The 57,671-nt window shown below is 72.0% G+C and carries 48 protein-coding genes (2 of these 48 cut by a window edge); 25 read left to right on the forward strand and 23 right to left on the reverse strand.

What is annotated here, in order from left to right:
- The 5 genes from valS to AB0I71_RS10305 form a co-directional block, all read right to left on the reverse strand.
- Nucleotides 1–179, reverse strand: the beginning of a protein-coding gene (gene valS, locus AB0I71_RS10285; RefSeq protein WP_357583010.1) for a valine--tRNA ligase. The gene continues 2,386 nt to the left of window position 1, outside the view; 179 of the gene's 2,565 nt are visible here — the first part of the coding sequence; its start codon is at nucleotides 177–179; its stop codon lies off the left edge, out of view.
- A 59-nt stretch (nucleotides 180–238) separates the two neighbouring features.
- Nucleotides 239–2,116 carry an ABC transporter ATP-binding protein gene (locus AB0I71_RS10290; protein WP_357583012.1) on the reverse strand — a complete coding sequence of 626 codons (1,878 nt, stop codon included), beginning with the start codon at nucleotides 2,114–2,116 and terminating at the stop codon, nucleotides 239–241.
- Nucleotides 2,113–3,843: an ABC transporter ATP-binding protein gene (locus AB0I71_RS10295; RefSeq protein WP_357583357.1), complete on the reverse strand. Its 1,731-nt coding sequence runs from the start codon at nucleotides 3,841–3,843 to the stop codon at nucleotides 2,113–2,115. The genes AB0I71_RS10290 and AB0I71_RS10295 overlap by 4 nt, the downstream gene beginning before the upstream one ends.
- A gap of 614 nt (nucleotides 3,844–4,457) precedes the next feature.
- Complete coding sequence (locus tag AB0I71_RS10300; protein WP_357583359.1) at nucleotides 4,458–4,997, reverse strand: methylated-DNA--[protein]-cysteine S-methyltransferase; 540 nt, start codon at nucleotides 4,995–4,997, stop codon at nucleotides 4,458–4,460.
- A 96-nt stretch (nucleotides 4,998–5,093) separates the two neighbouring features.
- On the reverse strand, nucleotides 5,094–6,530 hold the full coding sequence (locus AB0I71_RS10305) for an AlkA N-terminal domain-containing protein (RefSeq protein WP_357583014.1): 1,437 nt from the start codon (nucleotides 6,528–6,530) through the stop codon (nucleotides 5,094–5,096).
- A 132-nt stretch (nucleotides 6,531–6,662) separates the two neighbouring features.
- On the opposite strand from AB0I71_RS10305, the gene AB0I71_RS10310 reads away from it, so the two are divergent.
- From AB0I71_RS10310 to AB0I71_RS10320, 3 genes are all read left to right on the forward strand, one after another.
- Nucleotides 6,663–7,145, forward strand: coding sequence for a hypothetical protein (locus AB0I71_RS10310; protein WP_357583016.1), 483 nt, complete (start codon nucleotides 6,663–6,665; stop codon nucleotides 7,143–7,145).
- Between the two features lie 128 nt (nucleotides 7,146–7,273).
- On the forward strand, nucleotides 7,274–8,359 hold the full coding sequence (gene ychF / locus AB0I71_RS10315) for a redox-regulated ATPase YchF (protein ID WP_204009297.1): 1,086 nt from the start codon (nucleotides 7,274–7,276) through the stop codon (nucleotides 8,357–8,359).
- 122 nt (nucleotides 8,360–8,481) lie between these two features.
- Nucleotides 8,482–9,366, forward strand: coding sequence for an LPXTG cell wall anchor domain-containing protein (locus tag AB0I71_RS10320; protein WP_357583019.1), 885 nt, complete (start codon nucleotides 8,482–8,484; stop codon nucleotides 9,364–9,366).
- 97 nt (nucleotides 9,367–9,463) lie between these two features.
- Here AB0I71_RS10320 and AB0I71_RS10325 read toward each other — a convergent pair whose 3' ends face one another.
- From AB0I71_RS10325 to AB0I71_RS10340, 4 genes are all read right to left on the reverse strand, one after another.
- Nucleotides 9,464–10,186 (reverse strand): ElyC/SanA/YdcF family protein, encoded by a 723-nt coding sequence (locus AB0I71_RS10325; RefSeq protein ID WP_357583021.1) that lies wholly within the window; start codon nucleotides 10,184–10,186, stop codon nucleotides 9,464–9,466.
- Nucleotides 10,187–10,329: 143 nt separating this feature from the next.
- Nucleotides 10,330–11,064, reverse strand: coding sequence for a class I SAM-dependent methyltransferase (locus AB0I71_RS10330; protein WP_357583023.1), 735 nt, complete (start codon nucleotides 11,062–11,064; stop codon nucleotides 10,330–10,332).
- Nucleotides 11,065–11,276: 212 nt separating this feature from the next.
- Nucleotides 11,277–11,639 carry a PH domain-containing protein gene (locus tag AB0I71_RS10335; RefSeq protein WP_093405480.1) on the reverse strand — a complete coding sequence of 121 codons (363 nt, stop codon included), beginning with the start codon at nucleotides 11,637–11,639 and terminating at the stop codon, nucleotides 11,277–11,279.
- Nucleotides 11,640–11,678: 39 nt separating this feature from the next.
- Nucleotides 11,679–11,984 (reverse strand): 4a-hydroxytetrahydrobiopterin dehydratase, encoded by a 306-nt coding sequence (locus tag AB0I71_RS10340; protein WP_357583025.1) that lies wholly within the window; start codon nucleotides 11,982–11,984, stop codon nucleotides 11,679–11,681.
- A gap of 183 nt (nucleotides 11,985–12,167) precedes the next feature.
- Between AB0I71_RS10340 and AB0I71_RS10345 the strand changes: the two genes are divergently transcribed.
- Nucleotides 12,168–12,608: a (deoxy)nucleoside triphosphate pyrophosphohydrolase gene (locus AB0I71_RS10345; RefSeq protein ID WP_357583027.1), complete on the forward strand. Its 441-nt coding sequence runs from the start codon at nucleotides 12,168–12,170 to the stop codon at nucleotides 12,606–12,608.
- 79 nt (nucleotides 12,609–12,687) lie between these two features.
- On the opposite strand, the gene AB0I71_RS10350 is transcribed toward AB0I71_RS10345, so the two are convergent.
- From AB0I71_RS10350 to AB0I71_RS10380, 7 genes are all read right to left on the reverse strand, one after another.
- The gene (locus tag AB0I71_RS10350; RefSeq protein WP_357583029.1) at nucleotides 12,688–13,566 is read right to left on the reverse strand and encodes a hypothetical protein; all 879 of its coding nucleotides are present in this window, start codon (nucleotides 13,564–13,566) and stop codon (nucleotides 12,688–12,690) included.
- A 188-nt stretch (nucleotides 13,567–13,754) separates the two neighbouring features.
- Nucleotides 13,755–14,825 (reverse strand): succinate dehydrogenase/fumarate reductase iron-sulfur subunit, encoded by a 1,071-nt coding sequence (locus AB0I71_RS10355; protein WP_357583031.1) that lies wholly within the window; start codon nucleotides 14,823–14,825, stop codon nucleotides 13,755–13,757.
- Entirely contained in the window at nucleotides 14,825–16,789 is a 1,965-nt protein-coding gene (locus AB0I71_RS10360; RefSeq protein ID WP_357583033.1) for a fumarate reductase/succinate dehydrogenase flavoprotein subunit, read from the reverse strand. The genes AB0I71_RS10355 and AB0I71_RS10360 overlap by 1 nt, the downstream gene beginning before the upstream one ends.
- Nucleotides 16,790–16,800: 11 nt before the next feature.
- Nucleotides 16,801–17,607, reverse strand: a complete 807-nt coding sequence (locus AB0I71_RS10365) for a hypothetical protein (protein ID WP_357583035.1) — start codon at nucleotides 17,605–17,607, stop codon at nucleotides 16,801–16,803.
- 270 nt (nucleotides 17,608–17,877) lie between these two features.
- Nucleotides 17,878–19,374 (reverse strand): metallopeptidase TldD-related protein, encoded by a 1,497-nt coding sequence (locus AB0I71_RS10370; RefSeq protein WP_357583037.1) that lies wholly within the window; start codon nucleotides 19,372–19,374, stop codon nucleotides 17,878–17,880.
- A 79-nt stretch (nucleotides 19,375–19,453) separates the two neighbouring features.
- Complete coding sequence (locus AB0I71_RS10375) at nucleotides 19,454–20,890, reverse strand: TldD/PmbA family protein (protein WP_357583039.1); 1,437 nt, start codon at nucleotides 20,888–20,890, stop codon at nucleotides 19,454–19,456.
- 97 nt (nucleotides 20,891–20,987) lie between these two features.
- Nucleotides 20,988–21,536 (reverse strand): Uma2 family endonuclease, encoded by a 549-nt coding sequence (locus AB0I71_RS10380; RefSeq protein ID WP_357583041.1) that lies wholly within the window; start codon nucleotides 21,534–21,536, stop codon nucleotides 20,988–20,990.
- Nucleotides 21,537–21,694: 158 nt separating this feature from the next.
- On the opposite strand from AB0I71_RS10380, the gene AB0I71_RS10385 reads away from it, so the two are divergent.
- The 5 genes from AB0I71_RS10385 to AB0I71_RS10405 are packed head-to-tail and all read left to right on the forward strand — an operon-like array spanning nucleotide 21,695 to nucleotide 27,538.
- Nucleotides 21,695–22,729 (forward strand): ABC transporter ATP-binding protein, encoded by a 1,035-nt coding sequence (locus AB0I71_RS10385; protein ID WP_357583043.1) that lies wholly within the window; start codon nucleotides 21,695–21,697, stop codon nucleotides 22,727–22,729.
- Nucleotides 22,726–23,748: an ABC transporter ATP-binding protein gene (locus AB0I71_RS10390; protein ID WP_357583045.1), complete on the forward strand. Its 1,023-nt coding sequence runs from the start codon at nucleotides 22,726–22,728 to the stop codon at nucleotides 23,746–23,748. The genes AB0I71_RS10385 and AB0I71_RS10390 overlap by 4 nt, the downstream gene beginning before the upstream one ends.
- Nucleotides 23,745–24,752 (forward strand): ABC transporter permease, encoded by a 1,008-nt coding sequence (locus tag AB0I71_RS10395; RefSeq protein ID WP_357583047.1) that lies wholly within the window; start codon nucleotides 23,745–23,747, stop codon nucleotides 24,750–24,752. Before AB0I71_RS10390 ends, AB0I71_RS10395 begins: the two co-directional genes overlap by 4 nt.
- 10 nt (nucleotides 24,753–24,762) lie before the next feature.
- Nucleotides 24,763–25,749 (forward strand): ABC transporter permease, encoded by a 987-nt coding sequence (locus AB0I71_RS10400; protein ID WP_357583049.1) that lies wholly within the window; start codon nucleotides 24,763–24,765, stop codon nucleotides 25,747–25,749.
- A gap of 46 nt (nucleotides 25,750–25,795) precedes the next feature.
- On the forward strand, nucleotides 25,796–27,538 hold the full coding sequence (locus AB0I71_RS10405) for an ABC transporter substrate-binding protein (protein WP_357583051.1): 1,743 nt from the start codon (nucleotides 25,796–25,798) through the stop codon (nucleotides 27,536–27,538).
- 7 nt (nucleotides 27,539–27,545) lie between these two features.
- On the opposite strand, the gene AB0I71_RS10410 is transcribed toward AB0I71_RS10405, so the two are convergent.
- Nucleotides 27,546–29,693 (reverse strand): prolyl oligopeptidase family serine peptidase, encoded by a 2,148-nt coding sequence (locus AB0I71_RS10410; RefSeq protein WP_357583053.1) that lies wholly within the window; start codon nucleotides 29,691–29,693, stop codon nucleotides 27,546–27,548.
- A gap of 86 nt (nucleotides 29,694–29,779) precedes the next feature.
- Between AB0I71_RS10410 and mshB the strand changes: the two genes are divergently transcribed.
- From mshB to AB0I71_RS10425, 3 genes are all read left to right on the forward strand, one after another.
- Nucleotides 29,780–30,739: an N-acetyl-1-D-myo-inositol-2-amino-2-deoxy-alpha-D-glucopyranoside deacetylase gene (mshB, locus tag AB0I71_RS10415; protein WP_357583055.1), complete on the forward strand. Its 960-nt coding sequence runs from the start codon at nucleotides 29,780–29,782 to the stop codon at nucleotides 30,737–30,739.
- Nucleotides 30,740–30,753: 14 nt separating this feature from the next.
- Nucleotides 30,754–31,191, forward strand: coding sequence for a hypothetical protein (locus AB0I71_RS10420; RefSeq protein WP_357583361.1), 438 nt, complete (start codon nucleotides 30,754–30,756; stop codon nucleotides 31,189–31,191).
- Between the two features lie 78 nt (nucleotides 31,192–31,269).
- On the forward strand, nucleotides 31,270–31,734 hold the full coding sequence (locus AB0I71_RS10425) for a hypothetical protein (RefSeq protein ID WP_357583057.1): 465 nt from the start codon (nucleotides 31,270–31,272) through the stop codon (nucleotides 31,732–31,734).
- Between the two features lie 9 nt (nucleotides 31,735–31,743).
- Here AB0I71_RS10425 and AB0I71_RS10430 read toward each other — a convergent pair whose 3' ends face one another.
- Nucleotides 31,744–32,721, reverse strand: a complete 978-nt coding sequence (locus AB0I71_RS10430) for a GNAT family N-acetyltransferase (RefSeq protein ID WP_357583059.1) — start codon at nucleotides 32,719–32,721, stop codon at nucleotides 31,744–31,746.
- Between the two features lie 79 nt (nucleotides 32,722–32,800).
- On the opposite strand from AB0I71_RS10430, the gene fdxA reads away from it, so the two are divergent.
- Together fdxA and dapC are read left to right on the forward strand one after the other, a co-directional pair.
- The gene (gene fdxA, locus AB0I71_RS10435) at nucleotides 32,801–33,127 is read left to right on the forward strand and encodes a ferredoxin (protein ID WP_007464872.1); all 327 of its coding nucleotides are present in this window, start codon (nucleotides 32,801–32,803) and stop codon (nucleotides 33,125–33,127) included.
- Nucleotides 33,124–34,227: a succinyldiaminopimelate transaminase gene (dapC, locus tag AB0I71_RS10440; RefSeq protein WP_357583364.1), complete on the forward strand. Its 1,104-nt coding sequence runs from the start codon at nucleotides 33,124–33,126 to the stop codon at nucleotides 34,225–34,227. Before fdxA ends, dapC begins: the two co-directional genes overlap by 4 nt.
- Before the next feature lie 54 nt (nucleotides 34,228–34,281).
- On the opposite strand, the gene AB0I71_RS10445 is transcribed toward dapC, so the two are convergent.
- Nucleotides 34,282–36,126, reverse strand: coding sequence for a M48 family metallopeptidase (locus tag AB0I71_RS10445; protein WP_357583061.1), 1,845 nt, complete (start codon nucleotides 36,124–36,126; stop codon nucleotides 34,282–34,284).
- Nucleotides 36,127–36,502: 376 nt separating this feature from the next.
- Between AB0I71_RS10445 and AB0I71_RS10450 the strand changes: the two genes are divergently transcribed.
- From AB0I71_RS10450 to AB0I71_RS10460, 3 genes are read left to right on the forward strand one after another with little or no spacing between them, the layout of a single operon-like run.
- The gene (locus AB0I71_RS10450) at nucleotides 36,503–37,513 is read left to right on the forward strand and encodes a prephenate dehydrogenase/arogenate dehydrogenase family protein (RefSeq protein ID WP_357583063.1); all 1,011 of its coding nucleotides are present in this window, start codon (nucleotides 36,503–36,505) and stop codon (nucleotides 37,511–37,513) included.
- Between the two features lie 60 nt (nucleotides 37,514–37,573).
- Nucleotides 37,574–38,221: an SIMPL domain-containing protein gene (locus AB0I71_RS10455; RefSeq protein ID WP_357583065.1), complete on the forward strand. Its 648-nt coding sequence runs from the start codon at nucleotides 37,574–37,576 to the stop codon at nucleotides 38,219–38,221.
- Nucleotides 38,221–38,868 carry a nucleoside/nucleotide kinase family protein gene (locus AB0I71_RS10460; protein WP_357583067.1) on the forward strand — a complete coding sequence of 216 codons (648 nt, stop codon included), beginning with the start codon at nucleotides 38,221–38,223 and terminating at the stop codon, nucleotides 38,866–38,868. Before AB0I71_RS10455 ends, AB0I71_RS10460 begins: the two co-directional genes overlap by 1 nt.
- Here AB0I71_RS10460 and AB0I71_RS10465 read toward each other — a convergent pair.
- A complete protein-coding gene (locus AB0I71_RS10465) occupies nucleotides 38,845–41,472 on the reverse strand; it encodes a hypothetical protein (protein ID WP_357583069.1) in 2,628 nt (875 codons plus the stop codon). The genes AB0I71_RS10460 and AB0I71_RS10465 overlap by 24 nt on opposite strands.
- A 103-nt stretch (nucleotides 41,473–41,575) precedes the next feature.
- Nucleotides 41,576–42,133, reverse strand: a complete 558-nt coding sequence (locus tag AB0I71_RS10470) for a sugar O-acetyltransferase (protein WP_357583071.1) — start codon at nucleotides 42,131–42,133, stop codon at nucleotides 41,576–41,578.
- Nucleotides 42,134–42,273: 140 nt separating this feature from the next.
- On the opposite strand from AB0I71_RS10470, the gene AB0I71_RS10475 reads away from it, so the two are divergent.
- Nucleotides 42,274–45,603 carry a S8 family serine peptidase gene (locus AB0I71_RS10475; protein WP_357583073.1) on the forward strand — a complete coding sequence of 1,110 codons (3,330 nt, stop codon included), beginning with the start codon at nucleotides 42,274–42,276 and terminating at the stop codon, nucleotides 45,601–45,603.
- Between the two features lie 48 nt (nucleotides 45,604–45,651).
- Here the strand turns inward: AB0I71_RS10475 and dapD are convergent, their stop codons facing one another.
- Entirely contained in the window at nucleotides 45,652–46,611 is a 960-nt protein-coding gene (dapD, locus tag AB0I71_RS10480; protein ID WP_357583075.1) for a 2,3,4,5-tetrahydropyridine-2,6-dicarboxylate N-succinyltransferase, read from the reverse strand.
- Between the two features lie 128 nt (nucleotides 46,612–46,739).
- Here dapD and dapE point away from each other — a divergent pair, with 128 nt between their 5' ends.
- On the forward strand, nucleotides 46,740–47,813 hold the full coding sequence (gene dapE / locus AB0I71_RS10485) for a succinyl-diaminopimelate desuccinylase (RefSeq protein ID WP_357583077.1): 1,074 nt from the start codon (nucleotides 46,740–46,742) through the stop codon (nucleotides 47,811–47,813).
- Nucleotides 47,814–47,858: 45 nt separating this feature from the next.
- Here dapE and AB0I71_RS10490 read toward each other — a convergent pair whose 3' ends face one another.
- Nucleotides 47,859–48,011 carry a hypothetical protein gene (locus AB0I71_RS10490; RefSeq protein ID WP_357583079.1) on the reverse strand — a complete coding sequence of 51 codons (153 nt, stop codon included), beginning with the start codon at nucleotides 48,009–48,011 and terminating at the stop codon, nucleotides 47,859–47,861.
- Nucleotides 48,012–48,150: 139 nt separating this feature from the next.
- Here AB0I71_RS10490 and AB0I71_RS10495 point away from each other — a divergent pair, with 139 nt between their 5' ends.
- From AB0I71_RS10495 to AB0I71_RS10520, 6 genes are all read left to right on the forward strand, one after another.
- Nucleotides 48,151–49,008, forward strand: a complete 858-nt coding sequence (locus tag AB0I71_RS10495) for a TIGR00730 family Rossman fold protein (protein ID WP_357583081.1) — start codon at nucleotides 48,151–48,153, stop codon at nucleotides 49,006–49,008.
- 3 nt (nucleotides 49,009–49,011) lie between these two features.
- Nucleotides 49,012–49,557, forward strand: coding sequence for a TIGR00730 family Rossman fold protein (locus tag AB0I71_RS10500; protein ID WP_357583083.1), 546 nt, complete (start codon nucleotides 49,012–49,014; stop codon nucleotides 49,555–49,557).
- A 224-nt stretch (nucleotides 49,558–49,781) separates the two neighbouring features.
- The gene (locus tag AB0I71_RS10505; RefSeq protein WP_357583085.1) at nucleotides 49,782–53,432 is read left to right on the forward strand and encodes a PD-(D/E)XK nuclease family protein; all 3,651 of its coding nucleotides are present in this window, start codon (nucleotides 49,782–49,784) and stop codon (nucleotides 53,430–53,432) included.
- Complete coding sequence (locus tag AB0I71_RS10510; RefSeq protein ID WP_357583087.1) at nucleotides 53,429–56,806, forward strand: ATP-dependent DNA helicase; 3,378 nt, start codon at nucleotides 53,429–53,431, stop codon at nucleotides 56,804–56,806. The genes AB0I71_RS10505 and AB0I71_RS10510 overlap by 4 nt, the downstream gene beginning before the upstream one ends.
- Nucleotides 56,807–57,037: 231 nt before the next feature.
- Nucleotides 57,038–57,241, forward strand: coding sequence for a cold-shock protein (locus tag AB0I71_RS10515; protein ID WP_013735772.1), 204 nt, complete (start codon nucleotides 57,038–57,040; stop codon nucleotides 57,239–57,241).
- A gap of 278 nt (nucleotides 57,242–57,519) precedes the next feature.
- Nucleotides 57,520–57,671, forward strand: partial view of a hypothetical protein gene (locus AB0I71_RS10520; protein WP_357583089.1) — the 5' portion only. The gene runs 31 nt beyond the window's last position; 152 of the gene's 183 nt are visible here — the first part of the coding sequence; its start codon is at nucleotides 57,520–57,522; its stop codon lies off the right edge, out of view.

The following is a 57,671-nucleotide window of genomic DNA, read 5'->3' on the forward strand; positions in this document are numbered from 1 at the left end:
AGCTCGCCCGATACGGTCGGCGGCGGGGTGTCGATCGCGTATACGTCCGACCGCTCCTTCGTGCGGTCGAACGCGTACGTGCCCTCCTCCTGCCAGCGGCGCGACCAGGTCTCCTCGAGCCCGTCCAGATTCGGACGCTCGGGGACGCCGGTGCGGGCCGTCCTCGCCGTATCAGTCATCCGTAGATCGTAGGCACCGGGACCGCGGCGGGCACGCCAATACCTGATCACGAACGGGGTCAGAGCAGCGAGTCGCGCCACTGGCGGTGCAGGGCGGCGTACCGGCCGTCCTCGGTGATCAGCTCGGCCGGCGGGCCGTCCTCGACGATCCGGCCCCGGTCGAGGACCAGGACCCGGTCGGCGGTCTCCACGGTGGAGAGCCGGTGCGCGATCACCAGCGCGGTCCGGTCTCGCAGGATGCTGCCGAGCGCGTGCTGCACCGCCCGTTCGGTAGGCACGTCCAGCGACGAGGTGGCCTCGTCGAGGATCAGCACCGCCGGGTCGGCCAGGAACGCCCGCGCGAAGGCGACCAGCTGCCGCTGCCCGGCGGAGAGCCGACCACCGCGCCGGTGCACCTGGGTGGCGTATCCGTCGGGCAACGCCGAGATGAAGTCGTGCGCGCCGATCGCCCGAGCGGCGGCCTCGACGGCGGCGTCGTCGGCGTCCGGGCGGCCGAACCGGATGTTCTCCGCGACGGTCCCACCGAACAGGTGAGTTTCCTGGGTGACCAGCACCACCGCCCGGCGCAGGTCCGCGTCGGTGACGTCGCGCAGGTCCACGCCGTCCAGGGTGACCGTGCCGCCGTCGGGGTCGTGGAACCGGGCGAGCAGCTTGGCGACTGTGGACTTGCCGGCGCCGGTCGGCCCGATCAGGGCCACGGTCTGCCCGGCGGGAATGGTGAGGTCCAGCCCGGTGAGGATCGGCGAGTCAAGGCGGTACCCGAACGACACCCGGTGGAAGCGGACCGCGCCGCGGGTCGGGCCGTCGGGCAGCGGTACCGGCCGGGCCGGTTCGGCGACCGAGGGCCGCTCGTCGAGCACCCCGGCGAGTTTCTCCAGCGCCGCCGTCGCCGACTGGAGCGAGTTGTAGAACTGGCTCAACTCCTGCATCGGCTCGAAGAACCGGCGCAGGTAGAGCAGGAAGGCCGCGAGCACGCCGACGCCGGTGTCGCCGCCCAGCACCCGGGCGCCGCCGTAGCAGAGCACCACCGCGACGGTGATGTTGCCGATCAACTTGATGCCCGGCGAGTACGTCGCGATCAGGTGGAAGGCGTGGCGGCTGGACCGACGGTAGTCGTCGTTCACCGAGTCGAAGATGTGCTGGTTGCGGGCCTGGCGGCGGTACGCCTGAACCGCCCGGATGCCCCGCATCGACTCCACGAAATGGACGATGACGAGCGCCATCGCCTCCCGGGTACGTCGATAGGCGGAGGCCGAGGCGCGGGCGAACCAGCGGGACAGCCAGAACAGCAGCGGGAAGGCGAGCAGGGTCACCGAGGCCAGCGGCAGGTCCAGCCAGAGCAGGATGCCGGCCACCGAGACGATCGTCAGGGCGGCCATCACCAGGCTCTCGACACCCCCGTCGACCAGCTCGGCGATCGAGTCGATGTCGCTGGTCAGTCGCGAGATCATCCGGCCCGACGTGTACCGCTCGTGGAAGGCCACCGGCAGGTGCAGAAAGTGTGCGTACACCCGTCGGCGCAGGTCGAGCAGGACGGCCTGGCCGATGCGGACGGAGATGGTGAGGAAGCCGCGCCGGGCCACGTACTCGATGCCCGTCGCGGCGGCGAACGACACGGCCACGGTGATCAGCGGGCCGGGCTCGCCGGCCCGTAGCGGCTCGATCGCCCGGTCGATGCCGAGCATGACCAGGTACGGCCCGGACATGGCCGCGGCGTTCTGGGTCAACAGCAGCGCGACCGCCGCGCCCAGCCGGGCCCGGTGCGGGTGCAGCACGTCCGCCAGCAACGCCCGGCTGCGGGCCCGGAGCCGGGCCACCGCGGCCGGATCGGTGTCCTCGGCGAGGCTGCGGTCGGCGTGCGGATCCGGTGCCACCCCCCGCCAGTGGGCGGGATCCGCTTCGGGTGGCGGATCCGGCCCGGCCGACGCGGCGGTCACGAGAGCACCAGGGGAGAGCCGCCGGGCGCCGGATCGGTCGAGGCAGGTGTTCCGGCGATCGACGGTACGGCCGGCTCGGCGGAGAGCAGCTCACGGTACGTGGGCACGCTGGCGAGCAGCTCGGTGTGGGTGCCGACGGCGGTGATCCGGCCGTGCTCCAGCAACGCCACCCGGTCGGCCAGCGCGATGGTGGAGGGACGGTGCACCACCAGCAGCGCTGTGGTGTTCCGCAGCACCCGCTTGAGCGCCGACTCCACCAACGCCTCGGTGTGCACGTCCAGCGCGGAGAGCGGGTCGTCGAGAACGAGCACGGCCGGTCGGATCAGCACCGCCCGGGCCAGGGCGAGTCGTTGCCGTTGGCCACCGGAGAGCGACAGCCCCTGTTCCCCGAGCCGGGTACGCAGTCCCCACGGCAGGTCGTACGCGAACTCGGCCTGGGCCAGTGCCAGGGCGGCCCGGACCTCGTCCTCCCCGGCGTCGGGTCGGCCCAGGGTGAGGTTCTCCCACACCGACATGGAGAACAGGGTCGGCTCCTCGAAGGCGACCCCGACCAGGCCGCGCAGCGAAGCCAGCCGCAGGTCACGCAGGTCGTGCCCGTCGAGGGTGATGCGGCCGGCACTGACGTCGTGCAACCGGGGTACCAGGGACAACAGGGTGCTCTTGCCGCTGCCGGTGGCACCCACCACGGCAAGGGTCTCGCCGGGCTCGACGGTGAGGTCGAGGCCGCGCAACACCGGGACGGCGCCACCCGGATAGCGGAAAGCCACCCCCTCGAAGCGGAGTCGACCGCGCACCGTCGAGCGGGCCAGGGCGACGGCGACCGGAGGGTCCACGATGGCCGGCCTGGTGTCCAGCACCTCCTGGATCCGGTCGGCGGCGGTGGCCGCCTCCTGCCCGTTGGCGATGATCCATCCCAGCGACTGCACCGGCCAGATCAGCATCAGCTGGAGGCTGACGAAGGCGACGAGCTGACCGATGGTGAGCCGGCCACCGGCGACCGCAGCGGCTCCGGCGACCAGGACCATGCCCAGGGTCAGGTTCGGCACCAGGTCGAGCAGCGCGGAGGTGCGGGCGAGCAACCTCCCCTTGCCGATCCCGGTGTCGTGCAACGCTTCGGTGCCGGCGGCGAACCGGGCGGCAAGCTGCGGTCCCCGCCCGTACGCCTTCATCGTGCGGAGGCCCTGCGCGGTCTCCTCGACCAGGGTGGCCACGTCGCCCTGCTGGTCCTGCATCCGGCGGGACGCGACGTGGTAGTGCCGGCCGAAGCGGCGGGCGATCAGGAAGAGTGGCACCGCGCTGGCCGCCACCAGCAGGCCCAGCGCGGGGTGCAGCCGGATCAGCAGCACCACCACGACCAGGTAGGTCACCACGTTGAGAATGAGGAAGAACAGCCCGAAGGAGAGGAAGCGGCGTAGCACCGAGAGGTCACTTGTGATCCGGGAGAGCAACTGGCCGGACGGCCACCGGTCGTGGAAACCGGCCGACAGCCGTTGCAGGTGGGCGTAGACGTCGGTGCGGATGGCCGCCTCCATCGCCACCGAGGACGACGACTGCACCCACCGACGAATGAAGATCAGCAGGGCTTCGGCCAGCCCGAGCAGCAGCGCCAGCCCGGCCAGCAGAAACAGGCCGGTCAGGTCACGGCGGGCCACCGGCCCGTCGACCACCTGCTGGGCCACCAGGGGTACGGCGATGCCGGCGCCGGTGGCGGCCAGCCCGGCCAGCATCAGCCAACCGAACTCGAACGCGTGCGGACGCAGGTAGCGGCGCAGTCGCCAGAGGTTGCGCAGGGGATGTCGACGGACCTCGCCCCGGTCGGCCGGGCCGCCGCCGCTCCCCGCAGCCACTACCCGACGGTAGCCGCATTTGGTGGCGTCGCCGCTGTCGGCTTGCTGTCAGAGGTGCGGCCTGCCCCGCCGCTCGACGCCCTGCCCCGCTGGTCGCCACCGCGCCGCTTGTCCCGCGCCGCTTGTCCCGCGCCGCCGTCCGGCTCTCGCCGTCGACCGCCAACGCCGGCGGGCGCCGTAGCGTCGAGCAGTTGCCGCGTCTCCGCCTCCCGGCAGCTCGTCCTTGCGTCGTCGCACACCCACACCCAGCCCGTCAGGCCCGTGACGGCGCGTGTCTACGACGCCCGCGCCCCCATCGACCTCCAGTCCCTTTGCTCTGCTTCAACCCACGCAACGGTTACCCTCCGTGCCGCATGGCGTTCCGGTGATCGAACGGTTGCCATTGCGTCGATGCTGCTCATCGACTACTGCGTGGGTTGAAGCAGAGCAAAGCGTGTGGATGGGACACGAGAGGCCGGCGGATGTCTCGCCAGGATTGTTACGCAACGCGATAATCACTGTGGGTGTGCGCCGGGCTGCCAGCTGATTCGTTCGTGGTCGAGCAGCCAGCGTTTCACCGGCAACCCCCAGCGATAGCCGCCGAGCGTGCCGTCGGTACGCAGCACCCGGTGGCAGGGAACGAAGAGCGCTGCGGCATTGCGGGCGCAGGCCGCCGCGGCGGCGCGTACCGCGGCGGGCCGGCCGGCAAGTGCGGCGTACCCGGTGTAGGTGACCGGCGTCCCCGGTTTGACGTCGCGCAGCACCTGCCAGGCGTGTGACATGAACGCCCCGCCGGTGTGCTGTTCGACAGGTACGTCGTCGATCGCGGCCAGGTCACCGTCGAGGTACCCGGCGACGGCTGCGGTGACCGGACCGAGGTCCGCCCGCCTGCGCGGCTCACCGCGCAGGCTCGGGTGCACGAGTGGCAGCAGGTTCGCCGGGTCCGAGGTGAAACCCGACGCCCGTACCGCGCCGTCCGGACCGACGAGGACCGTGAACGGCCCGGCGGGGGTCTCGACTACCGTGCTGTCGATCATGCTGATCGTGGTGTTCATGCTGCTCATGCGGCTCTCCAGAGTTGGACTGATGCTGCCCTGCGCAAGCGGACCCAAGCGGACCCAAGCGGACCCAGGCGGGGTCGACGGGCGGACTCATGCTGATCGCCAGAGACGGATCACGGCGTACGACCGCCAGGGGCGCCAGCGGGCGGCGTACTCGTCAAGGGTCCTGGGGTTGTCGGTGAGGCCGAGGGCTGCGGCGCCGCGGCGTACCGCGAGGTCGGTGGGGAGGAACGTGTCGGGGTCGCCGAGCGCGCGCATGGTCAGGTATCCGGTGGTCCACGCGCCGATGCCCGGGATCGCGGTCAGCCGTCGCGCCGTTTCCTCCCGGTCCCCACCTGGCTCCAGGTCGAGTTCGCCGGTGGCGACCGCCCGCGCCACCGCCCGGATCGTCTCGCGCCGCCCCACCGGCATCCGGAATCCCGAATCCGCCACCCCCAGCAGCTCCTCGGCCGTGGCGAACCCGGGCAGCGCCCCGGTCCCCAGCGCCTCCTGATCACCGCGGGCCTCTTCGAGAAGGTGGGTGAGGGTGGTGCGGGCGGAGGCCAGGGAGACCTGCTGGGTGGCGATGGCGCGGACGGCCATCTCCAGGCCGTCCACCGCGCGGGGGACGCGTACCCCGGGCTCTGCCGCCACCGTCGCGGACAGCGCGGGGTCGGCGGCGAGCGTCTGGTCGACGGCGACCGGGTCCGCGTCCAGGTCGAACAGGCGCCGGCACCGGGCCACCGCGGGGGCCAGGTCACGCAGATCGGTCAGGCGCAGCGTCGCCGCCACGTAACCGGCCGCCGGGGTCAGCGTGGCCTCGCCGGGTCCGTGCGGCAACCGCAACCCCCGGCGGTACGCCCCGTCGACCACCTCGTCGACCCCCGGCAGTGTGCGTCGGGCGAGGAAGTCGAGCAGCGCGGCGGCGTGCAGCGGCGGCCGGTACGCCAGCCTCAGGGTGACGGTGCCCGCGCCACCGACCGCCGTGCCGTTGGCGCTTCGCAGCTGCGACGGCGGTGCGCCGTAGACCGCGCGTACGGTGTCGTTGAACTGGCGGACGCTGCCGAACCCGGCGGCGAACGCGATCTCGGCCAGGCCCAGCCCGGTCGTCTCGATCAGGGTGCGGGCGGTCTGCGCCCGTTGGGCCCTGGCCAGTGCCAGCGGCCCCGCGCCGAGTTCCGCCCGCAGCATCCGGTGCAGGTGCCGCTCGGTGTAGCCGAGCCGGGCGGCCAGCCCGGGTACCCCGTCGCGGTCGACCACGCCGTCGGCGATCAGTCGCATCGCCCGGCCCACCACGTCGGCCCGTACGTCCCACTGGGGTGAGCCGGGGGACGCGTCCGGGTGGCAGCGCCGGCACGCGCGCAGCCCGGCCCGCTGGGCCGCTGCCGACGACGGGAAGAAACGTACGTTCCGCCGCTTCGGGGTCATCGCCGGACACGACGGCCGGCAGTAGATCCCGGTCGAGGTCACGCCGGTGTAGAACCAGCCGTCGAACCGCTGGTCACGGCTGTCGACGGCCCGGTAACACCGCTCGAAGTCCAGTTCCACGTCACCGATGATGCGCCTGCTCCCACCCGCCCGGCTCGCGGAATTCGGACCACACCCTACGTCTCGCCGATCACCCGAAAGTGTCGGTTGTGGTGGGTAGCGTGCGGCCACCAACTCCAGAAGGGTGCGGCAATGGTCAGCGTGGCGGGTCGGGCGACGTCGAGACACGAGCACCCACCGCTCGACCCGACAGTGGTCCAACGCTTCTACGCCCGGATGCGCGCCGTCGCCCCCGCCGCGGTCGGGGCCATCGAGCGGGACCGTGCCGACGATCCGGGTCGCGCCTTCGGTGACACTGCCTGTGGTCGCCTGGTGGGTTCGCTCGACCAGGACGGGGTTCGCGCGCTCGGGATGTGGGTGCACCACTGGTGCATGCGCTTCTACGACGACGACACCCGGGCGGCGCTGCGGCTGCTCCGGGAGATCGCGGCCCGACCGGGGCTGGGCTGGACGGCCGACGAGGTCCACTGGATGCTCGGTGAATCGCAGCACGCCGCTCCCGCCGCCGATGCCCGCTTCACGCTGCCGCTGGCCGCCGCCGCCGAACTCGCCCCCGGTGTCCTGCGGATCGACCTGCTGGTGCCACGCCAGGGGAGACCGCAGCACGACCGGTGACAGCCCGCGCGTCCTGCCTCGCCAGCTCGGCGTCGGCCGGGCCAACGCCCGCTCGGCCGGGCCGACGCTGACGCCGGATCGAGCCTGCCTGCCGGCGGCCGAGCGGCACCGGCGTAAGCTGGCTCGTCGTGAGTCTCACCATCGGCATCGTCGGCCTGCCCAACGTCGGCAAGAGCACCCTGTTCAACGCGCTGACCAAGAACGACGTGCTCGCCGCGAACTACCCGTTCGCGACCATCGAGCCCAACGTCGGTGTGGTCGGGCTGCCGGACGAGCGGCTGGACAAGCTCGCCGAGATCTTCAGCTCGCAGAAGGTGATCCCCGCCCCGGTCTCGTTCGTCGACATCGCCGGCCTGGTGCGTGGTGCCTCCAAGGGGCAGGGGCGGGGCAACGCGTTCCTCGCCAACATCCGCGACGCCTCGGCTATCTGCCAGGTGGTGCGGGCCTTCTCCGACCCGAACGTGGTGCACGTCGACGGCAAGGTCTCCCCGGGCGACGACATCGAGACGATCAACACCGAGCTGATCCTCGCCGACCTCCAGACCCTGGAGAAGGCGCTGCCCCGGCTGGAGAAGGAGGCCAAGCTCCGCAAGGACCGGGCCGCCGCGGTGGACGCCGCGCGCCGGGCCGTTGAGGTCCTGGACGGCGGGACCACCCTCTACGCGGGTGCGGCAGCGGCCAACATCGAGCTGGAGCACCTGCGTGAGCTGCACCTGCTCACCACCAAGCCGTTCCTGTACGTCTTCAACGTCGACGAGGCCGAGCTGAACAACGCGGAGTTCCTCGACGAACTACGAGCGCTTGTGGCACCCGCCGAGGCGGTCTTCATGGACGCCAAGATCGAGTCCGAGCTGGTGGACCTGCCCGAGGACGAGGCCCGCGAGCTGCTGGAGTCGATCGGGCAGTCCGAGCCGGGGCTGGACCAGCTGGTCCGGGTGGGCTTCCGCACGCTCGGCCTCCAGACGTACCTCACCGCCGGCCCCAAGGAGGCGCGGGCCTGGACCGTGCCGATCGGCGCGACCGCCCCGGAGGCCGCAGGAGTGATCCACTCCGACTTCCAGCGCGGCTTCATCAAGGCCGAGGTCGTCTCCTACACCGACCTGGTCGAGGCCGGCTCGATGGCCGCGGCCAAGGCGGCGGGCAAGGTCCGCATCGAGGGCAAGGAGTACGTCATGCAGGACGGCGACGTCGTGGAGTTCCGCTTCAACGTGTAGACGGATACCGATGGGAGTGCTCCTCGGGCGGCGCTCCCCGAATCGACCGATGGCGTTCTGCTCGGCGTAACCTGTCACCTGTATCGTGACGCGGTCATTGACGGATATCCACGGGGGTTTCCTTGACCACGCCTCGTTCTGCCCTGCTCGCGGTAAGCGCCGCACTCCTCGCGGCCGGTCTCGCCGCCGCACCCGCCTCCGCCGCTCCGGCCCCGCAGGCCTCCGACTCGGCGAAGCTCGCGGCCGGCACCGAGCAGCTTCCGCCGACCGACGGCCGCCGTGGCTACCGGGTCGGCCAGGGCGAGGACGTGCCCGCCCTGATCGGCGTGACCAACAAGGGGGACGCACCGGTCAACGGCGTGGTCGTCCACATCCGGATCCTCAACGACCTGGACTTCACGAAGACCTACGAGAACTGCTGGTACGCCGTCGACAGCAACCTGGAGTCGGCCTGGTGCGAGTTCGACGTGGAGCTTGCCCCGGGCGCGAGTCTGGCGGCGCTGGGCGCGGGCATCTCCACCAAGCCGGAGGCTCAGCCGGAGAACATCTCGTCGATCATCCACTTCTGGCGTAGCACGGAGTACGTCGACCGGCTCGGCGGCATCCAGAAGCTGGCCGACGGCTGGGCCGGGCAGGGCACCAGTGCGGTCCGGGGCACCGGTGGCCCGCTGACCCTGGCCACCCCGGCGGCACCGCTCGTGGGCCTGGAGCCGCCGAACCCGCTCGGCTTCATCGGTGTCGTACTCAAGACCTCCCCGACGCCGACCCCGACGGCCACGCCCACCGCGACCCCGACCACCACGCCCACCGCGACCCCGACCGGTACGCCGACGGACGTCCCTCCGGCCAGCCCGGGCGCTCCCGGCGACGATGACGGCCAGGGTGGCGGGTTGCCGGTGACCGGTGCGCAGACCGGGACGCTTGCCGCCGTGGGTGGCGTGCTGCTGCTCCTCGGTGGTGCCGCCTACCTGCTCGCCCGTCGTCGCCGTACCCGTTTCGTGGCGTAGGCCCGCCGCCTCGACGGTGCGGGGCGGTCGGATCCCTCCCGCCGGCCACCCCGCACCGCTGTTCCCGGGGGCGTCACCGACCTGCCGGCGGGCGGTGTCAGCCGGCGCGCAGGGCGTCGTCGACGCCGGTCTCGCGGTTGCCGAGGTGCACCGGGTCGCGGCCGGAGAGCACGTCCAGCGCGGCTTTCAGCCCGGCGCCGTACTCGCGGGCGGCGCTGATCCGCCAGGTGCGGTGGCTCAGCTCCCGGGCGGTCTCGTCGCCGACGCCGTTGGCGTCGATGCCGAGATGCCGGCAGACCGTGACGGCGCGGGCCAGGTGGAACTGCTGGGTCACCACCGTCGCCCGCTCCACCCCGAAGATCCGCTTCGCGCGGGCGCACGAGTCGTACGTGTCGAAGCCGGCGTAGTCGAGCACCACCTTGTCGGCCGGCACACCCTGCTCGACCAGCCAGCGCTGCATCGCCTCGGGCTCGTTGTACTCGTGGCGCATGTTGTCGCCCGACACCAGGATCGCCCGCACCTTGCCGGTGGCGTACAGCTCGCGGGCGATCTCCAGCCGGGCGGCGAGGAACGGTGCCGGGGTGCCGTCGGGTTGCACCCGGGTACCGAGCACCAGGGCGACGGGCGCCTCGGGCGCCGTCCCCGCCGGGTGGATGCGTCCCTCGGCACCGGAGCGGATCCAGCTAGCGCTCGCCCACACGCCGGTGATCAGCAGCGCGACGCCGAGCCCGCCGGCCAGCACCGCCCGGCGCAGCCAACGACCACGGCCCCGGTCCCGGATCTGTCGAAATCTGGCCGCCAGCGACGCACGGATCGGCATACCGGCCAGTATTCCAGCCCGACGCGAGCCCATCAGCGAGCCTTTCGGTGCCGTGAGCCGCCGGGCGGTGCGAGCCGCCGGATGGCCCGGTCGGGCGGTGGTGCGGGCGCGACGCTGGTCCCGCCGTCGCGCCCGCACCAGGTTCACTCGAGCCGGTACACCGAGATGTGCGAGGTGCTGTCCGGGCCGAAGGGGGACCGATCCCAGTCGGCGTACCGCTCGGCGAGCCGGAGACCGGCCTGCTCCGCCAGTTCGTCGATCTGCTCGGGCCACAGGTAACGCATCGCGAACGGGTGCAGGTGCACCCCGGCGGAGTGGAACGTGATGGTCTGCCGGAGGAACGTCTGCGCTGCCCGGTCGTACTTGTGCAGGCGGATGGTGGCCGAGTCCTCGGTCACCTCCCGGATCTGGACCTGCTCGTCCCGGTCGAAGTCCGCCGGGTCGGGTACGAACGTCTCGATGACGAACGCGCCGCCGGGGGCGAGCACCCGGGCGACGTTGCGGAAGCAGTCCGCCTGCCGCTGGGCGCGGACCAGGTTGAACAGGGTGTTGAAGACCAGGTACGCCATGGTGTACGGGCCGGTCACCGGCACGTCCGCCATGTCGCCGATGGCCACGGGGATGTCCTCGCCACCGGGCTTGGCCCGCATCCTGGCGACCATTTCCGGCGAGGCCTCGATCCCCTCCACGGTGATCCCGCGCTCGGCCAGCGGAAGGGCGACCCGGCCGGTGCCGATGGCCAGTTCCAGTGCCGGACCGTCGCCGGCCAACTCGGCGAGGAACTCCACCGCCGGTGCCGGATCAGGTAGGCCGCCGGGCTGGTCGTAGGTGTTGGCCCAGAGCCGGCCGAAGTGTCCCGGGTCGTCGAAGACCGACATCAGCGGCCTCCGTCGTTGCTACCGGCGCCGCACGGCGCCTTGTCCGATGATTCCCACGTACGCACGAAGCCTCGATTCGATGGGGTTGACGGTGCCTACTCGCTGCATGGGCGTCGTGGCGTGCCTCATGTCGTCGCTCCCTTCGTCCGGCTGGCTCGTGAGTCAACCTGCATCGATGTCCGGTGGCAACTGATTTCCCCCCCCGGGGCTGGTCAGCTGATGTAGTGCAGGATGACGTTGTGCACGTGGTGACTCTTCTGGTCGCCGCGGAACTCCACCTCGTAGGTGTGCGTACCGACGTGGATGGCGATCGCGCCGGTGGAGAAGAACGAACCGCCCCATGACTTGTTGCTGACCACGCTCACGCTGGTGATCTTCGAGTACGGGATGCTGGTGATCGCGTACTTCTTGCCGACGAACGAGCGGTCCTGGATGATGACGCGCCTGTCGGTCAGCCCGATGAACCCGGTGCCGGTGCCGACGGCGTCGTAGACGGCGATGATCTGTTCACCGTCGAGCAGGCCGCTCTGGATCTGCTGGAACTGTTCCTTGCGGTCATAGGTCGCGTTGGCCATGCCGCCCACGGTAGGCAGCGTGCGCCAGCGGACGTACCGTCAGCTCTCGGTGACCGCGCGGTAGGCGTCCTCGATGCGGGCGGCCAGCAGGACCTCGCCCTCGGAGAGGGGCTCGTTGCCGTGCCCGACCCGGATCTGGGTGTGATCGGCGCGCCGACTGATCTCCGGGCGCAGATGCAGCGCGTCGGCGACCACCTTCACCCGCTCGGTCAGCGCCGCGTGCTGCGTGTCGTCGATGACGAGCGTGCGCCGGATCTGCTCACCCTCACGCGTCCAACCGGACAGTAGGGTGAGGGCGTCGCTGAGGTAGTCGTGCTTTGCCCGACCGCCGAACAGCGCACGCATCACCGCACCTCCCAGGCTTCGTTGCCGGCTTGTGGCCAAATCGTCGCCGCCCCGTGTCTTTGTCGGTGCCTCTAGTCTTACGTCGCACGGAGGGTGTGTCCACGCCCACACTTCCGGGTATTCCTGGCCTGACGGACGACCAAGCTACCCAAACCGCTGATTGATCTGGCACTCTGGACGCCCGTGCGGACCGAACGGGCGAACGGCGGCGGACAGGCCGTACGGCGCGATCCGAAGGTGATCGTCGGCGCGGCCATCATCAGGGACGGGCGGGTGCTGGCCTGCGCCAGATCCGCCCCGCCCGAGGTGGCGGGCATGTGGGAGTTCCCCGGCGGCAAGGTGGAGCCGGGGGAGAGCGAGACGGCGGCGCTGGCCCGCGAGTGCGTCGAGGAACTGGCCGTACGCGTGGAGATCGGCGAGCGGGTCGGCCGCGACGTCCGGATGGCGCACGGCCGCTCGGTCCTCAAGGTGTACGCGGCCCGCCTCCTGCACGACGACCAGCCCCAGGCCCTCGAACACTCCGCTCTGCGTTGGCTCTCCGCCACCGAGCTGGACACCGTCACCTGGCTCCCCGCCGACGCCCCCATAGTCGCCGCCCTCCGCCCCCTCCTGTCCCTCCCCTGACCCCACCCACCCCCTCCCACCGCGTTGATCATGAGGTTGGCGGCAGTATTTGATCTCCACGATGCCGCTAACCTCATGATCAACGGCGCTGGAACGTGGCGAGGGCTTGGCGGACGACCCAGGGGATGTAGGCCGGGTCGAGGGTGTCCTGCCAGGTGAAGCGGAGGATCTTCCAGCCGGCGTTGGCGAGGCGGTTCTGGCGGCGGCGATCGGCGAAGATCGCGTCCGGAAGGTCGTGCGGGCCTTGACCGTCGGCCTCCGCGATCACCTTGGGGGCGCGCCAGCCGAGATCGCCGACGCCGAGCAGGTATCCGTCGTCGTCGCGTACTTCCAGTTGCAGCGCGTCGGGTGGCACCCGGCCGTCGACACAGCGCAGCCTGGCGCGGGTCTCCAGCGGGGACTGGGCCCGCCCGTCGGCCTCAGTGAGGTATCCGCGGGCCGCGACCGCGCCCCGTCGGCGCCTGATCCGGTGTGCGATCGACCCCAGGTCGTCCTCGACCAGCAGTCCTCGGTTCAGCGCCGAGTCCAGCACCGAGACTGCCGGGTACCGCCCCACCCGCAGGATGACGTCGCCGACCGTGGTGATGGCATCGGTGGCCAGCAACCCACCCACACTCACCAGGGACGTTGCCGGGTGCTCCAGTTGGTGCAGCACGACGTGGGGTTGCCCGATCCGCGCCCGCTTGGCGGCTGCTCCCGGCAGGCCGATGTGAATCTCGTCGGACCTTGGCAGGCCGGCTATGCCGAGGAGTTCAGCGGCGCTTCCGTGGACCGCATGGGCGGCTGGCCCCAGTGAGAGCAGTGCGGCGCGGACGAGCTGGCGCCGGGACGGCTCCACCGCCCAGGCCGGCTGCGGGAGATAGACGGCCCGGGCCAGCGACTGCCACCGCCCGAACGCGACGAGATTGTCGACCTCATGCCGGGAGTAGCCGCATCCCAGCGCCTGCTCCCGGCACACGAGCCCGTCCTGCCCGGCCCCAACCCGCCGAATCCACCCGTCCCGATCCACCCCCCAAGGCTGGCGAACCTCCCCGCCCCACCGCAGTCCCTGTGGATAACTCCGTTGATCATGAGGTTAACGGCATCGTGGAGATCGATTACTGCCGCTAACCTCATGATCAACGCGAAACTGGCACGGGGTGGGGGTTAGTGGTTGCGCTCGTCCTGGTCGGGGTGGGCGAAGTTGAGGTGCTCGGGGGGGAGCGGGAAGGTGACGTCGTCGCCGAAGGGAGAGGGAGCGGCGGCGCGGTCGAAGGTGAGCTCCGTCAGGGGGAGCTTGCCGCTGGCGTCCACCGCGGGGGCGGTCGGGTGGGGCACCTCGCGGTGCCAGTTGACGCCCTGCTGGGCCTGCACCTCGGCCTGGGCGTCGTGCGAGCCGCCCGCGTGGGAGTGCACACCGCCGCCCGCGGCGCTGGAGCGCACCGCGCCCGGGGAGTGTTCGCTGGTCACGCTGGTCTGAGGCACCTGACCCCTCCGGAAGATCTTGCTACCGAGCCACACAAGTGGATCGTACCTGCGGTCGACGACCCGTTCCTTCATGGGGATGATCCCGTTATCGGTGATCTTGATGTGCTCGGGGCAGACCTCGGTGCAGCACTTGGTGATGTTGCAGAAGCCGAGGCCCTGCTCGGTCTGCGCATAGTCCTTGCGGTCGGTCCGGTCGTCCAGCGGGTGCATGTCCAGTTCCGCGGCCCGGATGAAGTACCGGGGCCCGGCGAACGCCTGCTTGTTCTCGTCGTGGTCCCGGATCACGTGGCAGACGGTCTGGCACAGGAAGCACTCGATGCACTTGCGGAACTCCTGCGAGCGCTCCACGTCGACCTGCTGCATCCGGTAGTCACCGGGGGCCAGGTCGGCCGGAGGAGCGAAGGCCGGGGTCTCCCGGGCCTTCTCGTAGTTGAACGACACGTCGGTGACCAGGTCCCGGATGACCGGGAACGTCCGCAACGGGGTCACCGTGATCGTCTCGTTCTCCTCGAACGTCGACATCCGGGTCATACAGCCCAGCTTGGGCATCCCGTTGATCTCCATCGAGCAGGAGCCGCACTTGCCGGCTTTGCAGTTCCACCGGCAGGCCAGGTCGGGCGCGTCGGTCGCCTGCAACCGGTGGATCACGTCGAGGACCACCTCGCCCTCGTTGACCTCGACCGTGTAGTCCTGCAGGTCGCCACCCTCGGCGTCACCCCGCCAGATCCGGAACTGGCGCTTCGTGCCCATCAGCGGTTCTCCTTCTCGGCGTCAGCGTCGGTCGCCGCGCCGGCAGCAGCGGCATCGGCGGCGACGAGGGCGTCGAATTCCGTGAGTTCCTCGTCGGTGAGGTACTTGGCCAACTCGGCGCGGTCGAACAGGCCGATCAGCTCGGAGCGCATCTTCGGCAGCGGCTTGCGCTCCAACCGGACGGCGTCGCCCACCAGCGAGCAGACCAGGTTGACCCGCCGCCACTGCGGATCCATGGTGGGGAAGTCCTCGCGGGTGTGACCGCCGCGTGACTCGCGACGCTCCAGCGCCGCCTTCGCGGTGCACTCGGAGACCACGAGCATGTTGCGCAGGTCCAGCGCCAGATGCCAGCCCGGGTTGTATCGCCGGCCGCCGGCTGCGCTCACCTTCGCCACCCGCTCGCGCAGCTCCGCCAGGCGGACCAGCGCGTCCTCCAGTTCGGCCTCCCGCCGGATGATGCCGACCAGATCCCCCATCACCGCCTGGAGGTCCTGCTGGAGGGTGTACGGGTTCTCACCGGTGTCCCGCTGCAACGGCGCCAGGGCCGTCTCCACAGCCGTCTCCACAGCCGCCACCGCGACCCGGGGCCGGGCGGTGAGCTGGTCGATGTAGTTCGCCGCGTGGCCGCCCGCCCGCTTGCCGAAGACCAGCAGGTCGGACAGGGAGTTGCCGCCGAGCCGGTTGGAGCCGTGCATGCCGCCGGAGACCTCACCTGCGGCGAACAGCCCGCGTACCGAGCCGTACGCGGCGCCGCTGTCCGGGTCGACCTCCACCCCACCCATGACGTAGTGGCAGGTCGGGCCGACCTCCATGGGCTCCTTGGTGATGTCGACGTCGGCCAGCCCCTTGAACTGGTGGTGCATCGACGGCAGACGACGGCGGATCTCCTCGGCCGGCAGCCGGGAAGCGATGTCCAGGTAGACACCGCCGGCCGGCGTACCCCGACCGGCCTTGACCTCGCTGTTGATCGCCCGCGCCACCTCGTCGCGGGGCAGCAGCTCCGGCGGACGCCGGTTGTTGTCCGGGTCGTCGTACCAGCGGTCCGCCTCCTCGGGCGTCTCCGCGTACTGCTTGCGGAAGACGTCGGGGACGTAGTCGAACATGAACCGCTTGCCTTCGGAGTTCTTCAGGATCCCACCGTCACCACGTACCGACTCGGTGACCAGGATGCCCTTCACCGACGGCGGCCAGACCATGCCCGTCGGGTGGAACTGGAGGAACTCCATGTTGATCAGAGTGGCCCCGGCGCGCAGCGCCAGCGCGTGACCGTCCCCGGTGTACTCCCAGGAGTTCGAGGTGACCTTGTAGGACCGGCCGACCCCACCGGTGGCGAGCACCACGGCGGGCGCCTCGAAGAGGACGAACTCGCCGGACTCCCGGTAGTAGCCGAAGGCGCCGGCGACCCGGTCCCCGTCGAGCAGCAGCTCGGTGATGGTGGTCTCGGAGAAGACCTTGATCCGCGCGTCGTACGAGCCGTGCTCGCGCTTGTCCTCCTGCTGCAACGAGACGATCTTCTGCTGGAGGGTGCGGATCAGCTCCAGGCCCGTCCGGTCGCCGACGTGGGCCAGCCGGGGGTACTCGTGGCCACCGAAGTTGCGTTGCGAGATCTTGCCGTCCTTGGTGCGGTCGAACAGCGCGCCGTACGTCTCCAGCTCCCAGATCCGCTGTGGCGACTCCTTGGCGTGCAGTTCCGCCATCCGGAAGTTGTTGAGGAACTTGCCGCCGCGCATGGTGTCCCGGAAGTGCACCTGCCAGCTGTCGCGGCTGTTCACGTTCCCCATGGCCGCCGCGGCGCCGCCCTCGGCCATCACCGTGTGCGCCTTGCCGAACAGTGACTTGGAGATGATGGCGGTCTTCTTGCCGGCCAGCCGTGCCTCGATCGCCGCGCGCAGGCCAGCGCCGCCGGCTCCGATCACGACGACGTCGTAGTGGTGTCGTTCGATGCGAGTGGTTGTGGTCGTCATGTCAGGGGCCCTCAGTTGATGAACCGCAGGTCGGAGATCCACCCGGCGGCGACGGACATGACGTAGAAGTCGGTCAGCGCCAGCGTGCCGAGCGTGATCCAGGCGAGCTGCATGTGCCGGACGTTGAGCCAGGAGATGTAACCCCAGGCCCGGTAACGGACGGGATGCTTGGAGAAGTGCTTGAGTCGCCCGCCGATGATGTGGCGGCAGGAGTGGCAGGAGATCGTGTACGCCCAGAGCATCACCACGTTGCCGAGCAGGATCAGGTTGCCCAGCCCGAAGCCGAAGCCCTCGGGGCTGTGGAAGGCCAGGATCGCGTCCCAGGTGTTGATCAGCGAGATGATCGCGGCGAAGTAGAAGAAGTACCGGTGCGAGTTCTGCACGATCAGCGGGAACCGGGTCTCACCGCCGTAGGAGGCGTGGCCGTCGGGTACCGCGCAGGCCGGCGGCGACAGCCAGAACGACCGGTAGTACGCCTTGCGGTAGTAGTAGCAGGTCAGCCGGAACAGCAGCAGGAACGGCAGGGTGAACGCGGCGTCCGGGATGATCCACCAGCCGGGCAGGTACTGCCCGAAATGGGAGGCCTCCGGCAGGCACCGGTCCGTCACGCACGGGGAGTAGAACGGGGTCAGATAGTGGTAGTCCTCGACCCAGTACCACTTGTGCATGAAGACCCGGACCGTCGCGTACGCTACCCACGCGCTGAGCCCGATGACCGTGATCAGCGGGGCAAACCACCAACGGTCCGTCCGCAACGTCTTCGCCGCGATGGCGGCGCGTGCGCGCACACCCCGCGGTTTCGTTGCCGATGATGTCATTCGCGTCGTCTCCCTGACGGGGCCCTGTCACGGGCGGCGGAACACTTCCGGGCGGCACGCGGACCGGGCGAACCCGCACCCGCCTGCCGCGTCATGCGCACACCAACGACCGCACCGGGCGTACCGGAGCAGCTAAGTGACACACGTTACGCCGATCTAGGCGGGCCGTCCGCGCAAGGCAGTGTCCCGTGTGTCCCGCTCTTTGGAAACCCTCCCGCCAAGATCAATATGTGAGAGCCCGGAAAAGATCGTTCAGCGGTGGACGGATGGTCAGCCGGACGCCCCGCCGGTGAAGTTCCACGAGGCCAGCCGCACCGACGGCGCCTCCCACCAGGCACCGTCCACCGGGTCCGGCAGGCGTACCGCGTGTCGACCCAGCTCCAGCACCGCCCCGGGGGCGAGCGCCCGGGGGTACGACTCGGTGAAGCGCAGATCGCGGACCGCGCGGGTGACCCGACCATCCTCGACCAGCCACAGTCCGTTGCGGGTCAGGCCGGTGACGACCAGGCTCAACGGATCCAGGACCCGGGTGTACCAGAGGTCGCTGACCAGCAGACCGCGCCCCATCCGGGAGACCAGTGCGGCGGTGTCCGGGTCGCCGATCGCGCCGCCTGTCGCCGCGCCGTTCCCGCCGGGAGCGCCCGCGCCGCCGGTGGCCGCCGGGCCTGCACCGGCGACGCCTTGACCCCCAGCCAGGAAGGCAGCCGTCGGGTCGGCGGCGCCGACCGTGCCGGCAGGAGCGAGACGCAGGTTGCGGGGGATCGGGCCGAAGGTGGCGCCGCCGGCCCAGGCGTGTCCGGTCGAGCCGACACCCAGCTCGGCGGCGCTGCGCCGATCGTGGGCGACGGCGCTTGTGGTACCCGCGTCCACCAGGGTCAGTGCCCGGCTCGGCGTACCTTCCGGGTCGAACGACAGCCCAGAGGCCGCGAGCGGGTCGTCGACCAGGGTGACCGCGCGGTCGAACTGGGCCACACCGGGGGCGGCGAACGACTGACGTTCGGCGTACCGTCGGCCGTTGAAGCCGTGCCATGCCAGGTTCCTCAGCAGGTCGGCGACGGCTGTCGGCTCCAGCACCACCGGGTAGCGCCCGGGTGGCAGCTCGACCGGTCGGGCCGCGGCCCGTGCCTTCGCGGCGGCTCGCCAGCCCAGGACGGCACCGTCGAGATCGGCGACCCGGTCGACGTGCTGCCGCGCGGTGCCGTCCGCGCCACCGGTGCGGGCGATCCCGTCCATCGCCGCCTCGGCCGCCTGCCCCTGGGCGGAGTGACCGGCCGAGTTGGCGAACGCCGCCACCCGGTGGCCCGTGCGGCAGTAGCCAGCCGTTTCCAACCCGTCGGCCGCGTCGACGAAGGCCCGGACCAGGGCGGCCCGTTCGCCCGGCCCGGCGTGGGCCGTGGCCGGATCCCAGCCCGGTGCGGTGGCCACAGGTGTCGACGGTGTGAGCCCCGGCCAGGCCGGATCCAGCGGAGTGAACCGGGCCGCCGTCAGCACCCGCTCCACAAGTGCGCGCAGCCCGTCGGCGGTGACCGCGTTCCCGCTGCCGGCGGCGGTACGCCCGGCCAGGTGGACCCGTAGCCTGACGTCCACGGAGGACGCGGCCACGTTCTGGTGGATCGCCGAGTTGGCGAACCGGGTCAACGCCGACTCGGCCCGGGTCACCGTGACCTCTGCCTGCGCGGCCGTCCCGGCCAACCGGGTGACCAGATCGACGACCCGGCCGGCGATGTCCAGCTCGGCGTCACCGGCTCGCGCCGGCGCGGCACTCACGCCGACTCCCGGTGACCGGCCACGTCGTCCGACGCCACCACCCTGCATCGATGACGATGGCTCACCCGCCGGCACCCGGTCACGCGCGTACCCCCACCCGGACGTCGCGGAAGCGGGCCGGCGCCGCCGGGTGCCCCGTGTGCCCGACCTGGCCCGGCTGGCCCTTGCCGCAGTTCGGTGTGCCCCACGGGACCGTCTCCGAGGAGAGCATGTCCATCGAACGCCAGAACAGCGGGCCGATGCCGGTGTACGTCGGGTTGCGCAGCATCCGCCGGCGGCGGCCGTTGCGGATCTCCCAGCCGATCTCGCAGCCGAACTGGAAGTTCAGCCGCTTGTCGTCGATGGACCAGGACCGGTTGACGTCCATCAGCACCCCCTCGTCGGTGGCGGCGACGATCTCCTCCAGGGTGTGCGGGCCGGGTTCCAGACCCACGTTCGTCATCCGCACCATCGGCAGCCGCGCCCACCCGTCGGCACGCACGCTGCCACCGTGGTCGAGGCCCGCCACCGCGGCCGAGTCCCGGCCCGCCAGCACGCCCACCCAGCGACCGTCACGCACCGCGTCGCGCTTGACCGCCGGTGAGCCCTCGTCGTCGTAGCCGAAACTGCCGAGCGCGCCGGGGATGGTCGGGTCGATGGTGACGGTCATCAGCTCGGAGCCGTACCGCAGCGAGCCGAGCTGCGCCAGATCCAACCATGAGGTGCCGGCGAAGGCCGCCTCCCAGCCGAGGATGCGGTCCAGCTCGATGGCGTGCCCGACCGACTCGTGGATCTGAAGCGCCAACTGCTCGCCACCGAGGATCAGGTCGGTCTCGCCGGTGGGGCAGAGCGGCGCGGTCAGCAGCGCCCGCGACTCGTCGGCGATCCGGGCCGCGTGGGTGGTCAGTTCCAGCGAGTCGACAAGTTCCCACCCGGTGGTGCCGTACTGGCCGCGGTAGCTGGGCCAGGACCGACGCTGGGTCTCGCCGTCGCCGACGGAGGTGGCCGAGATGCCGCCCCCGCACTCGCGGATGCGCTGGTCGATGCGGTGCCCCTCGCTGGAGACGAACCACTTCGCGGTGTCCCAGATCTGGTAGAGCCCCTCGCTGAGGTCGGCGCCCTGCTCGGTCATCGTGCGGGTGGCGGCCACCAGCAGGTCACCCTTCACGGCGAGGGAGACACCGAGCGGATCCACCTGGCAGGGCGAGGACCAGCTCGCCGTGGTCGGGGTGCCCGCGACCAGATCGACGGGCGGGCCGGGAACGAGACCACTTGCCGTCGCGGTCCGCGCGGCCCGGTGGCCGGCGTCGCGGGCGGCCAACTCGGACAGCTCCGGTACGGCGTGGAAGCCCCAGCTCGAACCGACAAGCGCGCGTACGCCCAGCCCGACGCTCTCGTCCTGGGTCAGTGACTCGATGTCGCCGTTGCGGGCGGTCATCGACTCGTAGCGCCGGTGCATCACCCGAACGTCGGCGTAGCGGGCACCGGCGTCCAACGCCGCCTGCACGGCCGCCTCGGCCACCTCGAACTCACTCACGGCGACGCCTCGTCGCGCACGTTGACGAGGCACGTTCGCGCGGTGCCGATCATGTGGTCACTCATGGCCCGACCCTAGGCGAGTCGACCGACAACCGTCAGGGGACGAGATCCTCAGGGCGGATCGTCGCCTGGACGGGTGCGTTCAATTCCAGCGCGCCGCCCCGTTTGACCGCCTGATGTTCGACATAGTGCCCGCCACGCCGCTGATAAAGGCGGAGCGCGCCGGTCGTCTGCTCGACCAGTAGGTACCACTCGATGCCGGCGGCGGCGTAGTAGTGCATCTTGAGGACATTGTCCGTGGCCGGATTGCCGGGCGAGATGATCTCACAGACGAGCCGAACGTCGACCGCCTCGATGTACGGGTCATCTAGGTCGACCGGTGTGGTGAGCACCAGATCCGGGATCGGCACGCGCCCCGGCCGCAGTCGAACGTTCACCGCCTCAAGCAGTTCCAGGCCGACGGTCTCGGCCGCGGCCTCCAGGATGTTGCCCAGCTTTCTGGAGATCCGCTGGTGGCGTGGGGTGGGGGCTGGGGTCACGTGCAGGCTCCCGTCGAAGAGTTCGACGCGCTGGGAGGTCTCGCCGAGGGCGAGGTACTCCTCCTCGGTCCACGGGCCCTCGTGGTCGAACACCGCCACGGTCATGGTCACCTCCGCTCGTCTCGCCGGGATCCTGCCTGCCAGGCTGCCCCCATCGTCGCACTTTCGGTGCGCCGGCGCGGCAGCCGGCGGTCACCGGCGGTGGTGCGGTGCGGACGGTTCGTGGGATCGTTTCCCTTCGTCGCGGGCGGCGGGAGGCGATCGTGGACCCTTACCTGCGGGTGACCGACCTGCGGGTCAGCTTCACCACCACCGACGGTGTGGTGCGCGCGGTCGACGGAGTCTCGTTCGCGGTGGAGCGGGGCCGCATCCTGGCCGTGGTCGGCGAGTCCGGCGCGGGCAAGAGCGCCACCTCGCTGGCCATCCTCGGCCTGCATGATCCCCGCCAGGCCACCGTCACCGGTGAGATCACGATCGCCGGGCGGTCGCTGGTCGGCCGGCCGGAGGGCGAGATCCGCCGGTTGCGTGGCCGCGACGTGGCCATGATCTTTCAGGACCCGCTCTCGGCGTTGCACCCGTACCACCCGGTCGGCCGGCAGATCGCCGAGGCGTACCGGGTGCACCACCGCAGGGCCGGGCGGGGCGAGACGCGTCGGCGGGTGGTCGAGATGATGGACCGGGTCGGCATTCCGCAGCCGGACCGGCGCTACCACCAGTACCCGCACGAGTTCTCCGGCGGCATGCGTCAGCGGGCGATGATCGCCATGGCACTTGTGAACGATCCCGCCCTGCTGATCGCCGACGAGCCGACGAGTGCACTGGACGTCACAGTGCAGGCGCAGGTGCTGGAGCTGCTGACCGGCCTGCGGGACGAGTTCGGCACCGCGATCGTCCTGATCACGCATGACCTCGGCGTGGTCGGTCAGGTCGCCGACGACGTGCTGGTGATGTACGCCGGCCGGGTCATGGAGCAGGGCCAGGTCGAACAGGTGCTGCGGACCCCGCAGCATCCGTACACCTGGGGGTTGCTCGGCAGCGTGCCGTCGTTGCGGGGTGACCCCGAGGCGGACCTCAGGCCGATTCCGGGGAGCCCGCCGAGCCTGGACGACCTGCCGGCCGGTTGTGTCTTCCACCCGCGCTGCCGGCACACCGGGCCGGTCGGTGGCCGGTGCCGCACCGAGCCACCCGAGCTGCGGGTAACCGGCCCGGGCGGGCACCGGCTGGCGTGCCATCTCCCGACCGAGGAACGCACCCGGCGCCACGCCGAGGAGACCGCGCCGGTGGGGGTGGCGCGGTGACTGTCGGTACGGCCGACGAACCCGGGCCGCTGCTGCGGGTCCGTGGCCTGACCAAGCATTTCCCGACCCGTGGTGGCCGACGCCGGGGTGGCCCGGTGCGGGCCGTGGACGGGCTGGACTTCGAGGTACGGGCGGGCGAGACGCTCGGTCTGGTGGGCGAGTCCGGCTGCGGCAAGAGCACCACCGGCCGGCTGCTGGTGCGGCTGCTGGAACCGACCGACGGCAGCATCGAGTTCGCCGGACACGACCTCACCCGCGCCGGACGGCGGCAACTGCGCCCGCTGCGCGCGCAGCTCCAGATCATCTTCCAGGATCCGTACGCCTCCCTGAACCCCCGGCACACGGTCGGCCGGATCATCGCCATGCCGTTACGGGTCAGCCGGGCCGATCCGCCGGGCGGGACGAAGGCCCGCGTCCGGGAGCTGATGGAACTGGTCGGCCTGAACCCCGAGCACTACAACCGCTACCCGCACGAGTTCTCCGGCGGCCAGCGCCAGCGGGTCGGCATCGCCAGGGCGTTGGCCACGCGACCCCGGTTGGTGGTGGCCGACGAACCGGTCTCGGCGCTTGACGTCTCGATCCAGGCCCAGGTGGTCAACCTGCTTCGGCGGTTGCAGCGGGACCTGGGGTTGGCTCTCATCCTCATCGCCCACGACCTCGCCGTGGTGCGGCACCTCTGCCAGCGGGTCGCGGTGATGTATCTCGGTCGGATCGTCGAGATCGGCGATCGGGACGACATCTACGAGCGGCCGCAGCACCCGTACACCCGGGCGCTGCTGTCGGCGGTGCCGAACGTCGGCCACCTCGGCCCGGCCGGTCGGCTCCGACTCACCGGGGAGGTACCCACCCCGCTCGACCCGCCCTCGGGCTGCCGGTTCCGTACCCGCTGCCCGAAGGCGCGTGACCGGTGCGCCGTCGAGGAGCCGGCCCTGGTGCGACGCGGCGGTGGCCAGGCCACCGCCTGCCACTTCCCCGAGTCGGGCCCGCTGCGTCCAGAGCGTGGGCGAGCCACGGCATGAGCCTCTCGCCGGTGGACGGTACGGCGCTTGTCGCGATCGAGTCGGGCGGCCCGGCCGGTGGGTCCCGCGACCGCCGGAGCGTCGGGCGCTCGCCGGGACAACTGGCCTGGCTGCGGCTGCGTGGCGATCGCACCGCGTTTGTCAGCGGGGCGACGCTTGTGCTGCTCGTGCTGGTGGCGTTCGCCGCGCCGTTGATCGAGTTGACCTACGGGATCGGTCCACGGGACCAGTTCCAGGGCAAGCTGGACGGGTTCGGCCTGCCACTGGGGCACGCCGGTGGTGTCTCCGGGGAACACTTCTTCGGGCTGGAGCCGGGCCTGGGTCGGGACGTGTTCATCCGGCTGGTGTACGGCCTGCGGACGTCGCTGTTCGTCGCCGTCTCCGCAGCGGTGCTCACCGCGGTGATCGGCGTCGTCCTCGGCACGCTCGCCGGCTATCTCGGCGGCTGGGTCGACGCGGTGGTCACCTGGGTCACGGATCTGACCCTGGCGCTGCCCTTCCTGGTGGTCGCGCTGGCGCTGATCCCCACCCTGACGTTGCGCTTCCACGGACAGCGGGACGCGGTGCCACCGGCCTTCGGGGTCGGCGTACTCATCGTGATCTTCGCTTTGTTCGGCTGGACCGGCACCGCCCGGCTGGTCCGCGGGCAGGTGATCGCGCTGCGGGAGCGGGAGTTCGTGGCGGCGGCGCGGGCCAGCGGGGCGGGTCCGGGGCACATGCTGTTCCGGCAGTTGCTGCCGAACCTCTGGGCGCCGATCCTGGTGTCGTTCTCGCTCGCGGTGCCGCAGTTCATCACCGGCGAGGCGGCCCTGTCGTTCATCGGTGTCGGACTGACCCAGGAGACCCCGAGCTTCGGTCGGATGATCTACCAGAGCCTGGCCTACCTCCAGACCGATCCGGCGTTCGTCCTCTTCCCCGGCGTCACGATCTTCGCGCTGGTGTTCGCCGTCAACCTCTTCGGGGACGCGCTGCGTGACGCGCTCGACCCGAAGTCCGCACGGTAGAGGTGGTCGGGTGCTGCGCTTCCTGGTCAAGCGGACCCTGTCGGCGGTGCTCACCCTATTCGCGGTGAGCGTACTGACCTTCCTGATGTTCTTCGCCCTGCCCCGCGACCCGGTCACCGGAATGTGCCCGAAGAACTGCAACCCCGAACGGCTGGAACGGGTACGCCAGGAACTGGGGCTCAGCGACCCGCTTGTCGACCAGTACGCGGGCTACATGAAGGGCATCGTCACCGGTCGGGAGCTGAGTGCCGCCCAGGGCGGGTACTGCGACGCACCCTGCCTGGGCTGGTCGTACGTGAACAACGAGGCGGTCACCGACACGCTCGCCCGGGTGCTGCCGGTGACGCTGAGCATCGTCGTCCCGGCGGCGATCCTGTGGCTGCTGCTCGGGGTGGGTCTGGGCCTGGTGTCGGCACTGCGCCGGGGCACCTGGGTCGACCGGGCGGCGATCGGCTTCGCGCTCACCGGCGCCTCCTTGCAGCTGTACTTCGTCGGCGCGGTGCTGCTGCTGGTCTTCGTGCACACGCTGGGCTGGCTGCCGGTGCCGGGATACACGTCGCTGTTCGACGATCCGGTCCGCTGGGCCGGCGGCCTGGTGCTCGCCTGGGTGTCGCTGGCCCTGCTCTTCTCCGCCAGCTACGCCCGACTGTTCCGGGCCCAGCTGCTGGAGACGTTGGGTGAGGACTTCGTGCGTACCGCGCGGGCGAAGGGCCTGCCCAGCTCGGCGGTCTACGGCCGGCACGCGCTGCGCGCGGCGATCACCCCGGTGGTGACCGTCGCCGGCCTGGACGTCGGCGCGGCGCTCGGCGGCACGGTGATCACCGAGACGACCTTCGGTATCCAGGGGCTCGGCCGCACCGCCGTCGACGCGGTACGCGCGGGCGACCTGCCGACCATCATGGCCACCGTGCTGGTCGCGGCGGTCTTCGTGGTGCTGGCGAACATGCTTGTGGACCTGCTCTACCTGGCCATCGACCCACGGGTCCGGTGGGGCTGAGGCGGTCGGGGCGGTGTGGACTCATCGACAACTGAGGAGGCGGCAGATGCGAGCACGGTCGGCACTTGCGGCGGGTGGTGCGTTCGCGCTTGTGGTGAGCCTGAGTGCCTGCCCGGCGAACACCGGCGGGGACTCCCCGGCGGACACCGGCCGGCAGCCCACGGGGGTCATCGCCACCGACCCGAAGGACTCCACGGGCCCGGCGCCGGAGGTGGCCGGTGCGCGGCGTGGTGGCACCTTCACCATTCTCCGCGAGACAGCGATCTCCCACCTGGATCCGCAACGGACGTACTCGTTCGCCGGCCTGATGACCGTCCCGCTGTTCGCCCGCACCCTCACCACCTGGAAGGACGACGGTGCGGGCAGCCTGACGCTTGTCGGTGACCTCGCCGAGACGCCGGGCCGCGACGTCAACGACGACTGCCGGGTCTGGGAGTTCACCGTCAAGAACGGGGTGCGCTTCGAGGACGGCCGGCCGGTCACGGCCAGGGAGATCGCGTACGGGATCGCCCGGTCCTTCGACCCGGACCTGGCCGGCGGCCCCACCTATCTCCAGGAGTGGCTGGTCGACACTCCGCAGTACGACACCGCGTGGGACTTCAAGGCCAACCGCACTTCGCTGCCGCCGGGCCTGACCACGCCGGACGACCGGACGCTGCGCTTCGAGTTCGCCAGACCCCGCTGCGACCTGCCGTTCGCGGTGTCGCTGCCGGCGAGCGCACCCCTGCCGCCCGACCGGGACACCGGGGTCGACCTCGGCAACGCGCCCTTCTCGTCCGGGCCGTACAAGGTCACCCGGTACCGGGCGGGCATCGAGATCGTGATGGAGCGCAACGAACACTGGGACCCTGCCACCGACCCGGTGCGCCACCAGTACCCGGACCGCTTCGTGTGGAGTTTCGGCCCGACCCCCGACGCCGCGGCCAACCGGGTCATCGCCGACAACGGCCCGGACCAGAGCGCCCTGTCGTGGGACTACGTGCCCGCCTCGCTTGTCGCCCGGGTCGCGGGTGACGCCGCGCTGCGGTCGCGCACGATCCTCTCTCCGACGCCGAGCGCCAACCAGCTGGTCATCAACAACGAGCGGGTCACCGATCTGCGGGTGCGCCAGGCGTTGAACCACGCAATCGACCGGGAGGGCCTGGTGAAGGTGCTCGGTGGGCGGCACGTCGCCGTGCCGATGACCACCCTGATGCCACCGGCCACCATCGGGCACCGGGCGTACGACGCTTATCCGGCGGGGCCGAACGGCGACCTGGAGAAGGCCCGGGAACTGCTCGGCGGGCAACGTCCCGAGCTGGTCCTCGGTGCCGCCGACAGCTCGGTGGAGCAGCAGTTGGCGACGCAGCTCAAGGGCAATCTGGAGCGCGCCGGCTTCGCCATCACGATCCGGAACATCCCGGCCGACGCGAAGCTCGACGAGATCAAGAAGCGGGGCAACCCGTGGGACCTGTACCTCGGCTCGTGGGCCGCCGACTGGCCCAGCGGCGCGTCGATCCTGCCGGTGCTCTACGACGGCCGCACCATCCGGGCTCAGGGCAACAGCAACCAGTCGTACTTCGACGCCCCCACGATCAACGCCGAGTTCGACCGGATCCTCGCTCTGCCACCGACCGAGCAGGGCCCGCAGTGGGCGGAGCTCGATGAGCGGATCATGAAGGAGCACGCCCCGGTGGTCCCGCTCTACGTCGACGTGGCCTACCTGGTGCACGGCTCCAGGGCCGGCGGGCTCTTCGTCTCCAGCGTCTTCGGCTACCCCTCGCTCGTCGACGCCCACGTCGAACCGTAGCCCCGCTTCACATCCCGAGGTGGGTTCGGAGAAAGTCGAGTTCCAGGCGAAGAAGGCGTTCGGCGAGGCCGCCGGCGGCCATGTGGGTGGCGCCGGTCAGCGGCAGCACCGAGTGCGGCCGCCCGGTGGCCAGCAACGCCGCCGACAGCCGCAGCGTGTGCGCCGCCACCACGTTGTCGTCGACCATGCCGTGCACCAGCAGCAGCGGTCGGGCGTGTGCCGGGTCGGTGACCGGCTCGGCGGCCAGTTCCACGAGCGAGTGGTGCGCGTAGACGTCCTCGCCGTCGGCGGGCAGGCCCAGGTACCGCTCGGTGTACGCGGTGTCGTACAGGGCCCAGTCGGTGACCGGTGCCCCGGCGATGCCACATCGGAACAGCTCCGGATGCCGCAACACCGCCAGGCCGGCCAGCCAGCCACCGAACGACCAGCCGCGCACCGCGACCCGGTCCAGGTCCAGGTCCGGGTGCTTGTCGGCGAGCGCGGTGAGCGCCTCCACCTGGTCGAGCAGGATCACGTCGGCCACCCGTCGGTGGATGGCCTTCTCGTACGACGGGGCGATACCCGGCGTACCCCGGTTGTCGGTGACCACCACCGCGAAGCCGGCGTCGGCCCACCACTGCCGCTCCAGCCAGGCCGAGCGCGCGGCCACCACCTCCTGATGCCCCGGACCGCCGTAGACGTCCAGCAGGACCGGCAACCGACGGCCGGTGACATGGTTGTCCGGGTAGAGCACCGCTGCGGGGAGCCGGCGGTCGGTCACCCGCTCCAGCAGCGGCAGCGGGGAGTAGCTGGGCGTGGCGGCCAGCGACCGCAGTTTCGCCACCTCCCGGTCACCCTGAAACACCGTCCACCGCACGCCCGGATGGTCCAGCGAGGCGCTGCCGATGACCAGCACGCCGCCGCCGACCGCCCCGACGTGCCAGCCGGCGTCGCTTGTCAACCGGCGGGCGTCCACGCCACCGCCGATGCTGGTGCGGACCCGGAACAGGTGCTGTTCGCTCGGCTCGCCGTCGCTCGCCTCGACCAGCAGGTCGGCCGGACCGCTGGCGGCGGCCAGCCGGCCGAGCACCCGGCGTACGTACAGCGAGGGCGGGGTGAGCAGCGTGCCGTCGGCGAACAGGCAGCGCGCGTCGTACCCGTCGTGGGCCAGCTCGCCACCGACAAGCACCCGCCCGTCGGGCAGGTGCGCGGGCGTGCCCGGGATCGGCTCGACCCAGCGGGGATCGGCCAGCTCGGCGTGCACCTGCGTCTCCCCGGTACGCGGATCGACCGCGAGCACCAGCCCGTGCTGCTGGGCGCGGCGCAGCACGGTGATCAGCGGGGCGCCCTCGCCCCAGTGCACCGCGGTGAGGTACGGGTAGGTCTCCCGGTCCCAGTGCACGTCGACCCAGCCGCCGTCGAGGTCGAGCAGGTGCAGGCTGACCTCGGCGTTGGGGCCGCCCGCCACCGGGTACGCGACGCTTGCCGGCGGGCTGTCCGGCTGCGCCGGGTCGTGCAGGTGCCAGCGGGGCAGCCGGGACTCGTCGACCCGGGCGGCGAGCACCGACCGACCGTCGGGGGCCCACCAGTAACCGCGGTGCCGCCCGAACTCCTCCGCCGCGATGTGCTCGGCCAGCCCCCAGAGCACCCCGGAGTCCTCGCCGGCCAGGATGGTGTCAGCGCCGTCGGTGTCGACCACCCGTAGCTCGCCCCGGCGTACCCCCTCGGCGGCGTCGGTCACGTAGGCCAGCCGCTGCCCGCTCGGGTCCGGCCGTGGATCGAGCGCCGGCCCGACGGTGGGCACCTCGATCACGTCGCCGTGCACCAGGTCGGCCCGGAAGAGCCGCCCGGCCAGCGCGAACACCGCCACCCGTCCGGCGGCGTCGAGGGCGTACGAGCCGATGCCGGAGGCGCTCAACCGCAGCCGCTCCCGCCGGGCCCGTTCCCCCGGGCTCAGCGCGTCGGGGTCGGCATCGGTGCCGAGCAGGGTGGTCGGGTCGGCGACCAGCCGTTCCGTGCCGGTCGCCACGTCCAGCAGCCAGAGCGCGTCGGCCGGGTCCTCCGGTCCCGCCGAGCGTAGGAAGACCACCCGGGCACCGTCGTCGGCCACGGAGACGGCACGCGGCGCCCCGTGGCTGAACCTGCGGGTGCGGGCGGCCAGCTCGGGAAAGTCCACAGGCCAGATCGTAGGCCGGTACCGAGCATGATGTGAGCGACCTGCGCGGACGCGTCGGGCCCGACAGGCGAGAACCGCCGGTTAGAGTGACCGTCGTGACGACGCTGCCTGACCGCCGCCTGCTGCTGGTCCACGCGCACCCCGACGACGAGTCCATCGGCACCGGCTCGACGATGGCCCACTACGCGGCCACGGGTGCCCACGTCACCCTGGTGACCTGCACCCTCGGTGAGGAGGGCGAGATCCACGTACCGGAGCTGGCCGGGCTCGCCGCGGCCGAGGCCGACCAGCTCGGCGGGTACCGGATCGCCGAGCTGGCGACCGCCTGCGCCGAACTGGGGGTCACCGATCACCGGTTCCTGGGCGGCGCCGGCCGCTACCGGGACTCCGGGATGATGGGTCTGCCGACGAACGAGCATCCCCGTGCCTTCTGGGGCGCCGACCTGGACGAGGCCGCCGGGTACCTGCTGGAGATCATCCGGGAGGTACGCCCACAGGTGGTCATCACGTACGACGACAACGGCTTCTACGGCCACCCCGACCACATCCAGGCGCACCGGGTGACCATGCGGGCCGTGGAACTGGCCGCCGCCGAGGGGCTCGCCCCGGCGAAGGTCTACTGGACGGCGATGCCGCGCAGCGTGCTGGAAGCCGGCATGACGCACTTCGCGGAGGCGTCGGACAACCCCTTCGCCGGCATCGACGACGCCACCGAGCTGCCGTTCTGCACCCCGGACGAGGAGATCGCGGCCCGTATCGACGCCACCGAGCAGCACGCCGCGAAGGAGGCGGCGATGCGCGCCCACGCGACCCAGATCCCGGCCACCTCCTGGCTGTACTCGATCGCCGGCAACTTCGGCGCCGAGTTCATGGGGGTGGAGTACTTCACCCTGGCGCTGGGGGAGAAGGGGGCGGGCAGCGGCCGGTACGGCTGGGAGTCGGATCTGTTCGCCGGGGTGGACGCCGTGGCGGCGGAGGTGGCCGGCGGCCCGGACGTGGTCGACGGCCCCGGCCGTAGACCGGTCACCTCGGCCGGTCACCGGTGACCCTGCCCGCCGCGATGTCGGTCGCCCCGCAGGAGCAGCAGCCGCCCCGGTCGAGCCGGAGGTGGCGGCGTCCCGTGGACATCGGCCTGCGGGTGGGCGGCGGCGTTCTCGCCGTCGTGGCCGCGACGCTGACCGCGGTGCTGGAGCTGCTGCTCGCCCCGCTGCGGGTCGGCGGGCACCTGATCGGCGTCGCGGTGCTCGTGGCCGTGGCCGCGAACATCGCATTGAGCTGGTTCGCGGTCGAGACGGTCGGCCGTCGTTGGGCGGTGGCGCTGCCGGCGCTGCCCTGGGTGGCCATCATGGTGATCGCGGCGGACCGGACCAGCGAGGGCGACGTACTGCTCGTCGGCAACTGGGTCGGGCTCACCCTGGTGGTGGGCGGTGCGATGACCTTCGCGGTGATGGCGTTCCGGTCGATCCTCGCGTCGGCGCCGGCTTCCGGACGGTACTGACGGCGCTCAGCGACGGGTGGTAGATATTCCTGCCAGGAGACCCGCCGTCCGGGCGGGCGCTACGGCGGGAGGCTTGGGATGGGTCAGCGGTGGCGTGCGGTTGGCGTGCTCGCACTCGCACTGTTCGCGGTCAACGTGGTCGCCCGGTTGGTCATCCGGTTCGGCTTCGACGGCGACGACAGCTCCGCCGACCGGGTGTCGCTCGGCATGTTCGTGGTGATCGGTGTGATTCTGGCCGGTGTCGCCTTCGTCTGGGGCGCGCGGCGTCCGTTGGCCCGTTGGGCCGGTGAGGTGGCCGCCGCGATCGGCGTCGCGGTCGGGTTGACCGTGCTGATCGGGCCGCTGCTGGTCGGCGACAACCCGTTCGCCGGTGGTGGCAGCACCTTCTTCGCGCAGATCGGGCTCTACCTGGTGGTGACCACCGTCGGGACGATGCTGGGCTACCTGCTGCTGGTCACGCTCGGCCGCGACTACCGTTCGCGCAGCCTCCAGCGGTACGCCGAGACCAGCGCGGCCAAGCCCCGCCGGGTGGTCCGCCGCTGACCGGCGAGGTCAGTGCGGCGCGACGCGGGTGAGGTAGGTGTGGTGGGTGGTGAAGCCCATCCTGCGGTAGAGCGCGACCGCACCCGCGTTGCTCTGTTCGACCTGGAGGAACGCGTCGGTGGCTCCGGCATCGACGGCCCAGCCGGCGAGCGCTCGGATCAGCCGGGCGGCGTGTCCCTGCCGGCGCGCGGCGGGCAGCACCTCGATCAGGCACAACCCGAGCCAGCGCCCTCGGCCGGTGACCGTGCCGCGGCCGACCCCGACGAGCGCGCCGTCGACGTACACGTGGGCGAAGCGGATCTGGTCCACGGCGGTGAGCACGTGCCGGGCGGCGTCCGGTAGCCCGCCCTTGCGGCCGGCCGCCACGGCGAGCCATTCCGCCGACGGCGCGGCGGCCAACTCGACCACCGGGCTGGCAGCACCGACGACGCCACCCGGGTCGGCCGGTGCCGGCTGGACGAGGGTGGCGAGTGGGGCGGTCTGCACCAGCACCGGTGGGCGGCTGCCCCAGCCTCTCCGGTCGAGTTCGGCGCCGACCGGCGCGGCCAGGGGCAGCGGTGTGTTGACCATTGCCGGCTGGCTGTGCCCGGCGTACCAGCGCTCCACCGCGTCCAGCGCGGCCGGCAGCGGACGGTCCGGGTCACCCACCGGCAGAGCCGAGTTGGCCCGACCGGTCCAGCCGTCGGCGGCCCGGAGCAGCCAGTCACCGAGGCGGTCCCGGACCGGCGCCGGCCACGCCTCGTCGGCGGCGAGTTCCAGCTCGACCATGGCAGCGGCGGTCGGCCGCCGGGCCGCCGGCACCCGCTTGGCCCGGTGCACCTCGGCGATCGGCACGCGTAGCCGCCCCTGGCGGGTGGTCAGCGTGAGATGCGTCTCGGTCAGCTCGACCAGTTCGCCGAGGGCGTCGGAGTACACCGGCCGGCCACCGCGTACGCCGACGCGGCGGCGCACCACGATTCGGTGTCCCAAGTCTTGCTCTCGGAGCACGATCGACCTCCTCCCCGGCGAGATACTAGGCTCTTACCGTCGCGGGTGATCGCGGCGTGTCTTGCGGAGGAGAAGACCGGTGACCTACATCATCGCCGAGCCGTGCGTGGATGTGCTCGACAAGGCATGCATCGAGGAGTGCCCGGTCGACTGCATTTACGAGGGCAATCGGATGCTCTACATCCACCCCGACGAGTGCGTCGACTGTGGTGCCTGTGAGCCTGTCTGCCCGGTGGAGGCGATCTTCTACGAGGACGACGTGCCGGAGCAGTGGAAGGACTACACCGGCGCCAACTACGAGTTCTTCGAGGACCTCGGCTCGCCCGGTGGCGCTTCGAAGATCGGCAAGGTGGAGAAGGACGCCACCTTCGTCGCCGCGCAGCCGCCCCGCGGCGAGGGCCACTGAACCGGCCCGGCCCGGTCTCGTCGCGGCTGCCCGAGTTCACCTGGGACACCCTGGACGCCGCGGCCACGCTGGCCGCGGCGCATCCGGATGGCTTGATCAACCTCTCCATGGGTACGCCCGTCGATCCGGTGCCGCAGGTGATCCGGCAGGCGCTGGCTGACGCCTCGAACGCGCCCGGCTATCCGCTGACCGCTGGCACTCCGGCGCTGCGGGACGCGATCACGGGCTGGGTGTCGCGGGCCTGTGGCGCCAGGCCGGACGGGCTCGGGGTGCTGCCGACGATCGGCTCCAAGGAGCTGGTGGCTTGGCTGCCCACCCTGCTCGGGCTGGGGCCAGGCGACGTCGTGGTGGTCCCGTCGATCGCCTACCCGACCTATGAGGACGGCGTGCGGTTGGCCGGAGCCACCACGGTACGTGCCGACTCGCTTACCGCCGTCGGTCCGACGTCCCGGGTGCGCCTGGTCTGGGTGAACTCGCCGGGCAACCCGACCGGGCGGGTGCTGCCCGCCACCCACCTGCGCAAGGTGGTGGACTGGGCGCGTGAGCGCGGCGCGGTGGTGGCCAGCGACGAGTGCTATCTGCCGTTGGGCTGGGACGCCGAGCCGGTGTCGGTGCTGTCGCCCGAGGTGTGCGGCGGCTCGTACGACTCGGTGCTGGCGGTGCATTCGCTCTCCAAGCGCTCCAACCTGGCCGGCTACCGGGCCGGCTTCGTGGCCGGCGACCCGGCGCTGGTGGCCGAGCTGCTCAAGATCCGCAAGCACGCGGGGATGATCGTGCCGGCGCCGGTGCAGGCGGCCATGGCGGCGGCGCTGCGTGACGAGCGGCACGCCGACGAGCAGCGGGAACGGTACCGGGCACGCCGGACGGCCCTGCGGGCGGCGTTCACCGGTGCCGGTTTCACCGTGGAGCACTCCGAGGCGGGGCTCTACCTGTGGTTGACCCGCGGCGAGGACTGCTGGGCCACCGTCGACTGGTTGGCCCGACGGGGGATTCTGGTCGCCGCCGGTGTCTTCTACGGGCCCGGCGCGCGGCAGTACGTCCGGGCGGCGCTCACCGAGTCCGACGAGCGGATCGCCGCGGTCGCCGCCCGCCTGTCCTGATCACGACGAGGCCCGCCCCCGGATGCGGGGACGGGCCTCGGTCGGGTCGGCGGTTCAGTCCTCGTTGATCCGCTCGAACACCCGCAGCAGGTTGTCCCGGCTGTGCCGCTCCAGCAGCACGCTGCCGTACAGCTCCTTCAGGGCGATCACGCGGCCGTCGTGCAGCGTCAGCTCGGCCTTCAGCGGGATCTGCCTGGTCACGTTCACCGACACCATCTCCTCGTACGGCAGGAACTGGTGCCGGGTGGCCAACGTCGCCACAGGCGTCGATTCGAGCAGTCCGGTGAGCCGCTTCTCACCGTCGCCGGCCTTGCCCGGACCTCCGACCAGGATCAGGCCGCGGTCGAGGATCAGCAGGTCGTGCTCCACGTCGTCGACCTTCACGTTGCCGATGGCGCCGATGACGCCGGCGTTGTCGGCGGTGGCCCGGCTCTGCACCACCGTCGCGGCGGCCGGGTCGACGCCCAACTCGGCGAGCCGGGCCAGGGCCTCGTCGACGGTCTCCGCCGAGACCGCCAGCTTGGCGATCTCGGCGAGGTCCAGCGGCTCACCGCCGGTGCCGACGAACTGGGCCGGCCCGCCCCAGGACAGCTGCCAGTGGGCACGCTGGGCGCGGACCGTCGCGTTCACCAGCAACATCTCCATCGGCCCGGCGAAGCGGGCCGCCGCCTCGCGAGGGGTGGCGTCGCTGAAGAACTGCTCGGCGAACTCGCCCAGGCGGCCCGCCCGGACCAGGTCGAGCACCGTCGTCAGACCCGGTTCAGGGGTGCCGGTGAACCGGCCGGCCGCCCGGTAGACGCCGTCCGCCTGGCGCTGCACGCCAGCGGCGATCGCCGCGTGGGTGAACTCCGGCCATGGCAGTACCTGACGGTTGCCGATGTCGATGACGAGGCTCTGCAACCGGCGGCCGGCGTCCAGGACGTCGGCGAGCAGCACGTGTGCGGGACGGTCGTCGTCGGCGGCCGCACCGGCCGGCAGTTGTGCCATCGCCTCGATCCGGACGCCGATCGGCGGGTGGGTGTCCCACCGGGACGGCTCGCGGTCCGGTACGTCCTGCTGAAGCTTGTCGATCTCGTCCCGGCGGGCCTGGAGCAGCTGCCCGAAGCCGCCGAACAGATCGTCCGGGGCCAGGCCGGCCTGCCAGCCCGACTCCACGTACCGGCCGGTGAAGAAGTTCCAGGCCGCGTCGAGCGCCGGCAGGCTCCGTAGCGCGGAGCTGGCCGCCTCGTGGCCGGCGAGCTGGACGGAGGCGCGGTCGGCCTCCAGCTCCTGCCGCCGCGACGCGGCGTTGTCGACGATCAGGTACAGCCTCGCGTATCCCTTGAAGACCAGCCCGATGGGGTTGCGCGGCTTGATCCGCTCGATGGTGCCCTCGATCGCCAGCCGTCCCCGGTAGGCGACGCCACCGAGCCGGGTGTGCTTGCCGGAGTAGTGACCCAGCTCGTGCGCGAGCACCGAGCGGAGCTGGTCGACCCGCATCGCCTGGAGCAGCGGCAGGCCCACGTAGAGGGTGCGCCGCCCGCCGATCAGCCCGAGCAGCCGGCTCTGCTCGCCGACCGCCGCGTTCACCTCCGGCACCAGCCGGATCTCGTCCGGCGCCCGGGTGCCGACCGCCTGGGCCAGCTCCCGGACGGTGGCCCACAACTGCGGTGCCTCCCGCTCGTCGAGCACCAGGCCCGGTGCCGGTTCGTTCTTCGTCCGGATCGCCCGCCAGAGCCCGACCGCCACCGCACCCAGCGCGACGACCAGCGGCAGCAGCAGCTTCCCGGTGACCAGTCCGTTCGTGTGGCCGTACAGCCAGACGCCGAGGGCGGCGACGGCCGCCAGCTGAAGCAGCGCGACCACGTAGAACCCGATCAACATGACCACCGAGGCGAGTGCCCGGTACGTCGCGGCCATGGCCGTTCCTCCCCGTTACGTGCCCGCGCGGCTGCGGGCGGCGCAGGGGACCGTACGACGTGGAGGTTCGCCGGACAACCCCCTTCCGGGCCGGTTCGGCCGGCTTTACGATCTTGCCGATCGTCACCCTGAAGACGGAAGCCGGCGCGGATCCGGCAGGCGCGTTCGGTAGCCTCCGCGACAAGGCGTACGCCGCACGAGCCTGACCGCCCGGGGCGCCTACCGGTCCGGCCGGCGGGCGCCGACCCGGGCGGCGATATCCTCGGCGCGGACGCAGGCGTGTCTCCGGACATCGTGGCAGTTCGGGCGGATCCGGCAGGCACGCCGACGCGGGGCCGGCCGGCTCCGTGACGACACGGAACGCCGAGGTACGCGGATGGTGCTCAGGGCTGGCGCACGGCTGCGGGCGGCGGTGGTCGGCACCGGCCTGATCGGTGGCTCGGTGCTGCTCCGGCTGCACGCCGCCGGAGTGGACGTGACCGGCTGGGATCCGGACGAGCAGACCCGTCGGCAGGCCCGGCTGGCCGGCCTGCCGACGGCGGAGCGGCTGGCCGACGCGGTGGCCGGCCGGGATGTGGTGTTCCTCGGCGGACCGCTGCCCACGCTGCCCGCGACCCTTGCCGAGGTCGCCGCCGCCACCGCCGAGGACTGCCTGCTCACCGACGTGGGCAGCACCAAGGCCGAGCTGGCGGCGTTCGCCGCGGAGCAGGGGCTGACCAACCGGTTCGTACCCGGACACCCGATGGCGGGCACCGACCGGGCGGGACTCGCGGCGGCGCTGCCGGACCTGTTCACCGGCGCTGCCTGGGTGCTCTGCCCCGCGCCGGGCGGACTGGCCGCGTTCCGTCGCCTCGTCACCCTGGTCACCGACGTCTTCGCCGCCCGGGTGGTGCCGATGGCGGCGGACCGGCACGACGCAGTGGTGGCGCTCGCCTCGCACGTGCCGCACCTGCTCGCCGGGGCACTGGCCGGTGCGGCGCACCGGTCGCCGTTGCGTGACGCGGTCCTGACGCTTGCCGCCGGGAGCTTCCGGGACGGCACCCGGGTGGCCGGCACCCCGCCGCACCGCACCGGGAACATGCTGCGCGGCAACCGGGACCAGGTGCTTGCCGCGTTGGCCCAGGTCACCGCGTTCCTCGACGAGCTGGCCGGGGCGCTGCGCTCCGACGACGCCGACACCCTCACCGCCCGGTACGCCGAGGCCGGTGCCGCCCGGGCCGAGCTGGCCGGCCGCCCGTACGACGAGCAGGTCCGGTCGTTCCCGGCGGGCGCGGATGCGGCCGAGGTGGCCTGGTTGTACGACCTCGGGGCGGCCGGTGGCCAGCTGAGCGGGTGCCGGACCGCAGCCGGTACCGTCTCCTACCTCGCTCACCTGCCACAGCTCTGAACGGCGCCGCGCCCGGCTCATCGGTGGGCGCGGCGACGGGCCCGCCAGTAGGGTGAGGGCATGGTGGACGGACCGGTGGTGACCGTACGCGGCGAGGCGTACCGCGAGGTCGCGCCGGAACTCGCCCGGTTCACCGTGACCGCGCTGGCCCGTGACCGGGAGCGGGAACCGACGTTGACCCGGCTGGCCGAGCGGGCTGCGGCGATCCGGGTCCTGCTCGACTCGTACGGCCCGACGATCGACCGACGCGAGACCGGCGAGCTGCGGGTGCGGCCCGAGACCCGGCGTTCCGGGGAGCGGATCGTGGCCTGGCACGGTTCGGTGGTGACCACGGTGACGGTGAGCGACTTCACCGCCCTCGGTGAGCTGATGCTGCGCCTGGCCGACCAGGACCAGGTCGAGGTGGCCGGTCCGTGGTGGTCGTTGCGCCCCGACAGCCCGGCCTACCGGCAGGCCCGGCACACCGCGATCAGCGACGCGTTGCAGCGGGCCCGCGAGTACGCCGAGGCGCTCGGCGCCCAGGTGACCGACCTGGTCGAGTTGTCCGACGAGGGCGGCACCGCACAGCCGATGATGGCCCGGATGGCCTTCGACGCCGGCGGGGTCGAGTCCGCCGGCCCACCGGAACTGGAACTCGACCCGCAGCCGCAGGGCGTCCACGCGGCGGTCCGGGCCCGGTTCACGATCAGCCGGCCGGTCCTGTCCTGATGACTCCCGCTCAGGTGTTGTCGGTCGAGGATCTGCTGGCGCGGGCCCGCGGGTTGGCCGATGCCGGACCGAGGCAGCTGCTCGGCATCACCGGCGCCCCCGGGGCCGGCAAGTCCACGCTTGCCGCACAGGTGGTCGAGGCGGTCGGCCCGGCCGCCCGGCTGGTGCCGATGGACGGCTTCCACCTCGCTCAGGACGAGTTGCGTCGACTCGGCCGGGAGCTGCGGAAGGGCTCGATCGACACCTTCGACGCCAACGGCTACGTCTCGCTGCTGCGTCGCCTGCGGCGCAAGGAACCGACGTCGGTCTGGGCCCCGCAGTTCCGCCGGGATCTGGAGGAGCCGATCGCCGGCGCGATAGAGGTGCCGCCGGAGGTCCGGCTGGTGGTTACCGACGGCAACTATCTGTTGATCCCGAACTGGCCCTGGGACGAGGTACGCGCCCTGCTGCACGAGGCATGGTTCCTGGACCTCGACGCCGACCTGCGGCGGCGTCGGCTGGTGGCCCGGCACATCGCGTACGGGCGGTCGGAGCAGGACGCCCGAGCCTGGGCGCTGGGCAGCGACGAGACCAACGCGGCGCTGGTGGCCGGCACCGCCGACCGGGCCGACCTGGTGGTGCGCCTAGCCGAGCCCCCGACGGGGTGACGGGACCGCCCGCCGCAGCAGCCACGCCACCCGGGACCTCTCCCGTTGGAACTCGGCGGCCTCCGGGTAACCGCTGTGGCTGCGGATCGGTGGGTCGGCGACCTCGCCGTCGCTGGGATGCAACGCTTCCGGGTCGGTCACCGCGATGTCCCGTTCCCCGGCGGTGACCGGCCAGCCGAGCGGATCGGTGTCCCGCCAGAAGTTCGTCCACCGGGTTCCGCCGCCGGAGCGGGTCAGCGCCTCGGTCAGCACCGGTAGCCGGTCCGGGCCGAAGTAGGCGGGGAAGATCCGACCGTAGAGGCGGGTCAGTTGGCAGCCGTAGGAGAAGAACCAGATCCGGCGCCGCCAGCGGTTCGGCATCTGGAGGATGACCGCTGTGCAGATCACCGTGCCCTGGCTGTGCCCGGAGAGGATGATGCCGTCCATCCGGCGCGGGTCGTGCTCGTCCAGTGCGATCAGGCCGGCCGTACGGGTGAGCAGTTCGGGCACCGCCCGCTCGGCGTAGCTCGGTGGTGCCAGTGGATGGGCAGCGCGCGGCCAGAAGGTTCCCACGTCCCAGACCACGCCTACGGAACGGCGGATGGTGTTCTTGCGGTAGACGAGCAGGCCGACGGCGGCCACGGCCACCGGCAGCCAGCCGAGCAGCGCGTCGCCGACGTCCGCCACCGCCTCGATCACCAGGGCCGCTCCGCCCGTCCCGGCCTGGGGGAGGGGGCAGGCGAGCACGGCCGCGCAGCCCAGCACGGCGAGGACGGCCATCACACCGGCGTACCAGCCGGCCAGGCGCAGTGCGTGTTCGCCGACCAGCCGGTGCAGCGCCTGGTGGGCGCTGACGTCCCGGGCGCGACGCAGGTCGTGTGCGGACAGTCGGCCGCCCCGGGCGCTCAGTTGGGCGTACTCCTCGCGTCGCAGGCGGTGGAAGAGCACCAGGGCGCGGACCGCGACCAGGGCGAGTATCAGCAGCGCGGCGGCGAAGGCCAGGCCGGCCCAGGTCACCGGGGTCGGCGGCACCACCAGCGGCTGGCCGTGGGGTGTGTCCTCGCCGTTGAGCCGGTTGGCGACCCAGTAGAGCACGCCGGTGCTGTACGCGAGGCAGAGCAGCCAGCCGAAGCCGGCGATGACCGCGGGTGCCCGACCGCGCCAGGCCAGGTCGGTGTGCGGTTCGAGTGGTTGTTTGATCCTGGTGGGACGGGTCCGGGGCAGCAGCAGGCCGATCGCGGCGAGGACGAGCAGTGGCAGGGCGAGCTGCCACAGTGCCATCGGGGCCGGTGGTGCGGCCGGCAGCCAGCCATGGCACCAGGCGGCAGCGACGGCGATCAGCAGCGCGGCGGCGGCCGGTGTGGCACCGCCGCGCCGGCCGGAGCGGGCGGTCGCGCCGATCGCGATGAGCAGTAGCAGTTGACCGGTGCCCAGCCAGGCGACGACCCGGTCGAAACCCGGTAGTGACCGGTCCGTCAGGCATCCGGGCTGGGTGGGGTCTTCGACGCAGCCGACGGGCGGACGAAGCTCGGCCAGCGCACTGCCCGTGGCACCGTCGGGCAGCAACAGCACCGCGAAGGTGCCGGCAAGGCCGATTCCGGTGAGGACGATGACCGCGATGCTCCATCCACCGAGCGGGGTGGCACCCTCGCGTCGGGTCAGGAAGGGCCGGCCGATGGCCACCAACGTGATCGTCAAAACGGCGGTGAACGCGGCCACGGCGGACCAGGTGACCACCGCCCGTGCGCCGTGCGGCGGGTCGAGCACCGAGACCGTGCCGAGCGGGACCGCCGCCGCCACCACGGTGCCGGTGCACAGGTGCAGTACCGCCGCACGGCGTAGTTGCCCCTCGCCCCACCAGAACGTCGGGTCCTGAAGAGGGTTGCTCAGGGGGCCGGGTGGTGGCTCGGGCACGGGCGCTGGCTCCTGCCTGGGCTGACCGACCGGCACGTCGGCGTCGACCGGCGGCGGCGTACGCCGTCCCGCTGGATTCGTGGTCGGGTCGGCCGGCATCACCGCCTCGTACTGGTAGGTCCGCCAGGTGACCAGGCCGAGCACCCCGATCATGGCGAGCGGCACGGTGAGGCCGACGGCCAGAGCCCGGCCGCCCTGCTGCCACCAGGGGCCTGCGAGGAACTCCCATGGGCCGGGAATCCGGCTCAGGCAGACCTCGTCCACACACTGCCAGCCGATGAGATCGACGCCGACGCCTGTCATCGCGAGCACGGGAGTGCCGGTCAGGCTCAGGCAGAACAGCCTGATCAGCCAGGCCGTCATGCCGGACCGGCTGGCCAGCCGTTCGGTGGTCGGGTCTGCCGGTATTCCCGGCCGGGCGTGCAGCGCCACATTGGCCAGGGTGAAGGGCAGCAGCAGCGTCCACAGGGCCCGCTCCACGTCGCGAGCGGTCCGCGCACCGGAGGTCAACTGCCCCCAGCTGTACGCCTCGACGACGATCGGGTCGAGTGGCGCGGCGGTCGCGGAGCGGTAGAAGCCGGTGACCGGGCCGCCGGCGACGAGCCGTGGCTGGGGTGACTCGCCGCCGGGTTCCGCCGTCAGGCCCAGCGTCTCGGCGGGCGGCGTGTTTGACACTCCGTGTACACGCAGTTCGAGGATCCGACCTCCCATGCGAGCCTCCCGGTGACGCACCTGTCACCTACAGTGCCCGATCCGGTGGGCTGGTTGCCACTCGTCATGGGGGTGTTTGCGCAGCTAAGAGGGCGAATGCTGGTCAGTCGAGCTGGCGTACCGGACGAGCCGGATTACCGACCGCGACGACGTTCGGGGGAAGGTCGCGGGTCACCACGGCACCCGCACCGACGACTGTGTTGTCACCGACGGTGACTCCGGCGAGGACGATCGCGCCGCCACCGAGCCAGACGTTGTCACCGATGGTGATGGGCCGGGCCGCCTCCCATTTAGCCCGGCGTGGCTCCGGTTCCACCGGGTGCGTGGGGGTGAGCAGTTGCACGTTCGGGCCGACCTGTACGTCCGCCCCGATGGTGATCGGTGCGACGTCGAGGAAGACCGCGTGGTAGTTGACGAAGCTGCGGGGTCCGATCCGGATGTTGTAGCCGTAGTCGCAGTACAGCGGTGGTCGGATCCCGGTCTCCTCGCCGAGTTCGCCGAGCAGTTCGTGCAGCGCCGCCTGGCGTGCCTCCTGGTCGTCGACGCCGCTGCTGTTGATCCGTTCCATCAGGCGCAGGGCGCGGAGGTGATCGGCGATCAGTTCCGGGTCGTCGGCGAGGTACGGCTCGCCGGCGAGCATGCGTTCCTTCATGGACGTCATCCGTCTGATCATGCCTGGCACCGTCGTGACGGGGACTCAACTTCGTCGAATTCTTGACTCCCTTTTGCATACTCAGTATGCAACTCTGATGGGAGTCGATGTGTCCTACATCGATATAGACGCTCCAGAGGAGGATTCAGTTGCGACGAAGGAGCAAACTGACCGCCACCGGACTCGTGCTGGGTCTGGTGCTCGGTGTACCGGCGGCGGCCACGGCCGCACCGGCTGTGCCGACAGCGGCCCCGCCGACCCACGTCCCGACCGGCCGACCGGACGCCGGTCGCGGACCGGCCACCGTCACCCTGCTCACCGGCGACCAGGTCACCGTCACCGCAAGCGGGGCGAGCGTACGACCGGCTGAGGGCCGGGACGGCATCCGCTTCCTCACCCAGCGGGATCGGGACCACCTCTGGGTGGTGCCGCAGGACGCCCTGCCGTTGATCCGCGACGGACGGGTCGACCGCCGGCTCTTCGACGTGGCCGGGCTGGTCGCCGCCGGCTACGACGACGCGCACCGCGACAACCTGCCCCTGCTCATGACCTACGGGTCTACCGCCCGGCGGACCGGCGCACCCGAAGGGGTGACCGTCACCCGGGACCTGGCGGCCATCGGTGGGGTCGCGGCAACCGCGGACAAGCAACGCGCGGGTCAGCTCTGGGCCGCGGTCGCTGGCAACGGCGGCGCCCGGTTCGACGCGGCGGGGGGTGTCGAGCGGATCTGGCTCGACGGCCGACGGCAGTTGACGCTGGAACACAGCGTGCCGCAGATCGGAGCGCCCGCTGCCCACCAGGCCGGCTTCACCGGTCAGGGGGTACGCGTGGCGGTGCTGGACACCGGTGTCGACGCCGCGCATCCCGACCTCACCGGCCGGGTCGCCGAGTCGCGGAACTTCACCGAGGAGACGAACCCGGGCGACATCGTGGGGCACGGCACCCACGTCGCCTCGATCATCGCGGGCAGCGGTGCCGCCTCGGACGGCCGCAACCGGGGCGTGGCACCCGACGCCACAGTGCTCTCCGGCAAGGTCTGCGAGGAGTACGGGTGCACCGAGTCGGCCATCCTGGCAGGCATGCAGTGGGCCGCCACCGAGGTCGAGGCGGACGTGGTCAACCTCAGCCTGGGCGGGATGGACACCCCGGAGGTCGATCCGCTCGAGGAAGCGGTGAACACGCTCACCGAGCAGACCGGTGCCCTCTTCGTGATCTCCGCCGGCAACGCCGGACGGACCGGGACGGTCGGCTCGCCGGCCAGCGCCGACGCCGCGCTCGCCGTCGGTGCGGTCGACCGGGACGACCAGCTCGCCGACTTCTCCAGCCAGGGTCCGCGGGTCGGTGACGACGCCCTCAAGCCGGACATCACCGCGCCGGGAGTGGACATCGTGGCCGCCCGAGGGCAGGGCACGCAGCTCGGTGAACCGGTCGGCGACCAGTACGTGTCACTCTCCGGCACCTCGATGTCCGCACCACATGTCGCCGGTGCGGCAGCGCTGCTCGCCCAGCAGCACACCGACGCGACGGCGGAGCTGCTCAAGGCCACCCTGATGGCCTCGGCCCGGCCCCATCCGGAACTGACCGCGTACCAGCAGGGTGCCGGCCGGGTCGACGTGGCGCGTGCCATCACCCAGTCGGTGGTCAGCGAGCCGGCGAGCGTCTCGTTCGGCCGGACGCTCTGGCCGCACGACGACGACGAACCCATCAAGCGCGAGGTGACCTGGCGCAACACCGGGTCCGCGCCGCTGACCCTGGACCTCAGCATCGAAGCGACCGGCCCGGACGGGGAGTCCGCGCCGGCCGGCGTGTTCACGCTCGGCACGGAGCGGGTCCAGGTGCCGGCAGGTGGTACCGCGTCCGCCACCGTCACCGTCGACACAAGCGTCGACAGCCCGGACGGCCACTACACCGGCCGGGTGGTCGCCCGCGCCGGCGACCTGGTGGCGATCACCCCGATGGCGGTCCACAAGGAGGTGGAGAGCTACACGCTGACCGTGCGTCACCTGAGCCGCCAGGGTGCCGTGCCGGACGACTACGTGACCTTCCTGCTCGGGTTGGACGACCTCACCGACATCTTCGTGTCCGACCCGGACGGCACCGCCGAGGTGCGCGTGCCCAAGGGGCGGTACGGGCTGGTCAGCTTCCTGTTCGACGAGGCCAGCGAGGAACTGGTGCTGATGGCCCAGCCGGAGCTGGTGGTGGAATCGGACGCCGAGGCGGTGGTGGACGCGCGCACTGCGAAGCCGGTGCGGATGACAGTGCCGGACCGGTCGGCGACGCCGGCGCTCGTCGCCGTGGACGCGAACTTCCTGCTCGACGACTGGTCGGCCGGGTTCGGTGCGCTCGCCGACGACTTCGGCGTGCTCTTCACCGGACAGGTCGGCGGGCGGACTGCGGCGGACCACTTCTTCGCCGTGTTCAGCAGCCAGTTCGCCGACCTGGAGGCGGCCAGCAGCTCGTATCTCTACGCCCTCGCCGAGATGGTCCCGGGCCGGATGCCTGCCGGCTTGACCCGGAACTACCGCAGCAGTGACCTGGCCACCGTCAAGCAGACGTTCCGGGACGGCTATCCGGGCACGCTCGCCGAGCGGATGTCCTTCGCCCTGTTCGAGCCCGACCTGGGCGGCTGGGCGATCGGGCTGCCTGTCGCAGTGCCGGGCCAGCGGGTCGAGTACTACAACACCAGGCAGGTGCGCTGGAGCACCGAGCTGTGGCTCGGCACCCGCAGCGATGACTCGCCCTGGCTCGAACCGGTGGCCGTACTCTTCTCCGAGCCGACGGCGTACCGGGGCGGACGGACCTACCGGGACGTCTGGAGCGGCGCGCCTTACGGACCGTCGTTCCCGGTGCCGCGCTGGCCGGACGACGGCCTGACCCGGCAGGGTGACCTGATCACTCTGTCCGTGCCGCTGTACAGCGACGCGGCCGGACACCTGGGTGGTTCGCTGACGGACGCCTCGCGTACGGCCCTGTACCGCAACGGCAAGCTGGTCAGCGAGACCACCGACGCGGGCTGGGGCCAGTTCGAGGTGCCGGCCGGGCTCGCCAGGTACCGGCTGGAGACGTCGGCGAAGCGCTCGGTCAGCGACCTGAGCACCGAGATCGCCACCACCTGGACCTTCCGGTCCCGGCACGCCCGGGGCGACGACCCGGTCCGGCTGCCCGCCTCGGCGATCCGCTTCGCGCCACGACTGGACGAGCGGAACGCGGCACCGGCCGGTCGGGCCTTCGTGATTCCGGTAGCGGTGCAGCGCCAACCGGGTGCACCGGCGGCGAAGACGGCGGCGTTGACAGTCGAGGCCTCCTACGACGGCGGGAAGCGTTGGCAGCGCGCCAAACTGCGCAAGGCCGGTAAGGGATGGGAAGCCACCGTGCAACACCCGCGCGGTGCCGGCCACGTGTCGCTGCGGGCCACCGCCCGTGACGCCGACGGCAACACCGTCACCCAGCGGATCATCCAGGCGTACCGCCTGCGGTGAGCCGGGCCGGTGGGGTGGGCCCGATCAGGGCCCACCCCACCGGGGGCCTCAGTCGTTGGCGTGCAGGGCGGCGTTCAGCTCGATGCCCCGGCCGGTGCGGGGGCGGGCCTCCAGCGCGCCGGAGACCGAGTTGCGCCAGAACAGCAACCCGTCGACGCCGGACAGCTCGCGGGCCTTGACGACCCGGCCGTCCGGAAGACTGATCTTCGAGGCTGCGGTGATGTAGCAGCCCGCCTCGACGACACAGTCGTCGCCGAGCGAGATGCCGACACCGGCGTTGGCGCCGACCAGGCTGCGTTCGCCGATGCGTACCTTGTCGGTGCCGCCACCGGAGAGGGTGCCCATGATGGAGGCGCCGCCGCCGATGTCCGAACCGTCACCCACCACCACGCCCTGCACGATGCGCCCTTCGACCATCGAGGTGCCGAGCGTGCCGGCGTTGAAGTTGACGAAGCCCTCGTGCATGACTGTGGTACCCGAGGCGAGGTGCGCGCCGAGCCGGACCCGGTCGGCGTCGGCGATCCGCACCCCGGAGGGCACCACGTAGTCGGTCATCCGCGGGAACTTGTCCACCCCGTACACACCGAGGTGGCGACCGGCGGCCCGCTCGATGACACGCAGCTCGTCCACCCGCTCCGGCGGGCACGGCCCGGCGGAGGTCCAGGCCACGTTTGCCAACTTGGCGAAGATGCCGTCGAGGTTGATCTCGTTCGGGCGCACCAGGCGGTGGGAGAGCAGGTGCAGCCGCAGGTACGCGTCCGCCGCGTCCTTGATCGGGTCGTCAAGCGAGCCGATGACGGTGACCACCTGGACGGTACGCAGACCCGGCAGGGCCCGGTCGCCGATCGCGCCGGGCGGCAGGTCGAGCACGTCGGCCTCGTCCTCGCCGGCCACCAGCGGTAGGTCACCGAGGCCCAGCTTGCCGGTCGGGTACCAGGTGTCGAGCACCTGGTCCTCGGCCGTGACGGTGGCCAGGCCGATGCCCCACGCGGATTGTGTGGACGTCACTTACTCACCCCTTGTTCCCATCTGGGCTGGCTGCTGCTCGCGACCGCGGGGCTCGCAAGCTCACTCCTCGCGCCTCGCCGAAGGGCTCGCGTCTCGCGGTCGCCGATTGTGACGGTACCGTGCGGACCATGGAGAACCCGCTTACCCCTGAGGTCCTCGCCGATCCGGTGGCGCTGACCCGCGCGCTTGTCGACATCGAGTCCGTGTCCCTCAACGAGAAGGCCATCGCCGACTGCGTCGAAGAGGTTCTGCGGGTGGTCCCGCACCTGACCACCTACCGGCACGGCAACACGGTGATGGCCCGTACCGACCTGGGTCGGGCCTCCCGGGTGGTGCTGGCCGGCCACCTGGACACGGTGCCGCTGAACAACAACTTCCCGTCGACCCTGCGTGGCGACCTGATGTACGGCTGCGGCACCTCGGACATGAAGTCGGGGGTCGCCTTCGCGCTGCACCTCGCGACGACCCTGCCCGAGCCCCGCTACGACGTGACCTACTTCTTCTACGAGGCCGAGGAGATCGAGTCGAGGTACAACGGGCTGCACCTGGTCGCGCAGACGCACCCGGACTGGTTGGAGGCCGACTTCGCCCTGCTGCTGGAACCGACGTACGGCATCGTCGAGGCCGGCTGCCAGGGCACCATGCGGGCCACGGTGGTGACCACCGGGGTCCGGGCCCACTCGGCCCGTTCCTGGCACGGGGTCAACGCGGTGCACGGTGCGGGGGAGGTGCTCCGCCGCCTGTCGACGTACCAGGCCCGGCGGGTGACCATCGACGGATGCGAGTACCGGGAGGGCATGAACGCGACCCGCATCCACGGCGGGGTCGCCGGTAACGTGGTGCCGGACCGGTGCGAGATCGAGGTGAACTACCGCTTCGCGCCGGACCGTACGCCGGCCGAGGCCGAGGCGCACCTGCGCGAGGTCTTCGCGGACTACGAGCTGACGGTGACCGACTGCGCGGCCGGCGCCCTGCCCGGCCTGGAGGCCGCCCCCGCACGGGAGTTCCTGGCGGCGGTGGGTGCCGCACCGATCGGGAAGTTGGGCTGGACCGATGTGGCCCGGTTCGCGGCGATGGGGATCCCGGCGCTCAACTTCGGCCCGGGGGATCCGAACCTCGCCCACCACCCTGACGAACACGTCGAGATCAGCAAGATCCGCGACGGTGCGGCGACGCTGCACCGCTGGCTCGCCTCCGCCTGAGGCGTCCGACGCCGGACTCCGAGGCGGGCGGATGCCGCGAGGGGGTCAGACGGCGGTCAAGTGGGACTCGCTGCCGGGGTCGACCGGCGGCTCGGGTGGGTTCTCGAGCAGGCGGGTGCGGCGGCGCTCGGCCACCACGTCGCGGATGCGTCGCTGCATCTGGCGGCGAATCCGGATCCGTTCGTTGTTGTTGATCACGCTGTCTCCTCCCCCGAAGCCCGCGCGCCGGGGCATACCCGGTATGTGAATAGTAAGACGTACGGGAAAGCGATTTGGTTGCACAAGATCACAAGATGTTTGCCAGGTTCTCCGGCCGGACTCCACTACGGTTGCTTCCATGACCCAGAGCAACGGGCGCGAACGAGGACAGGAGCGGCATCGCGGCGCCGTCACACTCCGTCGCCAGTCGATCACCAGTAGCACTGCGGACCAGCGTCTGCTGGACTCCCGCGCGCGGGCCGACTGGAAGACAAAGGACGCCTGGCGGGCGCTGCGCATCCTCTCCGAGTTCGTGGAGGGCTTCGACACCCTCGCCGACCTGCCGCCCGCGGTCAGCGTCTTCGGGTCGGCGCGCAGCAAGCCGGACAGCCCCGAGTGCCAGCTCGCCGAGGCGCTGGGCGCGGCACTGGCCCGGGCCGGCTACGCCGTGATCACCGGCGGTGGTCCCGGCGTGATGGAGGCGGCCAACCGGGGGGCGAGCGAGGCCGGTGGCCACTCCGTCGGCCTCGGCATCGAACTCCCCTTCGAGCAGGGCATCAACGAGTGGGTCGACCTGGCCATCGACTTCCGCTACTTCTTCGCCCGCAAGACCATGTTCGTCAAGTACGCGCAGGCGTTCGTGGTACTGCCCGGCGGGTTCGGCACGATGGATGAGCTCTTCGAGGCGCTCACCCTGGTACAGACCGGAAAGGTCACCCGGTTCCCGGTGGTGCTGATGGGCGCGGACTACTGGCAGGGCCTGCTCGACTGGTTGCGTGACACGATGGCCGCCGAAGGCAAGATCGGCCCGGTCGACCTGGAGCTGATCTGCGTCACCGACGATGTCGCCGCGGCGGTCCGACACATCGTGGAGGCCGAGGCCGCACTCAATGTCGAGCAGGAGAGCGTACGAGAGGAAGCGGTCGCCCGGGCCGCCGCCGACCAGCAGGCCGCAGCCGACGGGTCGGCCGTGACCGACGAACCCACGGGGCGCTGACCGGTGGCCGCGATCTGCGTGTTCTGCGCCTCTTCCCGCACCCTCGACAAGCGCTGGCTGGACCTGGCTGCCGACACCGGTGCGGAAATCGCTCGACGCGGGCACACGCTGGTCAGCGGCGGCGGCTGCGTCGGGATGATGGGTGCGCTGGTCAACGGCGCCCGGTCGGCGGGAGGCCGCACGATCGGTGTCATACCGCAGGCACTTGTCGACCTGGAGGTCGCCGACCTCGCCTCCGACGAACTGCTGGTCACCGACTCGATGGCCAGCCGGAAGATCCTCATGATCGAGAAGTCGGACGCCTTCCTCACCCTGCCCGGTGGGCTCGGCACGCTCGACGAACTCTTCGAGGTCTGGACCACCGCGACGCTCGCCCTGCACCACAAGCCGATGGTGCTTGTCGACACCGACGGCTTCTACGGCCCGCTGCTGAAATGGCTGGGCGACCTGACCGACCAGGCCTTCCTCAAACCCGCCGGCTTCGACCTGCTCCGTTCGGTCGACACCGTCCCCAGTGCTCTCGACCTCATCGAGTCCCGCCTCACCTGAACCCGCCTGGCCGAGGCTCGACCCTGGCCGCCCCGCCTCCGGCCGCCACCTGCCCCGCTCAGCCCCCGGCAGACCGGCCCGGCACGTGAGCGGCTCGGGATGCGGCGTGTTGGGCTTTCCCGCCGAGTGGAGGCCCCACTTTGCCGCATGTCGAGCGGTCGGGCGTCGGCCCAGCCGGGTGTGGCGCGTCGAGCGGTGTCGCAGGGCCGTGATGGGATGGCGGGATGCAGGCGTACCGGTTGGTGCGTCGGCCCGCCGGGCCGACCGAGGGGAGCAGCCCGTCCGCCGGGCCGCCCTCGGATGCCGCTCACCCGCAGGCAACCCCAGGTCAGGCCGCGCCGGAGCACGCCGCCCCGGGCCACGCTGGCCAAGGTCACGCCACCCAGGGTCACGCCCCGCCCGGGCAAGCCGGCCAGGGTCACGCCACCCAGGGTCACGCCGGCCAGGGTCACGCTCCGCCCGGGCCCGCCGGTCAGGGTCACGCTGCGCCGGGCCACGCCGAACCGGGTGAGGCCGTAACGGGCCAGGCTGCCGCCGGCCGGGGGCAGGTGGATCCGCGGCAGGCGGAGGTCGTCGCGCACACCGCCGGTCCGATGCTCGTGCTGGGCGGACCGGGCACCGGGAAGACCCGGACGCTCGTCGAGGCGGTCACCGCCCGGGTGATCGAGGGAGTCGACCCGGAGCGGATCCTGGTGCTCACCTTCAGCCGGCGTGGGGCCGCGGACCTGCGACACCGGATCGAGGCCCGGATCGCCGCGACCGGCCAACGGGTGCTGCGCGAACCGCTGGTGCGCACCTTTCCCGCGTACGCCTTCGGCCTGCTGCGGCGTGCCGCCGCCGAACGCGGTGAGCCGTCACCCCGGCTGCTCACCGGCCCGGAGCAGGATCTGATCATCCGCGAGCTGCTGGACGTCGTCGGAGCCGAGCCCGACGTGGAGCCCGACGACGATCCGGTCGGCTGGCCGGCCGAGCTGCGGCCGGCACTGCGTACCCGGGCGTTCGCCGCCCAGCTGCGCGACCTGCTGATGCGTGCCGCCGAGCGTGGGGTGGGACCGGTCGAGCTGGCCAGGCTCGGTGAACGGCTGGGCCGTGCCGACTGGCCGGCCGCGGCCCGGTTCCTGCGGCAGTACGTCGCCGTGCTGGCCCTGCGTGACGTGGCCAACCGCGGCTCGGTCGCCTACGACCCGGCGGAGCTGGTCCGGGCGGCCACCGGGATGCTGCGCGACGATCCGGAGCTGCTCGCCACCGAGCGGCACCGGCTGGCGCACGTCTACGTCGACGAGCTCGCCGACACCGACCCCGCGCAGCTGGAGCTGCTGGACACGGTGGCCGGCGGCGGGCTTCCCCTTGTCGCGTTCGCCGATCCCGACTCCTCCACGTACGCCTTCCGGGGCGCCGACCCGGCTGGCGTGACGACCTTCCCGCACCGGTTCCGTACCGCCTCCGGCGCCCCGGCCGCGCAGGTGCTGCTGACCACCAGCTACCGCGCGGGCGAGCGGCTGCTGGCCGCCACCACCCGGCTGGCCCGACGGCTACGCGGACCGGCCGCGCACCGGCGGCTGCGACCGCTGCCGGAGACGCCGCCGGGTGCGGTGGAGGTACGCACGTTCTCCTCGACCACAAGTGAGGCGGCGTGGCTGGCGCACGCGTTGCGGGAGGCGCACCTGCTCGACGGCGTGCCGTGGGCGCGGATGGCGGTGCTGGTCCGTTCCACCGCCCGGCACCTGCCCGGGCTGCGTCGGGCGCTGCACGCGGCCGGCGTGCCGACAGTGGTGCACGGCGAGGATCTCCCGCTGCACCTGCAACCGGCGGTCGCGCCGCTGCTGCTTCTGCTGCGCTGCGCGCTGGAGCCGGAGCGGCTCGACGAGGAGGCCGCGGTCGCGCTGCTGCATTCACCGCTCGGCGGTGCCGACCCGTTGGCGGAGCGGCGGCTGCGGCAGGGCCTGCGTGCCCTCGCCCTGGCTCGGGGCGACCGCCGGCCGTCCGGTGAGCTGATCATCGAGGCGCTACGCGACCCGGCCGAGCTGGCCGGAGTCGAGCGGCGTTGGGCCGAGCCGGCGCAGACGGTGGCCGGGCTGCTGGCCGTCGCCCGGGAGGCGGCCGGTCGGCCGGCCGCCACCGCCGAGGAGGTCCTCTGGGCGGTCTGGCGGGCCAGCGGGCTGGCCGAGCTGTGGTCGGCCGCGCTGACCCGGGGCCCGGCCGTGGCCGGCGAGGGCGATCTCGCCAGGCGTCGCCGGGCCGAGGCGGCCGACCGTGACCTGGACGCTGTGCTTGTTCTCTTCGACGCCGCCGCCCGGTTCACCGACCGGCTGCCGGGTGCGCGTACCGAGGTCTTCCTCGACCACGTGCTCGGCCAGGAACTGCCGGCTGACACGCTCGCGCCGACCGCCGACCGGGGCGACGCCGTGCGGCTGCTGACCGCGCATGCCGCCAAAGGACTCGAGTGGGACCTGGTCGCGGTGGCCGGGGTGCAGGAAGGAGTCTGGCCGGACCTGCGGCTGCGCGGCAGCCTGCTCGGCTCGGAGCGCCTGGTCGACGTGCTGGCCGGCCGAGGCGATGGCGCGGCTGCGGTGGCCACCGTGGTCGGGCAGACCTCCGCGCTGCTCGACGAGGAGCGGCGGCTGTTCCATGTCGCGGTGACCCGGGCTCGACGACGGCTGCTGGTCAGCGCGGTCGCCTCCGCGTCGGTGGGCGGCGACGACCACGAGGAGCAACCCAGCCGCTTCCTCTACGAACTCGGCCCCACCGACGATCCGGGTGACACTGCCGGTCCGCCGCCGCAGTCCCCGCCACCGGACGAGCCGCTCCCCGCCGGCACGGATCGCCCACCGGGCGATGACGGCCCGACGGACACCACCGGGGCTGAGCAGCCCGCGCCGGGTCGGCTGCCGTTGAGTCGGCCGCCCCGGGCGCTCACGCTGCCCGCGCTGGTGGCGGAGCTGCGTACCGCGGTCACCGATCCGGCGGCGTCGGTCGCCCGGCGGCGCGCGGCGGCGGCTGAGCTGGCGCGGCTGGCCGCCGCCGGGGTGTCCGGCGCACACCCCGACGACTGGTGGGGGCTGCGCGCCCTGTCGGACGACCGGCCCCTGGTCGACGACGGCGAGCCGGTCCGGGTGACCCCGTCGGGAATGGAGAGCGCGCTGAGGTGCAGCCTGCGCTGGCTGCTGGAACGGCACGGCGGCAGCGCGCCGGCCAGCACCGCGCAGGGCGTCGGCAACCTGGTGCACGCGGCGGCGATGCTCGCCGAGGACGCCCGCGCCGACCGGGAGACACTGCTGGAGTACGTGGCCGCCCGCTTCGACGCGATCGAGCTGGCCGCGCGGTGGATGGTCGGCCCGGAGCAGGCCCGCGCCGAGGCGATGGTGGACAAGCTGCTCCGCTGGCTCGCCGCCAACCCGCGCCGGCTGCTCGCCATCGAACATGAATTCGCGGTACGCCTCGACGACCCGCACCGGCCGGTCGAGCTGACCGGCCGGGTGGACCGACTGGAGGTCGACGCGGACGGCCGGCTGGTGGTCATCGACCTGAAGACCGGCAAGTCCACAGCTGTCACCGAGGGTGAGGTGGCCGAGCATCCGCAGCTGGGTGCGTACCAGGCGGCGGTGGAGGCGGGTGCGTTCGCCGAGTTCGGCGACGAGCCCGGCGGGGCGGCGTTGGTGCAGCTCGGCACCGCTGCGAAGGACGCCCGCGAGCAGGCTCAACCGCCGGCCACCGACGGTCCGGAGGCTGGTTGGGCGACCGCGCTGGTGCGTCGTACCGCCGACACGATGGCCGCCGCCACCTTCGCGGCGGTCGCCAACTCGAAGTGCCGGGTCTGCCCGGTGCGCAGCAGCTGCCCGGTCTCCGGTCAGGGACGGCAGGTGGTCGAGCCGTGAGCCAGCCCACCCTGTTCGAGCCGGTCACACCGGCGCCCCGCGCCGCCGACGCCGGCCCCCGGTACACACCTGTGGAACTGGCGAAGCTGCTCCGCCTGCCGGCCCCCACCCGGGAACAGGCGGCGATCATCGCCGCGCCGGTCGAGCCGCTGCTGGTGGTCGCCGGTGCGGGCTCGGGCAAGACCGAGACGATGGCCGCCCGGGTGGTCTGGTTGGTGGCCAACTCGTACGTCCGGCCGGAGCAGGTGCTCGGCCTCACCTTCACCCGCAAGGCCGCCGGTGAGCTGGCGCACCGGGTGCGGGTCCGGCTCGACCAGCTGGTCCGCCGGCTGGGCCGACGCGAGCGGAACCCCCTCGACGACCCCCTCGCCGGCGAGCCGACGGTGGCCACCTACCACTCGTACGCCGGACGGATCGTCACCGAGCACGGCCTGCGCGCCGGCTACGAGCCCTCGACCCGGCTGCTGACCGAGGCGTCCCGCTGGCAGTTGGTCGACCTGATCGTGCGCAACTACGACGGCGACATGTCCGAGGTAGACCGGATGCCGAGCACCGTCACCGACGCGGTACTGGCGCTCGCCGGCGAGCTGGACGAGCACCTGGTCGACCCGGACGACCTGGCCGCCTGGACCGGCCGGTTCTTCGCCGACGTGCAGTCGCGTCCGGGGCGGATCTACGCCGGGGTACGCAAGGCCCTCGCCCTCCAGCAAACCCGGCTGAAGCTGCTGCCGCTGGTGCGCGGGTACGCCCGCCGCAAGGACGATTTCGAGGCGATGGACTTCGCCGACCAGCTGGCCCGGGCGGCCCGGGTCGCCCGGGACCATCCTGGCGTGGGTGAGATCGAGCGCGGCCGCTACCGGGTGGTGCTGCTCGACGAGTACCAGGACACCAGCCACGCCCAGGTGGTGCTGCTCGGCGCGCTGTTCGGCGGCGGGCATCCGGTGACCGCGGTGGGTGACCCCTGCCAGTCCATCTACGGCTGGCGGGGAGCCAGCGCCGGCACCCTGGACCGTTTCCCTACCGAGTTCGCCCGGGCCGACGGCAGCCCGTCGCAGGTGCTCGGGCTGACCACCAGCTGGCGTAACCGACCGGAGATCCTCGCGGTGGCGAACGCACTGGCCACGCCGTTGCGGGCGGCCGGGGCCCGGGTGCCCGAGCTGCACGCCGCGCTCGGCGTCGACGAGCCGATCCCGCATCGCAGCCCGCGCGGGGCCGCCGCCGGCACTGTGCACTGCGCACTGCTGTCGACGTACGCCGACGAGGCCGACTGGATCGCCGACAGCGTGCTGGCCGCCTGGCGGGGCGCGGCCGGCACGCCGGGTGCGCTGCCCGAGCAGATTCCGGTGACCCGACGCCCGACCACGGCGGTGCTGGTCCGACTGCGTAGCCAGATCCCGGCGATCGCCGCGGCGCTGCGCGAGCGCGGGCTGCCGGTCGAGGTGGTCGGGCTCGGCGGTCTGCTGGACACCCCGGAGGTACGCGACGTGGTCTGCACCCTGCGGGTGCTGGCCGACCCGACCGACGGGGCCGCGCTGCTGCGTCTGCTGACCGGTGCACGGTGGCGGATCGGGCCGCGGGACCTGGTGGCCCTGCACCGCCGGGCCCGGGCCATCGCGGCGGCCCGCCGCCGGCTCGCCGACGACGGCGCCCCGGAGATCACCCCCGATCGCCTCGACGAGGCGACCCTGGTGGAGGCGCTCGCCGACCTGGGGCCCGCGCAGGCGTACTCGGCCGAGGGGTATGCGCGGCTGCGCGCGTACGCCCGGGAACTGGGCCTGCTCCGCTACCGGCTGGACCAGTCCCTGCCCGAGCTCATCGCGGACGTGGAGCGGACCACCGGGCTGGACGTGGAGGTGGCGGTGCGGGCCGGCCGCGACGGCGCCGGTGACGCCGGCCTGGCCCGGGGTCACCTGGACGCGTTGGGTGACGTGGCCGCCCGGTTCAGCGGGGAGTCGCCGGCCGCCACGCTCGCCGGTTTCCTGGCCTATCTCGCCGCCGCCGAGGACGAGGAGCGCGGTCTCACGCCGGGCGAGGTCGAGGTGGTCGAGGGGGCGGTGCAGATCCTCACCGCACACGCCGCCAAGGGCCTGGAGTGGGACGTGGTGGCGGTGGCCGGGCTCAGTCGTGGTGTGTGGCCGGGGCCGGTCCGCAACTCGGACCACTGGCTCGGCGGTCTGGGCGTGCTGCCGTTTCCGTTGCGGGGGGACGCCGACGGGCTGCCCGAGCTGGCCCTGGCCGAGGCGGACGACCAGCGTGGCGTGGCCCGGGCGGTGGAGGACTTCACCGACGCCTGGCGAGCCCACGACGAGCGGGAGGAACGGCGGCTGGCGTACGTGGCGGTGACCCGGCCCCGACGCCTGCTGCTTTGCTCCGGTCACTGGTGGGGTGAGGGCACCAAGCGGCCGCGTGGCCCGTCGGCGCTGCTCCGCGAGGTGTACGACGCCTGCCTGGACGCCGGCGCCGGGCATCTGGTCGACGAGTGGACTCCGGAACCGGCGCCGGACGCGGTGAACCCGACCACCGAGGTGGTGTTGCGGGCCGAGTGGCCGGCGGATCCGCTCGGCCCCCGCCGTCCCGTGTTGGCCGAGGCGGCCGCGCTGGTCCGCCGTTTCCTGACCGACGGCGACGGCGGCGGCGATGGCGACCGGGACGGGGAAGGGCCGGCCGACGCGGCCGGCTCGGATCCGGAGGTGGCCCGGTGGCGGCGGGAGGCTGAGTTGCTGCTGGCCGAGCGGGCGGAGCTGAGCCGGCTCTCCGGCCCGGTCGAGGTGTCGCTGCCCGAGCACCTGTCGGTGACGCAACTTGTCGCGTTGCGTCGGGACCCGGCAGGGCTGGCCCGGGCACTGCGTCGTCCGATGCCCTCCGAGCCCAACCCGTACGCCCGCCGGGGCACCGCGTTTCACGCCTGGCTGGAACAGCGGTTCGGCGCGGACCGGCTGCTCGACACCGACGAGTTGCCGGGGGCGGCGGACGCCGACGCGGCGCCGGACGAGGAGTTGGTCGAGCTTCAGCGGCGCTTCCTGGCGAGCGAGTGGGCGGACCGCACCCCGGTCGAGGTGGAGGTGCCGTTCGCGACGGTGATCGGCGGCGTGGTGGTACGCGGCCGGATGGACGCGGTGTTCCGTCGTCCCGGCGACCGCTTCGACGTGGTCGACTGGAAGACCGGCGCCCGGCCGGACGGGGCCGCCGCCGAGGTGGCGGCGGTGCAGCTGGCGGTCTACCGGCTGGCCTGGGCGGAGCTGGCCGGTGTACCTGTCGACCGGGTCGGCGCGGCGTTCCACTACGTGCGGGACGGGGTGACCGTCCGCCCGGCGGACCTGCTCGACGTCGACGGGCTGACCGGGTTGATCAGATCCATTCCCGAGTCGACGTGAGGTACTGGCGCAGCGCCGGATTCGTGGTAGGGTTCCCCCGTTGCAGTTTCGGTTACCAGCTCTGTTTGCGCCTGGCGGAATGTGGCCCCAGGCGCTCTTTGTTATGTCCGGACTTCTCCGGGCGGGGCGACCAGCAGCGACAGGCGTTCCGGGCAGGTACGTCCGGGACATTCCTCTTTCAACTCCGCAACAGGTGCGGAGTTGACGTTCCGTCAAGGAGACGAAACAAGCATGGCTATTGGCACCGTCAAGTGGTTCAACGCTGACAAGGGCTTCGGCTTCATCACCCCCGACGGCGGCGGCGCGGACGTCTTCGCCCACTTCTCGGCGATCCAGTCCTCCGGCTACCGCAGCCTCGACGAGAACCAGCGGGTGGAGTTCGAGGTCGTGCAGGGCCAGAAGGGCCCGCAGGCGGAGAACATCCGTCCGCTCTGACCTCCGGTCACCCGGTGTCGGCCGGGTCGCCGCCGGGCAACTGCGCACCGGTGGCGGCCCGGCCGTCCGTGTTTGCTGACAGGGGTGGTCGGATGCGCAGCCGGCGCTCCCGGTTGGTCTCTGCCAGCGCGTTCCGGCCGGCTCCGATCAGCCGCTCTCTGAGTCGGTAATCAGCCTTCCGACCGTCGGGTGGGCGACTGTCACCCTCGCCCGGCTGCGGAACCCTGGCAACGGGGGGCGAGCCGGGGGGCTCGTGTTCGGTACGGGGGAGGACGACCATGGTGGGTTCGGCGGCGCGTGAGCTGCTCCTGGTGATCGCGGTGGCGGCAGTCGGGCTGCTGCTTGCCACGGGCGTGGCGTTCGCACCCTGGCCGGTCACGCCGGGCGGTTCCGCTCCGTCCGGTCTGGTGGATCTGCACGGACCGGCGCC

The sequence above is a fragment of the Micromonospora sp. NPDC049891 genome, assembly GCF_040660295.1.
Taxonomy (GTDB): Bacteria; Actinomycetota; Actinomycetes; order Mycobacteriales; family Micromonosporaceae; genus Micromonospora.

Excerpts from the sequence above, each read along its gene's own strand:
- AB0I71_RS10515 (WP_013735772.1), top strand. The coding sequence starts at position 57,038 with ATGGCTATTGGCACCGTCAAGTGGTTCAACGCTGACAAGGGCTTCGGC.
- AB0I71_RS10295 (WP_357583357.1), bottom strand. The coding sequence starts at position 3,843 with ATGCTGGCCGGGCTGGCCGCCACCGGCGCCGGCATCGCCGTACCCCTG.
- AB0I71_RS10365 (WP_357583035.1), bottom strand. The coding sequence starts at position 17,607 with ATGACATCATCGGCAACGAAACCGCGGGGTGTGCGCGCACGCGCCGCC.
- AB0I71_RS10495 (WP_357583081.1), top strand. The coding sequence starts at position 48,151 with ATGACCCAGAGCAACGGGCGCGAACGAGGACAGGAGCGGCATCGCGGC.
- AB0I71_RS10420 (WP_357583361.1), top strand. The coding sequence starts at position 30,754 with ATGTCGGTCGCCCCGCAGGAGCAGCAGCCGCCCCGGTCGAGCCGGAGG.
- AB0I71_RS10310 (WP_357583016.1), top strand. The coding sequence starts at position 6,663 with ATGGTCAGCGTGGCGGGTCGGGCGACGTCGAGACACGAGCACCCACCG.
- AB0I71_RS10330 (WP_357583023.1), bottom strand. The coding sequence starts at position 11,064 with ATGTCGGTCTTCGACGACCCGGGACACTTCGGCCGGCTCTGGGCCAAC.
- AB0I71_RS10425 (WP_357583057.1), top strand. The coding sequence starts at position 31,270 with ATGGGTCAGCGGTGGCGTGCGGTTGGCGTGCTCGCACTCGCACTGTTC.
- AB0I71_RS10335 (WP_093405480.1), bottom strand. The coding sequence starts at position 11,639 with ATGGCCAACGCGACCTATGACCGCAAGGAACAGTTCCAGCAGATCCAG.
- AB0I71_RS10395 (WP_357583047.1), top strand. The coding sequence starts at position 23,745 with ATGAGCCTCTCGCCGGTGGACGGTACGGCGCTTGTCGCGATCGAGTCG.
- AB0I71_RS10380 (WP_357583041.1), bottom strand. The coding sequence starts at position 21,536 with ATGACCGTGGCGGTGTTCGACCACGAGGGCCCGTGGACCGAGGAGGAG.
- AB0I71_RS10455 (WP_357583065.1), top strand. The coding sequence starts at position 37,574 with ATGGTGGACGGACCGGTGGTGACCGTACGCGGCGAGGCGTACCGCGAG.
- AB0I71_RS10505 (WP_357583085.1), top strand. The coding sequence starts at position 49,782 with ATGCAGGCGTACCGGTTGGTGCGTCGGCCCGCCGGGCCGACCGAGGGG.
- dapE (WP_357583077.1), top strand. The coding sequence starts at position 46,740 with ATGGAGAACCCGCTTACCCCTGAGGTCCTCGCCGATCCGGTGGCGCTG.
- AB0I71_RS10355 (WP_357583031.1), bottom strand. The coding sequence starts at position 14,825 with ATGGGCACGAAGCGCCAGTTCCGGATCTGGCGGGGTGACGCCGAGGGT.
- AB0I71_RS10340 (WP_357583025.1), bottom strand. The coding sequence starts at position 11,984 with ATGCGTGCGCTGTTCGGCGGTCGGGCAAAGCACGACTACCTCAGCGAC.
- AB0I71_RS10460 (WP_357583067.1), top strand. The coding sequence starts at position 38,221 with ATGACTCCCGCTCAGGTGTTGTCGGTCGAGGATCTGCTGGCGCGGGCC.
- AB0I71_RS10360 (WP_357583033.1), bottom strand. The coding sequence starts at position 16,789 with ATGACGACCACAACCACTCGCATCGAACGACACCACTACGACGTCGTC.
- AB0I71_RS10445 (WP_357583061.1), bottom strand. The coding sequence starts at position 36,126 with ATGGCCGCGACGTACCGGGCACTCGCCTCGGTGGTCATGTTGATCGGG.
- AB0I71_RS10450 (WP_357583063.1), top strand. The coding sequence starts at position 36,503 with ATGGTGCTCAGGGCTGGCGCACGGCTGCGGGCGGCGGTGGTCGGCACC.
- AB0I71_RS10325 (WP_357583021.1), bottom strand. The coding sequence starts at position 10,186 with ATGCCGATCCGTGCGTCGCTGGCGGCCAGATTTCGACAGATCCGGGAC.
- AB0I71_RS10470 (WP_357583071.1), bottom strand. The coding sequence starts at position 42,133 with ATGACGTCCATGAAGGAACGCATGCTCGCCGGCGAGCCGTACCTCGCC.
- AB0I71_RS10465 (WP_357583069.1), bottom strand. The coding sequence starts at position 41,472 with ATGGGAGGTCGGATCCTCGAACTGCGTGTACACGGAGTGTCAAACACG.
- AB0I71_RS10405 (WP_357583051.1), top strand. The coding sequence starts at position 25,796 with ATGCGAGCACGGTCGGCACTTGCGGCGGGTGGTGCGTTCGCGCTTGTG.
- AB0I71_RS10300 (WP_357583359.1), bottom strand. The coding sequence starts at position 4,997 with ATGAACACCACGATCAGCATGATCGACAGCACGGTAGTCGAGACCCCC.